At 65.2% G+C, this 57238-nt stretch carries 50 protein-coding genes and 1 pseudogene (2 of these 51 only partly in view); 32 read left to right on the top strand and 19 right to left on the bottom strand.

The genetic code is table 11. From position 1 onward, the window contains the following. Nucleotides 1–2641, bottom strand: partial view of a bifunctional proline dehydrogenase/L-glutamate gamma-semialdehyde dehydrogenase PutA gene (gene putA, locus ACDH77_RS18340; protein WP_109290876.1) — the 5' portion only. Its footprint begins 560 nt before the window's first position; the window shows 2641 of its 3201 coding nt (coding positions 1–2641); its start codon is at nt 2639–2641; the stop codon falls past the left edge of the window. Between the two features lie 265 nt (nt 2642–2906). Between putA and ACDH77_RS18335 the strand changes: the two genes are divergently transcribed. Genes ACDH77_RS18335 through ACDH77_RS18310 form a run of 6 tightly spaced genes read left to right on the top strand, consistent with a single transcriptional unit; the run spans nt 2907 to nt 7663 of the window. Then, nucleotides 2907–3383: a DUF2244 domain-containing protein gene (locus ACDH77_RS18335; protein WP_089096236.1), complete on the top strand. Its 477-nt coding sequence runs from the start codon at nt 2907–2909 to the stop codon at nt 3381–3383. 16 nt (nt 3384–3399) lie between these two features. Then, entirely contained in the window at nt 3400–4359 is a 960-nt protein-coding gene (coxB, locus tag ACDH77_RS18330; protein WP_218540748.1) for a cytochrome c oxidase subunit II, read from the top strand. Nucleotides 4360–4397: 38 nt separating this feature from the next. Beyond that, a complete protein-coding gene (ctaD, locus tag ACDH77_RS18325) occupies nt 4398–6002 on the top strand; it encodes a cytochrome c oxidase subunit I (protein ID WP_005911527.1) in 1605 nt (534 codons plus the stop codon). Further along, nucleotides 5983–6156: a hypothetical protein gene (locus ACDH77_RS18320; RefSeq protein ID WP_003484652.1), complete on the top strand. Its 174-nt coding sequence runs from the start codon at nt 5983–5985 to the stop codon at nt 6154–6156. Before ctaD ends, ACDH77_RS18320 begins: the two co-directional genes overlap by 20 nt. Further along, nucleotides 6153–6749, top strand: coding sequence for a cytochrome c oxidase assembly protein (locus ACDH77_RS18315; RefSeq protein WP_277574516.1), 597 nt, complete (start codon nt 6153–6155; stop codon nt 6747–6749). Before ACDH77_RS18320 ends, ACDH77_RS18315 begins: the two co-directional genes overlap by 4 nt. Before the next feature lie 38 nt (nt 6750–6787). Then, entirely contained in the window at nt 6788–7663 is an 876-nt protein-coding gene (locus tag ACDH77_RS18310) for a cytochrome c oxidase subunit 3 (RefSeq protein ID WP_005911522.1), read from the top strand. A gap of 93 nt (nt 7664–7756) precedes the next feature. On the opposite strand, the gene ACDH77_RS18305 is transcribed toward ACDH77_RS18310, so the two are convergent. After that, on the bottom strand, nt 7757–7975 hold the full coding sequence (locus ACDH77_RS18305; RefSeq protein ID WP_003484642.1) for a twin transmembrane helix small protein: 219 nt from the start codon (nt 7973–7975) through the stop codon (nt 7757–7759). Nucleotides 7976–8035: 60 nt separating this feature from the next. On the opposite strand from ACDH77_RS18305, the gene ACDH77_RS18300 reads away from it, so the two are divergent. The 4 genes from ACDH77_RS18300 to cyoE are packed head-to-tail and all read left to right on the top strand — an operon-like array spanning nt 8036 to nt 11434. Continuing rightward, on the top strand, nt 8036–8758 hold the full coding sequence (locus ACDH77_RS18300; RefSeq protein ID WP_031425147.1) for an SURF1 family protein: 723 nt from the start codon (nt 8036–8038) through the stop codon (nt 8756–8758). Nucleotides 8759–8785: 27 nt separating this feature from the next. Continuing rightward, nucleotides 8786–9361: a hypothetical protein gene (locus ACDH77_RS18295; RefSeq protein WP_008577447.1), complete on the top strand. Its 576-nt coding sequence runs from the start codon at nt 8786–8788 to the stop codon at nt 9359–9361. A 10-nt stretch (nt 9362–9371) separates the two neighbouring features. Further along, nucleotides 9372–10535 carry a COX15/CtaA family protein gene (locus ACDH77_RS18290; protein ID WP_008577446.1) on the top strand — a complete coding sequence of 388 codons (1164 nt, stop codon included), beginning with the start codon at nt 9372–9374 and terminating at the stop codon, nt 10533–10535. A 2-nt stretch (nt 10536–10537) separates the two neighbouring features. Next, entirely contained in the window at nt 10538–11434 is an 897-nt protein-coding gene (cyoE, locus tag ACDH77_RS18285) for a heme o synthase (RefSeq protein ID WP_011348837.1), read from the top strand. A gap of 234 nt (nt 11435–11668) precedes the next feature. On the opposite strand, the gene ACDH77_RS18280 is transcribed toward cyoE, so the two are convergent. From ACDH77_RS18280 to rpsU, 6 genes are all read right to left on the bottom strand, one after another. Next, a complete protein-coding gene (locus tag ACDH77_RS18280; protein ID WP_031425144.1) occupies nt 11669–13252 on the bottom strand; it encodes a thioredoxin family protein in 1584 nt (527 codons plus the stop codon). Nucleotides 13253–13422: 170 nt separating this feature from the next. Then, nucleotides 13423–14469, bottom strand: coding sequence for a bile acid:sodium symporter family protein (locus ACDH77_RS18275; RefSeq protein WP_372353580.1), 1047 nt, complete (start codon nt 14467–14469; stop codon nt 13423–13425). Between the two features lie 109 nt (nt 14470–14578). Next, nucleotides 14579–16327 carry a DNA primase gene (gene dnaG, locus ACDH77_RS18270; protein ID WP_008577436.1) on the bottom strand — a complete coding sequence of 583 codons (1749 nt, stop codon included), beginning with the start codon at nt 16325–16327 and terminating at the stop codon, nt 14579–14581. 81 nt (nt 16328–16408) lie between these two features. Next, nucleotides 16409–17452, bottom strand: a complete 1044-nt coding sequence (locus tag ACDH77_RS18265) for a YihY/virulence factor BrkB family protein (RefSeq protein ID WP_008577434.1) — start codon at nt 17450–17452, stop codon at nt 16409–16411. 482 nt (nt 17453–17934) lie between these two features. Beyond that, complete coding sequence (locus ACDH77_RS18260) at nt 17935–18381, bottom strand: GatB/YqeY domain-containing protein (protein ID WP_011348832.1); 447 nt, start codon at nt 18379–18381, stop codon at nt 17935–17937. A 263-nt stretch (nt 18382–18644) separates the two neighbouring features. Beyond that, a complete protein-coding gene (gene rpsU, locus ACDH77_RS18255) occupies nt 18645–18860 on the bottom strand; it encodes a 30S ribosomal protein S21 (protein WP_002808376.1) in 216 nt (71 codons plus the stop codon). 278 nt (nt 18861–19138) lie between these two features. Here rpsU and tsaD point away from each other — a divergent pair, with 278 nt between their 5' ends. The 3 genes from tsaD to ACDH77_RS18240 all read left to right on the top strand — a co-directional run bounded on the left by tsaD (nt 19139) and on the right by ACDH77_RS18240 (nt 23041). Next, complete coding sequence (tsaD, locus tag ACDH77_RS18250) at nt 19139–20200, top strand: tRNA (adenosine(37)-N6)-threonylcarbamoyltransferase complex transferase subunit TsaD (protein WP_218489103.1); 1062 nt, start codon at nt 19139–19141, stop codon at nt 20198–20200. An 84-nt stretch (nt 20201–20284) separates the two neighbouring features. Continuing rightward, entirely contained in the window at nt 20285–20641 is a 357-nt protein-coding gene (gene folB / locus ACDH77_RS18245) for a dihydroneopterin aldolase (protein WP_008577426.1), read from the top strand. Between the two features lie 228 nt (nt 20642–20869). Beyond that, complete coding sequence (locus ACDH77_RS18240) at nt 20870–23041, top strand: glycoside hydrolase family 3 N-terminal domain-containing protein (RefSeq protein ID WP_008577425.1); 2172 nt, start codon at nt 20870–20872, stop codon at nt 23039–23041. Between the two features lie 171 nt (nt 23042–23212). Here the strand turns inward: ACDH77_RS18240 and ACDH77_RS18235 are convergent, their stop codons facing one another. Further along, entirely contained in the window at nt 23213–24391 is a 1179-nt protein-coding gene (locus ACDH77_RS18235) for a PQQ-dependent sugar dehydrogenase (RefSeq protein ID WP_011348829.1), read from the bottom strand. A gap of 182 nt (nt 24392–24573) precedes the next feature. Here ACDH77_RS18235 and yiaA point away from each other — a divergent pair. Then, nucleotides 24574–25007 (top strand): annotated as a pseudogene (gene yiaA / locus ACDH77_RS18230) (inner membrane protein YiaA). A gap of 54 nt (nt 25008–25061) precedes the next feature. On the opposite strand, the gene ACDH77_RS18225 reads toward yiaA, so the two are convergent. From ACDH77_RS18225 to ACDH77_RS18200, 6 genes are all read right to left on the bottom strand, one after another. Next, complete coding sequence (locus tag ACDH77_RS18225) at nt 25062–25394, bottom strand: hypothetical protein (RefSeq protein ID WP_014091261.1); 333 nt, start codon at nt 25392–25394, stop codon at nt 25062–25064. 168 nt (nt 25395–25562) lie between these two features. Next, nucleotides 25563–26060: a hypothetical protein gene (locus ACDH77_RS18220; RefSeq protein WP_008577417.1), complete on the bottom strand. Its 498-nt coding sequence runs from the start codon at nt 26058–26060 to the stop codon at nt 25563–25565. Between the two features lie 199 nt (nt 26061–26259). Next, nucleotides 26260–27576 carry an APC family permease gene (locus ACDH77_RS18215; RefSeq protein ID WP_014091259.1) on the bottom strand — a complete coding sequence of 439 codons (1317 nt, stop codon included), beginning with the start codon at nt 27574–27576 and terminating at the stop codon, nt 26260–26262. Further along, entirely contained in the window at nt 27573–28349 is a 777-nt protein-coding gene (locus ACDH77_RS18210) for a L,D-transpeptidase (RefSeq protein WP_031425135.1), read from the bottom strand. The genes ACDH77_RS18215 and ACDH77_RS18210 overlap by 4 nt, the downstream gene beginning before the upstream one ends. Before the next feature lie 259 nt (nt 28350–28608). Beyond that, on the bottom strand, nt 28609–29706 hold the full coding sequence (locus ACDH77_RS18205; protein WP_031425134.1) for a dipeptide epimerase: 1098 nt from the start codon (nt 29704–29706) through the stop codon (nt 28609–28611). Then, nucleotides 29703–31115, bottom strand: a complete 1413-nt coding sequence (locus ACDH77_RS18200) for an SH3 domain-containing protein (protein WP_372353579.1) — start codon at nt 31113–31115, stop codon at nt 29703–29705. Before ACDH77_RS18200 ends, ACDH77_RS18205 begins: the two co-directional genes overlap by 4 nt. Before the next feature lie 372 nt (nt 31116–31487). Here ACDH77_RS18200 and ACDH77_RS18195 point away from each other — a divergent pair, with 372 nt between their 5' ends. The 10 genes from ACDH77_RS18195 (at nt 31488) to ACDH77_RS18150 (ending at nt 39375) form a co-directional block, all read left to right on the top strand. Further along, nucleotides 31488–32294, top strand: a complete 807-nt coding sequence (locus ACDH77_RS18195) for an N-acetylmuramoyl-L-alanine amidase (RefSeq protein WP_011348821.1) — start codon at nt 31488–31490, stop codon at nt 32292–32294. Between the two features lie 91 nt (nt 32295–32385). Next, entirely contained in the window at nt 32386–33132 is a 747-nt protein-coding gene (locus tag ACDH77_RS18190) for a M15 family metallopeptidase (RefSeq protein WP_031425132.1), read from the top strand. Between the two features lie 285 nt (nt 33133–33417). Beyond that, the gene (locus tag ACDH77_RS18185; protein WP_008577403.1) at nt 33418–33615 is read left to right on the top strand and encodes a CPXCG motif-containing cysteine-rich protein; all 198 of its coding nucleotides are present in this window, start codon (nt 33418–33420) and stop codon (nt 33613–33615) included. Nucleotides 33616–33840: 225 nt separating this feature from the next. Further along, nucleotides 33841–34218, top strand: a complete 378-nt coding sequence (locus tag ACDH77_RS18180) for a hypothetical protein (RefSeq protein ID WP_031425131.1) — start codon at nt 33841–33843, stop codon at nt 34216–34218. Nucleotides 34219–34445: 227 nt separating this feature from the next. Then, a complete protein-coding gene (locus ACDH77_RS18175; protein WP_005911460.1) occupies nt 34446–34799 on the top strand; it encodes a hypothetical protein in 354 nt (117 codons plus the stop codon). 231 nt (nt 34800–35030) lie between these two features. Beyond that, on the top strand, nt 35031–35432 hold the full coding sequence (locus tag ACDH77_RS18170; RefSeq protein WP_029820509.1) for an EF-hand domain-containing protein: 402 nt from the start codon (nt 35031–35033) through the stop codon (nt 35430–35432). A gap of 37 nt (nt 35433–35469) precedes the next feature. Beyond that, the gene (locus ACDH77_RS18165; protein WP_031425129.1) at nt 35470–36222 is read left to right on the top strand and encodes an HAD family hydrolase; all 753 of its coding nucleotides are present in this window, start codon (nt 35470–35472) and stop codon (nt 36220–36222) included. Nucleotides 36223–36359: 137 nt separating this feature from the next. Further along, complete coding sequence (locus ACDH77_RS18160) at nt 36360–36932, top strand: hypothetical protein (protein WP_372353578.1); 573 nt, start codon at nt 36360–36362, stop codon at nt 36930–36932. Nucleotides 36933–37226: 294 nt separating this feature from the next. After that, entirely contained in the window at nt 37227–37844 is a 618-nt protein-coding gene (locus ACDH77_RS18155; protein ID WP_372353577.1) for a hypothetical protein, read from the top strand. A gap of 163 nt (nt 37845–38007) precedes the next feature. After that, entirely contained in the window at nt 38008–39375 is a 1368-nt protein-coding gene (locus tag ACDH77_RS18150) for a VOC family protein (protein WP_372183760.1), read from the top strand. Between the two features lie 190 nt (nt 39376–39565). Here ACDH77_RS18150 and ACDH77_RS18145 read toward each other — a convergent pair whose 3' ends face one another. From ACDH77_RS18145 to ACDH77_RS18135, 3 genes are all read right to left on the bottom strand, one after another. Beyond that, entirely contained in the window at nt 39566–42706 is a 3141-nt protein-coding gene (locus tag ACDH77_RS18145) for an efflux RND transporter permease subunit (RefSeq protein WP_031425122.1), read from the bottom strand. 133 nt (nt 42707–42839) lie between these two features. Next, nucleotides 42840–46088, bottom strand: coding sequence for an efflux RND transporter permease subunit (locus tag ACDH77_RS18140; protein ID WP_014091248.1), 3249 nt, complete (start codon nt 46086–46088; stop codon nt 42840–42842). Between the two features lie 93 nt (nt 46089–46181). Then, nucleotides 46182–47426 (bottom strand): efflux RND transporter periplasmic adaptor subunit, encoded by a 1245-nt coding sequence (locus ACDH77_RS18135; RefSeq protein ID WP_008577384.1) that lies wholly within the window; start codon nt 47424–47426, stop codon nt 46182–46184. Nucleotides 47427–47685: 259 nt separating this feature from the next. Here ACDH77_RS18135 and ACDH77_RS18130 point away from each other — a divergent pair, with 259 nt between their 5' ends. The 5 genes from ACDH77_RS18130 to ACDH77_RS18110 all read left to right on the top strand — a co-directional run bounded on the left by ACDH77_RS18130 (nt 47686) and on the right by ACDH77_RS18110 (nt 53614). Beyond that, nucleotides 47686–48993: a M20 family metallopeptidase gene (locus ACDH77_RS18130; protein WP_372353576.1), complete on the top strand. Its 1308-nt coding sequence runs from the start codon at nt 47686–47688 to the stop codon at nt 48991–48993. Between the two features lie 156 nt (nt 48994–49149). Then, nucleotides 49150–49965: an NADPH-dependent 7-cyano-7-deazaguanine reductase QueF gene (gene queF / locus ACDH77_RS18125; RefSeq protein ID WP_011348812.1), complete on the top strand. Its 816-nt coding sequence runs from the start codon at nt 49150–49152 to the stop codon at nt 49963–49965. Between the two features lie 102 nt (nt 49966–50067). Further along, the gene (locus tag ACDH77_RS18120) at nt 50068–50361 is read left to right on the top strand and encodes a LysM peptidoglycan-binding domain-containing protein (protein WP_003484545.1); all 294 of its coding nucleotides are present in this window, start codon (nt 50068–50070) and stop codon (nt 50359–50361) included. 106 nt (nt 50362–50467) lie between these two features. After that, nucleotides 50468–51025 (top strand): hypothetical protein, encoded by a 558-nt coding sequence (locus ACDH77_RS18115; RefSeq protein WP_031425119.1) that lies wholly within the window; start codon nt 50468–50470, stop codon nt 51023–51025. Between the two features lie 357 nt (nt 51026–51382). Then, entirely contained in the window at nt 51383–53614 is a 2232-nt protein-coding gene (locus ACDH77_RS18110) for an NADP-dependent isocitrate dehydrogenase (protein ID WP_008577375.1), read from the top strand. A 71-nt stretch (nt 53615–53685) separates the two neighbouring features. Here ACDH77_RS18110 and ACDH77_RS18105 read toward each other — a convergent pair whose 3' ends face one another. Beyond that, on the bottom strand, nt 53686–53946 hold the full coding sequence (locus ACDH77_RS18105; protein WP_008577373.1) for a hypothetical protein: 261 nt from the start codon (nt 53944–53946) through the stop codon (nt 53686–53688). Between the two features lie 101 nt (nt 53947–54047). Between ACDH77_RS18105 and ACDH77_RS18100 the strand changes: the two genes are divergently transcribed. The 3 genes in view from ACDH77_RS18100 to ACDH77_RS18090 are tightly spaced (at most 60 nt apart) and all read left to right on the top strand, a layout consistent with a single transcriptional unit that may run on beyond the window. Further along, a complete protein-coding gene (locus ACDH77_RS18100) occupies nt 54048–54992 on the top strand; it encodes a LysR substrate-binding domain-containing protein (RefSeq protein ID WP_014091243.1) in 945 nt (314 codons plus the stop codon). After that, the gene (aceK, locus tag ACDH77_RS18095; RefSeq protein WP_014091242.1) at nt 54989–56728 is read left to right on the top strand and encodes a bifunctional isocitrate dehydrogenase kinase/phosphatase; all 1740 of its coding nucleotides are present in this window, start codon (nt 54989–54991) and stop codon (nt 56726–56728) included. The genes ACDH77_RS18100 and aceK overlap by 4 nt, the downstream gene beginning before the upstream one ends. 60 nt (nt 56729–56788) lie before the next feature. Continuing rightward, on the top strand, nt 56789–57238 hold the 5' portion of the coding sequence (locus ACDH77_RS18090) for a hypothetical protein (RefSeq protein ID WP_109290888.1). 435 nt of this gene lie beyond the right edge of the window; 450 of the gene's 885 nt are visible here — the first part of the coding sequence; its start codon is at nt 56789–56791; its stop codon lies off the right edge, out of view.

Genomic DNA, 57238 nt, shown 5'->3' with positions numbered 1-57238 from the left:
CGCCCATCGCGCCGGCCAGCATCGTCATGACCTTGTCGGCGATGTCGTCCTGGACGAACAGGACGCGCGCCGCGGAGCAGCGCTGCCCGGCCGAGATGAAGGCACTGGAAATGGCGTCTTTGACCACTGCTTCGGGCAGCGAGGACGAGTCGGCGATGAAGGCATTCTGGCCGCCGGTTTCGGCGATCAAGACGCCGATGGCAGCATCGCGTGCGGCCAGGGTGCGGTTGATGATGCGTGCGGTTTCGGTAGAGCCGGTGAAGGCTACGCCGGCAACGCGCGGGTCGTTGGTCAGCGCAGCGCCAACGGTAGCGCCATCGCCTGGCAGGAACTGCACGACCGCTTCCGGTACGCCGGCTTCATGCAGCAGCTTGACCGCTGCAAAGCCGATCAGGTTGGTCTGCTCGGCCGGCTTGGCGATGACCGTATTGCCGGCCGCCAGCGCTGCGGCGACCTGACCGAGGAAGATCGCCAACGGGAAGTTCCACGGGCTGATGCAGACAAAGACGCCGCGCCCGTGCAGCTGCAGCTCGTTGGATTCGCCGGTCGGTCCGGGCAGACGCTCCGGCGCACCGAACTGCGCACGTGCCTGGCCGGCGTAGTAGCGCAGGAAATCGACGGCCTCGCGGACTTCGGCCACTGCGTCGGGCAGCGTCTTGCCGGCTTCCTTGACGCAGATCGCCATGAAGTCGGGCATGCGCGTTTCGAGCAGATCGGCTGCATGTTCAAGGATGGTGGCGCGGCTCGCTGCAGGCGTGCGGTTCCAGGCCGGTTGCGCGGCCGCAGCGCTGACCAGCGACTTCTGGACGGTATCCGGATCGGCCGGGTGCCACTGTCCAACCGTCTCGCGACGATCTGCCGGATTCAACACCGCCTGGCCGGGCGTGCTGATCAGCGCACCGGGTACCAGGGGCGTGGCCTTCCACGGCTTGATCGCGGCGTTGAGTTGCTCGGCCAGCTGGCGCAGATCGTTGTCGTTGGCGAGATTGGCGCCCATGGAGTTTTTCCTGTTCTGGTTCTGGCTACGCAGCAAATCGGCTGGCAGCGGAATCTTGGGATGCGGGATGGAAGTAAATGACGTCACTGCCTCGACCGGGTCGCGGATGAGGTCCTCGATGGCGACATCCTCGTCGGTGATGCGATTGACGAAGCTGGAATTGGCGCCGTTTTCGAGCAGGCGACGTACCAGATACGGCAGCAGATCTTCGTGCGAGCCGACCGGTGCATAGACGCGGCACGGCAGATCGAGACGATCGGCAGGAATCACCTCGGCATACAGGTCGTCGCCCATGCCGTGCAGTTTCTGGTGCTCGTAGGTCTTGCCTGCCGCAATCGCACGTACCGCCGCAATGGTCTGCGCGTTGTGCGTGGCGAACATCGGGTAGAGCGCGTCGCTGTGCGCGAACATGCGACGTGCGCATGCCAGGTACGACACGTCGGTGTTCTGCTTACGCGTAAACACCGGGTAGCCGGGATGCCCTTCGATCTGCGCGCGCTTGATCTCTGCGTCCCAGTACGCGCCTTTGACCAGGCGCACCGGAATGCGTCGCCCGACACGGCGCGCCAGATCGGCAAGAAAATCGATCGTGTACGGCGTGCGTTTTTGATAGGCCTGCACGGCCAGGCCATAGCCTTCCCAGCCATCCAATGACGGGTCGGAGAAGGTGGCCTCGATGATGTCTAGCGACAGTTCCAGCCGGTCGGCTTCTTCGGCGTCGACGGTGTAGCCGATGCCATAGGACTTGGCTAGCTGCGCCAACTCCAGTACGCCCGGAACTAGCTCGGCCATCACTCGCGCACGCTTGGCATGTTCGTAGCGCGGATACAGCGCCGACAACTTGATCGAGATGCTGGGCGCGGCAAATACATCGGTACCGACGAAGTTGCCGCTGCGGCCGATCGCATGAATCGCATCCCGATACGCCTGCAGATAGCGCTGCGCATCCTTCATGGTGAGCGCGCCTTCGCCCAGCATGTCGAACGAATAACGGTAGTTGGCGTTGTCGCCCTTGCGCGAACGCGACAGCGCTTCGCCGATGGTGCGGCCCATGACGAACTGATGGCCCATGATCTTCATGGCCTGGCGCACGGCCAGGCGAATCACCGGCTCGCCGACGCGGCCGATCAGGCGTTTGAAGGCGCCCGGCACATCGGCGCGGGTGAGGTCGTTGAGCTGCACCAGCTGACCGGTCAGCATCAGGCCCCAGGTGGAGGCGTTGACCAGCACCGAATCGCTGCCGCCCATATGCTTCTTCCAATCCGCATCGCCGAGCTTGTCGCGGATCAGCTTGTCGGCGGTGTCCTGGTCGGGAATGCGCAGCAGTGCCTCGGCCACGCACATCAGCAGCACGCCTTCTTCGCTGCCCAGGTCGTATTGGCGCATGAAGGCTTCGATGGCGCCCTGGTCCTGCGCGCGTGCCCGCACACGGGTAACCAGGTCGGCCGCGACCGCCTGCACCTTGGCTTGCTCAGCGGCGGGCAGGCGTGCCTGGTCGAGCAATTCGCGCACGTGCTCGGCTTCGTCCTTGAGCCAGGCCGCGGTGATGGCGGCACGCAATGCGCCAGGTGCGGCGGGCAGTTCGGGCGCCAACAGCGGGCGCGCAACTGAGGTGGAGGCAAGCGGGTCGAGCTGTGCGTTCATGCGAAAGGTGCCTTGGATTCCGTGCTCATTCTAGTGAGCCAGACGGCTTGCGCACTTGTGTGGAAGCGGCGGCTTTCCCGCCGTTTTGTGCATGCTGCCACCACGCAGAGTGACGGCACGGCCATTGTCGAACAACGCGGAAGTGATTGATTTGTGCGCATTTTTAGCTGCACTGCAGCAAATTCTTGATCGCCGGAAATGCTTGCCGCATGCGTTGGCGCGGGTCTACCATCGGGCTATTCCCGCAGTGCGCTGCGTGCCGTCTATGATCGAAGTGCTGCCGTTGATGTCCGAAGGGGTTGGGACGCAGCTGCGGTTGCGGCCTCCGCGGGCACTGTCGGCCAGGCAATTCGTGCAGCTGTTCGCAGTGCTGGCGGGAACGATGTGGTTATTTGCAGGCCTGGGGTGGTGGACCGGCAATGCGTTCGCGCCGGTGTTTGCCCTGGTGCACAGTGGTGTGGTGGCGCTGGCGCTACGGCAGTTGTGGCGAAGTGGCGAGCGCGAAGAAGCGATCCGGGTGGGGGAAGCCGTTGTCGAGGTGTTTCCGTCCGGGCATGCGCCACCAGCGTTTCAGGCACATCCGCACTGGGTGCGGCTTTGCGTAGAACGCGATGACAGGGTGTTGCTGGTCAGCAGCGGCAAGCAGATCGAGATCGGAAGTTTTCTCGGGCCGGCCGAACGTGTGGAACTGGCAACAACGCTCAAACGCTTGCTCGCGGCCGCCAATGGCCGTCACCGATGACGTAAGGGTCTAGGCAATGACGCAACGCAGCAGCTGGAAGTCGATCAACACCTGCACACACGTGGGCCTGGCGATGGCGGCGCTGCTGAGCGCGCCGGTGGCCTGGGCGCAATCGGCCGATCCCAAGGAATGGCAGCTCAACATGGGGCGCGGGGTGACCCAGACCGCGCGGATGGCTTACGAGGCGCACATGGTGGCGCTGTGGGTGTGCGTGGTGATTGGTGCGCTGGTGTTCTCGGCGATGGGCTATGCGATGTTCAAGTTCCGCAAGTCCAAGGGCGCGGTGGCCGCACAATTCAGTCACAACACCACCGCGGAAGTGCTGTGGACGGTGATTCCGGTCCTGGTGCTGATTGCGATGGCGTGGCCGGCGACGGCAAAACTGATCGCGATGTACGACACCCGCGAATCGGAAATGACGGTCAAGGTGACCGGCTATCAGTGGATGTGGAAGTACGAATATCTGGGCCAGGGCGTGGAATTCACCAGCCGCCTGGCACGCGAATCCGATCGTATCCGCCAAAGCGGCGAGCGCCCCACCGCGGCCTCGCAGCCGCACTATCTGCTGGATGTCGATAACCGCCTGGTGCTGCCGGTCAACACCAAGATCCGCTTCGTGATTACCGCCGACGATGTGATCCACGCCTGGTGGGTGCCGGCGCTGGGATGGAAGCAGGATGCCATTCCCGGCATCGTCAACGAAGCCTGGACCAATATCGAACAACCGGGCGTGTATCGCGGGCAGTGCGCCGAGTTGTGCGGCAAGGATCATGGCTTCATGCCGATCGTGGTGGAGGCGCTGCCCAAGGCTGACTTCCAGCGCTGGCTGGCGTCGCGTCGTAGTGCGTCAGGCACAGCGCCGGGAGCCGCGCCAGCGGCCGCACCGACGCCGGCCAGTGCACCGGCCGCTCCGCAAGGTGACGCCGTGCCTGCGGCGGCACCGGCCCAGGCCGCAACACCGACCGCCGCTCTTTAATCGCCCGCAACCGCTCGCTTCGCAGAGGTCGTTCCGTCATGGCGCATACCGCAGTCGATCACCACGGACACCACCAGCCCGGTTTCGTCGAGCGCTGGTTCTTTTCGACCAATCACAAGGATATCGGCACGTTGTATCTGCTGTTTTCCTTCGTGATGTTCATCATCGGCGCGGCGATGAGTGTGGTGATTCGCGCCGAATTGATGCAGCCCGGCTTGCAGTTCGTCAAACCGGAGTTCTTCAACCAGATGACCACCGTGCATGCACTGGTGATGATCTTCGGCGGCGTGATGCCGGCTTTCGTCGGCCTGGCCAACTGGATGATTCCGTTGCAGATCGGTGCGCCGGACATGGCGTTGCCGCGCATGAACAACTGGTCGTTCTGGTTGTTGCCGGTCGCCTTTACCCTGCTGCTGCTGACGCTGTTCCTGCCGGGCGGCGCGCCAGCAGGCGGCTGGACGCTGTACCCGCCGCTGTCGCTGCAGGGCGGCTACAACGTCGCCTTCAGCGTATTTGCGATCCATGTGGCCGGCGTCAGCTCGATCATGGGCGCGATCAACATCATCGCCACCGTGCTGAACATGCGCGCGCCGGGCATCGATCTGCTCAAGATGCCGATCTTCTGCTGGGCCTGGCTGATCACCGCGTTCCTGCTGATCGCGGTGATGCCGGTGCTGGCCGGCGCGGTGACCATGCTGCTGACCGACAAGTTCTTCGGTACCAGCTTCTTCAACGCGGCCGGCGGCGGCGACCCGGTGATGTACCAGCACATCTTCTGGTTCTTCGGGCACCCGGAGGTGTACATCATGATCCTGCCGGCGTTCGGCGTGGTCAGCGAGATCATTCCGACCTTCAGCCGCAAGCCGCTGTTCGGTTACCAGGCGATGGTCTACGCCATTGCCGCGATCGCCTTCCTGAGCTTTATCGTCTGGGCCCACCACATGTTTACCGTGGGCATGCCGCTGGGCGGCGAAATCTATTTCATGTTCGCCACCATGCTGATCTCCATCCCGACCGGGGTGAAGGTGTTCAACTGGGTCAGCACGATGTGGAAAGGCTCGCTGACCTTCGAATCGCCGATGTTGTGGGCGGTGGCGTTCGTGATCCTCTTCAGCATCGGTGGGTTCTCCGGCCTGATGCTGGCGATCGTGCCGGCGGACTTCCAGTACCACGACACCTACTTCGTGGTGGCGCACTTCCACTACGTGCTGGTGACCGGTGCGGTGTTCGCGCTGATCGCGGCGGTGTACTACTGGTGGCCCAAGTGGACCGGGCGGATGTACAACGAGACCTGGGCCAAGGTGCACTTCTGGTGGACGATGGTGTTCGTCAACCTGCTGTTCTTCCCGCAGCACTTCCTTGGCTTGGCCGGCATGCCGCGGCGCATTCCCGACTACAACGTGGTGTTCGCCGACTGGAACCTGGTCAGTTCGATCGGTGCGTTCGGCATGTTCGTCACGCCGTTCCTGATGGCCGCGATTCTGCTGTCCTCGCTGCGCAGTGGCGCGCGTGCACAGGCCCGCTCCTGGGAAGGTGCCAAGGGTCTGGAATGGACGGTGCCGTCACCTGCCCCGGCGCATACCTTCACCGTGCCGCCGGTGATCAAGCCTGGAGATCTTGCACATGAAGACATCGGCCACTGAGTCCGCCTCGGAGCCGGCGGTGACGCGTCTGTTATCTGCTGCGGAACGGCAGGCGCAGCAGCGCCGTGCGGTACGCCGTACCGCGATCACGGTCGGCATCATCGCGTTGCTGATCTATGCGGGCTTCATCGCCTCGGGAGTCATCGGGCGGTGAGTGCACGCGCGCCCGCACACGCACCCACAGCCGGCTTGTTCAAGCTGCTGGGCGTGGTGCTGGGCGTGTTCGTGCTGACGTTTTCCCTGGTGCCGCTCTACCGCATCGCCTGCGAGAAAGTGTTTGGCATCCGCATGGAGCGTGCGCCCGGCAGCTCGCGCGCAAACGCGGGCGCGCCACCTGCCGCCGGCAAGCGCACGGTGCGCGTGGAGTTCGATGGCGGGGTCAATTCCAAACTGCCGTGGACCTTCCATCCCGAACAGATGACGATGGATGTGGTGCCGGGCGAGCTCAACGAGGCGCTGTATTTCGCGCGCAACGATGGTGCACGTGCGGTGGTGGGCAGTGCGGTGCCTTCGGTTGCACCTGCGCGTGCGTCGGGCTACTTCAACAAGACCGAGTGCTTCTGCTTTACCGCGCAGACCTTGCAGGCCGGCGAAATGCGCGACATGCCGCTGCGTTTCATCGTCGACCCGGCACTGCCGCCGGAAGTCACTACGATCACCCTGTCCTACACGTTCTATCGCAACGACGCGCTGACCTCCGAACTGCAGGGCGGAGGCGCAGCTGGCGCGCCACGCGCTGCGCCGTAACCTTCCATCCACCCGTACCACGACACGGAAGCAACGCCATGGCCGATCACAGTCCCAACGCCGATGCGTATTTCGTCCCGAGCCAGAGCAAATGGCCCTTTGTCGGGTCGATTGCGATGTTCGTGATGATGATCGGCGTGGCCAGCTGGCTCAACGACGCGGCATGGGGGCGCTGGACCTTCTTCGCCGGCGTGGCGATGCTGCTGGCGACGTTGTTCATGTGGTTTGGCGATGTCATCCGCGAATCCAATGCCGGGCATTACAACCGCCAGGTGGATGGCTCGTTCCGCATGGGGATGGTGTGGTTCATCTTCTCCGAGGTGATGTTTTTCTGCGCTTTCTTCGGTGCGCTGTTTTACACGCGTGTGCTGACGCTGCCCTGGCTGGGCGGGGAAGGCGACGGCGTGATGACCAACGAGCTGCTATGGAATGGTTATTCCGCTGCGTGGCCGACCAATGGCCCGGGCACCATCGGTGGGCAGTTCCAGACCATCCCGGCCTGGGGCCTGCCGCTGATCAACACGCTGATCCTGCTCAGTTCCGGCGTGACCTTGACCATCGCCCACCACGCGCTCAAGGGCGGGCGCCGCGGCGCGCTGCTGTTGTGGCTGGGGTTGACCGTGCTGCTGGGCTGCGTGTTCCTGTTCCTGCAGGCCGAGGAATATATCCACGCCTATACCGAGCTCAATCTCACCCTGGGCTCGGGCATCTATGGTTCGACCTTCTTCATGCTGACCGGCTTCCACGGCATGCATGTGCTGCTGGGCACCATCATGCTGGCGGTGATGTGGCTGCGCGCGGCGAAGGGGCATTTCAGCCGCGACAACCACTTCGCTTTCGAAGCGGCCGCGTGGTACTGGCACTTCGTCGACGTGGTGTGGCTGGCGCTGTTTTTGTTCGTGTATGTCCTTTGAGGCGGGGATTCGGGATTGGTGATTTGGGATTCGTAAAAGCGGAAGGCTTTAGTTTTCACGAATCCCCAATGCCGAATCCCCAATCCCGGCTCCTCAGCGGCCAAGCCCATGCGGCTTGATCCAGCCGGTGTAGATGCCGAGGATCACGATGGCGATCAATGCCACCGATAGACCGATGCGCCAGGTCAGGGCGTTGACGGTGCGCTTGGTCTGGCCACGGTCGGTCAGCAGGTAGTAGAGGCCAGCGCCCAGGTTCCATAGGATCACGATCAGGAAGGCGACAATCAGCAGCGTCTTGAGCGAATCGTTCACAACAGCCCCGGGTGCAGTCGGCGTGGTCATGGCATTGCACGCCTTTTTGCGCCGCTTGTCATGACGCGCAAGCACACGGCGGTGTTTGGCTGGTGTCTGGCGCTGCTGGTGAGCGCGGGTTTCGCGGCGCTTGGGCATTGGCAGTTGCAGCGCATGCAGAGCAAGCAAGCCTTGCTGGACCGTGCCGCACATGTGCGCGACACCACGCTGCCCTTGGCACCGGCGCTGGCGACGCAGAATGAGTTGGCATGGGTACGTGGGCAAGTGCGTTTTTTGCCGCAACTGGTCTTGCTGGACAATCAGCTGCATGACGGGCGTGCCGGTGTGCGCGTGTATCAACTGGCAGTGCCCGAAGGTGGATCGACAGACGTGCTGGTGGATCTGGGCTGGCTGCCATTACCGGCCGATCGGCAGTTGCCCGGCATCGTTGCGCTGAAAGGCGTGCAGACCGTGCAGGGGCTCTTGAGCGCTCCGCCGTCGGCGGGGCTGGCGATCGGACCGGCGCTGTCGCCGGGGGCTGCGGCGCAGACCTGGCTGGCCACGCGACTGGATCTGCAGGCCTTACGCAGCACGCTGGGCAGGCGCGACATTTCGTCGCAGGTCCTGCGCCTGGACCCTGCACTGCCGGTTGGCTACGCACGCGATCTGGACATGCTGCCAAACACGCTACCACCCGCGCGGCACTTGGGTTACGCGGTGCAATGGTTCGGGTTGGCCGTCGCGGTCCTGGCGACCGCAATGCTGCTGACATGGCGTGCGCGCCGCCGCGACCGCGGGCACTGACGCCTGCGGCATGAGAAAATCGCCGGCATGACCTCCTCCACATCGGCCACGCCGCATTCGGTCAAACGCGGCCGCAGGATGCTGATTGCCCTGGCGGTGCTGTTCTTCGGCTCGATGTTGCTGGCCGGCGTGCTGCGCTTCTCCGGATGGCAGCCGGCGTCGATGCGCAATCACGGCGAGCTGCTGAAGCCGCCCGCGGACCTGCGGGCGCTGGTGCCGGTCCGTGCCAACGGGCAACCGTATGCATGGGCGCCGAGCGAGCGCATCTGGCGCATTGCAGTGGCGCCGCCGGCCGATTGCACGCAGCAGTGCGTGGCGTTGGCCGCGGAACTGGACAAGGTGTGGCAGTTGCTCGGGCATCGCGCCGACAAGGTGGAGGTGCTGTGGATCGGCCCACCGCCGGCCGGGCTGCCGCCGATGCCTGCATTGCGCGTGCTGCGCGACGATACCCGCCTGCGCCAGGCATTGCCGCGCGGCACCGATGCGGCCGGCGTGCCGGTGTATGTGATCGACCCCAATGGCTTTGTGATCCTGCGGTATGCCCCGGGTTTCGACCCGGCCGGCCTGCGGTCGGATCTGGTCAAGCTGCTGAAACTGATGTGAGCCCGTTTCGATGAACCTGTTTGCGCCACCGGCGTTGTTCCGTCACTTCCATCGCATGGCCTGGCTGGCCGCGTTGTTCACTGCGAGCACGATCCTGTTCGGGTCGTTCGTCCGTTTGTCCGATGCCGGCATGAGCTGCCCGGACTGGCCGACCTGCTACGGCCGCGTGACCTGGCCGCAGACCAGCGACGAAGCCAACACGCACGTGGCCAGCAAGATCCGCCCGCTGGAATCGCACAAGGCCTGGCGCGAACAGGTCCACCGCTTCCTGGCCGGTGCGTTGGGCGTGGAAGTGCTGGTGCTGTCGTTGCTGGCGGTGCGTCGCCGTCGCATGGGCATTGCCCAGGTGGTGTCGGCCGCGGTGCTAGTGGCGTTGTCGATCCCGCTCTATATGTCCGGCTGGCACGCCATGGCCTTCGGCGTGGCGATCGCCGGCGAGGCCATCCTGCTGCTGGCGGCATTGCGCTGGAGCAACATCGATCTGGCGCGTGCAGCGGTGCTGACGCTGGCGGTGGTGATCTTCCAGGCGTTGCTGGGCATGTGGACGGTGACGTTGCTGCTCAAGCCGATCGTGGTGATGGGACACCTGCTGGGCGGCATGCTGATGTTCTCGCTGCTGGTGTGGATGGCCTGGCGCGCGACGCATTTGCCGATCACCCTGGCCGATGCATCGCGCTTGAAGTGGCTGCTGCGCCTGGGAGTGGCGGTGCTGGGCCTGCAGATCGCGCTTGGTGGCTGGGTCAGCGCCAACTACGCCGCGCTGGCGTGTGGCGGCGGCAGCTGGTCGGCCGACAACTTCCCGCGCTGTGTCAGCCAGTGGTGGCCGCCGCACGATTTCCGTGAAGGTTTCACGCTGTGGCGCGGCATCGGAGTGGATTACGAAGGTGGCGTGCTGGACGGTGCGGCGCGTATCGCGATCCAGATGGCGCATCGGCTATGGGCAATTGCGACCGCGCTGTACTTGTGGTGGCTGGCCTGGCGCTTGTCGCGCTCGCCGGGCATGCGGGTGTGGGCCGGCGCATTGGCGCTGCTGGTGGCCGTGCAGGTGAGCCTGGGCATGCTCAACGTGAAGCTGGCGCTGCCGCTGGAGGTCTCGGTCATGCATAACGGCGGGGCGGTGGCGTTGCTGTTCGTGCTGGTCTCGCTGCTGGCGCGGCTGCGCGCGCCGGAGTGAGCATGGCTGTCAGCGCACGCGATTATTGGGATCTGACCAAACCCAAGGTGGTGGCACTGATCGTGTTCACCGCGTTGGTGGGCATGTTCCTGGCCATTCCCGACATGCCGACCTGGCTGCAGGTACGCACCGGCGCGCTGGGCTTCCTGGGTATCTGGCTGGCGGCTTCAGCGGCGGCAGCGATCAACCAACTGCTCGACGCCAAGATCGACGCACAGATGGCGCGCACCTCATGGCGCCCGCTGGTGGTGGGCAAGGTGCGGCCCTGGCAGGTGCTGGTGTTCGCCGGCGCGCTGATCGTGATCTCCATGACCATTCTGGTGGTGTGGGTGAATGTCATCACCGCGGTGCTGACCTTCGCCTCGCTGATCGGGTACGCGGTGATTTACACCGTGTACCTGAAGCGTGCGACCTCGCAGAACATCGTGATTGGCGGCCTGGCCGGCGCCACCCCGCCGATGCTGGGCTGGGCCGCGGTGACCGGGCTGCCGACCAGCGCCGACTGGATCAATGCCTCGCTGCTGGTGCTGATCATCTTCATCTGGACGCCGCCGCATTTCTGGGCGCTGGCGATCTTCCGCCGTGCCGATTACGCCAAGGCCGCGATCCCGATGTTGCCGGTGACCCATGGCGTGCCGCATACGCGCAAGCAGATCCTGGTGTACACCGTATTGCTGGCGATCGTGACCTTGGCGCCGGTGGCGGTGGGCATGAGCGGGGTGTTCTATCTGGGCGGTGCGATCGTGCTCAATGCGGTGTTCCTCTGGTACGCGTGGCGCATGCTGAACCCGCCGGACGAACTGTTTTCAATGAAGATGTTCGGGTACTCCATCGTGTACCTGATGGCGTTGTTCGCCTTCCTGATGGTCGACCATCTGCTGCTGCCGTGGGTGCGCTAGTCGCCGCAGCGAGACGAGCGGCAATGCGGTAGCTCTGCCCGATGACTTGCGTGGCAATCAGGCGGATGGATGGATCACGCCTGCAGCGCCTGCCGCGTGTGGCGAAAGGTGCCGGATGCGTGCCGCGTGCGCCGCGTCGAGGTCACCAGCGGCGTCCATGTCAGCAGACGCCGCGGTTTGCGGCTTGCCACGCTCTGATCATCATGCGTTGCCGGCACACGGCACTGTGTCGACTCAACTCAGCCAACTGGCGCACTCGCTGGGAGTTTTGCTGTCGCAGCTGGACTGCATTTTCTGCTGCAGACGCGCCAGCACTGCACTGCCTTCGCGGCGATGCTGCTTGCTCCAGGTCTTCAATGCGGTGCCGAGGGTGGCGAAGCGCTGACGGGTCCGTTGCCGGTAACCATCCGGTTGACCGGCCAACTCGCCGATCACCTGGGTGGCGGCGCCCTCGATGCCGACGGTGTCATCGGGGCTGAGCCGGATGAGCCCATCCACGTACATCACGCCCCACTGCACGCGTGTGGCGGGACCTTGCGCGCTGTCGTAGGCCCGTTTGAGCCACAACAGGGCGGTCTTCTTGTCGCCGCGTTGTTCGGCCAGATCCGCCAATTCGGGCATGTAGTAGTACGGCGTCTTGCTGCGCGACAACTCGGCCAGCAGCAATTGCTCTGCCGCGCTGCGATCGCCCACCTCGCTCAGCAACGCGGCGGCCATGCTGATGGTGGATTGGCGCTCCTCGTCGGTCTTGGCGGTGTCGGTGGCCCACTGCACGCGCTGGTGCACCACCTCCACCACGTCTTTGGGCAACGGTGGTTGCGGGCCTTCGGCTTCGGTTTCGGTGGGCTGGCCTTGTGCCAGGCGTGCCAGCTGGATGCGCGCGTATGCGGTGCCGAGCCGGTCGGAAATCGGCAATGAAGGATCGGCGTAGACCTTGTCCAAGGCCTGATTCAATGCGTTGGAGAGCGTGCTGCGCACGTCGGCCTCGTTGCTGGCGGCGGTGACCAGGCGTGCCGGCACATAGTTCAGCGTGCCGAGATTGGCGCGCACTTCTGCCGGGTCGGCCAACACCGCTTCCAACAGCGTGCGGTTGGCGCTGCTGGCAGCCGGTGGGTGTCTGGCGGCACTGATGGCGGCCAGGGCGAAGCTGCGTTGCAGTGCCGGCTGTGGCGCCGAGGTGGAGAGCCGGGTGAGCACGTCGGCGGCGGCATCGGGTTTGACCAGCGTATCGTCGGTGCCCCAGGCGTAGTTGCCGAGCACGGCCCAATCGTCCGCGCTGAGCTGTTGTGGTGTGTGCAGCGCCTTGTCGAGCAATTGCTGGGCGGTACTGGTGCTCTTGGCCGCAACCCGCAACACCTCGGCCAGGCGCGCGTTGTCGGCATTGCCGGCCAGCCGGGTGATCTCGCTGCGGTCCGGGCGCAGCACGATGATGGTGGGATACGCCTTGACCCCGAAGCGCTCGCCCCAGGCCTGCGCGCCCTCCGAATCGCCGTCCAGGTGCACGGCGACGAACTGCTGGGTGCGCGCGATGAAGGCCGGATCCTTGAACAGCGTGGCCTTGAGGCGATTGCAGGGCGGGCACCAGGCTGCGCCCCAATACAACAGGATCGGCTTGCCGCTGTCCTTGGCTTCGGCAAAGGCGTCTTCCACGTCGCCCTCGCGCCAAGCGATGCCGGCAACGGGTGCCGGCGTGGACGCCGTCTTGGTGAGTGGTGCGGGCGCCGCAGGCGGTGCTGGCTTGTCGCAGGCAGTCAGCGCAGCCAGCACTGCCAGCAGCGCGATCAAGGAAGGGGAAGGGCGTGGCAGCGACAGCGTCATGGCAAATCACCGTGGGGCGGCAGAAGGTCGATCGCGCACTCTAGCGGCCGCTGGCGGACCTGGGCGGGCGTGCGTCATCACCGTTGTACATCTGCTTACAACCTGGATGTGCAGCGATGCGAACTGCTGTTACGCGATACGCAGCGGGCAGGTGCTGGCGCGGTGCAGCGTCAATGACGCTCGGCTGCGCCTTGCGGCTGGCCCAATGCACTGCGCGCATACCGTGCGGCCACAACGGCACAGACGATCAGCTGCAACTGGTGATACAGCATGATCGGCAACACGATCGCGCCCAGCCCGCCGCCGGCAAACATCACCTTGGCCATCGGCACGCCGGTGGCCAAACTCTTTTTCGAGCCGCAGAAGACGATGGCGATTTCATCGGCGCGGCTGAAGTGCAGGCGCCGGGCGATGAAGGTGATCGAAAGCATCGCCATGGCCAGCAACAACGCTGCAGCGCCGAGTACCGCCAGCAGTGCAGGCAGCGGCGTCTTCTGCCACAGCCCTTCGTTCACCGATGCACTGAAGGCGGTATAGACCACCAGCAGGATGGTGCCTTGATCGGTGTAACGCAGCACGGCGCGGTGACGTTCGACCCAGCCGCCGATCCACGGACGCATGAAATGGCCGGCCAGAAACGGCACCAGCAACTGCAGCAGGATCTTGCCGATCGCTTCGGCCGGATGCGCCATGGCGCCCTGACTGCCGACCAGTGCGCCCATCAGCAACGGGGTGAAAAACACGCCCAGCAGGCTGGAAAGCGAAGCGGCGCAGACTGCGGCCGGCACATTGCCGCGCGCCATCGAGGTGAACGCGATCGAGGACTGCACCGTGGACGGCAACGCGCACAGGAACAGCACGCCGACATACAGCTCCGGCGTCAGTGCCAGATGCGCCAGTGGTTTGAACAACAGCCCCAATAGCGGGAACAGCACGAAGGTGCAGCCCAGAATCACCAGATGCAGGCGCCAGTGCAACGCGCCGGCCTTCACCGCTTCGCGCGACAGCCGCGCGCCGTGCAGGAAGAACAGCGCCGCGATCGCCACGTCGGTGACATCGTCCATGACCGCCGCAGCCGTGCCCGTGACCGGGAGAAACGAGGCCAGTGCAACTGTGCACAGCAGCGCGAGGGTGAAGGGGTCAATGCGCAACCGCGCCAGCAGCTTCTTCATCGAGGTCCAGTGGTAGCGCGCGATCTTGCGCCTGGTATGGGCCATTCTACGATGCGTGCAGGCCTTGGCTGTGGCATCGACGTCACCGGTCAGGCCTGAAACGGCACGGCAGTGCGCGATGGCCTTGCGCTGCCTTCGGCCAGGCAGCACTGCATCACAACGCTGCGAGCGCCTTGAGCAGTTCGCGCATTTCGTATTTGTCGGTGTCGTCCAGCCCTTGCGCGCGCTGTTTGGCCTGCAGCTCCTCCACGCGTTGACGCAGCAATTGCTTGTCGAGTTGCGCGACGACGTCATGCAGTTCAAGCGTCCAACTGTGCTCGTCGCCGGGAAGCTCCTGCGCCGCCAGCTTCTGCAAGGCAGCAAGCTCCTGGCGCTCGGCGAAGTGCTCCAGCAGCGCGCCGGTGCTGATTTCCGGGCGTTGCCGCACCAGGTCCAGTAACTCCATCAACAAGTCGATCCCGGGCAGGCGCAGCCCGGAAAAATCATGCACGCCCTCCAGGCTCATCGCCAAGGACGGCCGTTGCAGCAGGATGGCGATGGACGCACGCACCAGGCTGCGTTTCTGCGTGGGCGCACCCATGCGCGCGGGCGGCCGTGGCCTGGGTGCGGACTGCTGCGCAGACGCGGTGGCACCGACCCCGGTCAGGCGCGCCAGTTCCTGTTTCATCAGATCGCCGAACGCACCTTCGGGGATCTGCGCCAACAGCGGGCGCGCACGTTCGGCCAGGCGCGCCTTGCCGTCGAGCGTGTGCAGGTTGATCTCACGCGACATCTCGTCGAAGAAGAACTGCGACAGCGGCGTGGCCTGCTTCAGGCGCTGATCGAAGGCCTGCGCGCCTTCCTTGCGCACGATGGTGTCCGGGTCCTCGCCATCGGGCAGGAACAGGAAAAACGCCTGGCGGCCATCCTTCATGCGCGGCAGCACCGATTCGAGTGCGCGCCAGCCGGCCTTGCGCCCGGCGTTATCGCCATCGAAACAAAAATACACATCCGGCGCGTTGCGAAACAGCAGCTCGGCATGTTCGGGCGTGGTGGCGGTGCCCAGCGTGGCTACCGCCTGGGTCACGCCGAACTGGAACAGCGAGACCACATCCATGTAGCCCTCCACCACGATCAGCCGCTCGATCTTCTGATTGGCCTGGCGCACCTGCCACAGGCCATACAGCTCGCGGCCCTTGTGGAACAGCGCGGTTTCCGGCGAATTGAGGTACTTCGGACCCGGGTCGCGGCCATCGGCCGGCGCGCCCATGATGCGCCCGCCGAAGGCGATCACGCGGCCGCGGCGGTCGAAGATCGGGAACATCACCCGGTCGCGGAACTTGTCGTACACATGGCCGCGATCGTTCTTGGAAAACAGCCCGGCGCGTTCGAGCACGCTCATGCGGCGCGCATCGGTGCCCAGGGTGTCCTTCAGTGCGCTGTAGCCATCGGGCGCGTAACCGATCTGGAAGCGCGCGCGGTTGTCGGCATCCACGCCGCGACCGTCCAGATAGTCGCGGGCGCGTTCGCTGCCCTCGAGCTGGCGCTGGAAGAACTTGGTCGCCGCGTCCAGTGCCGAATACAGCTCGCGGCTGTCGTCCTGCTGTTGCGGGGTGCGTTGCTGGGTCTCGCGCGGGATGTCCATGCCGGCGCGCTTGGCCAGCTCGTCGACCGCATCGAGAAATTCGAGGCGGTCGTAATTCATCAGGAAACTGATGGCGGTACCGTGCGCACCGCAGCCGAAGCAGTGATAGAACTGCTTGGTCGGCGAGACCGTGAACGAGGCCGAGCGCTCGTCATGGAACGGGCAGCGCGCCGAATATTCCTTGCCCTGACGCTTGAGCGGCACACGACCGCCCACCACCTCGACGATGTCGGTGCGTGCTAGCAGTTCGTCGATGAATGCGTCGGGGATGCGGGCCATCCCGATAGGATATCCCAGCGGCCTGCCAGCACTTCGTCGCCCCCGCTGACGAGGCCGGCGAGGCAGGCTTTGCAGCAGTCCTCAGCCGCGTGGCAGCGCGTGCGAGTCAGACGTTGAAGATGCAGGCGCCGCATCGGCAGGCGGCACGATCACCGGCGGATGCTCCGGGTCCACGCCCGCCTCGCGCAGCTTGCGATGCGAGCGCACCCGCTCGTCGATCACCGCAGTGATCAAGGCGCCGACGAAGAACACCACCGAGGCGTAGTACATCCACACCAGCAAAATGACCAATGTCCCCATCGAACCGTAGGCGCTACCCGGCGCTGCGGTGGCGATGTACACGCCGATGGCGTAGCGCCCCAGCGCGAACAACACCGCGGTGATGACGCCGCCCAAAAATGCCTGGCGCCAGTCGACGGTGCGATCGGGCAGGTAGCGATACAGGAACGCGAACGCCAGCGAGTACAGGGCCAGCGTGGTCACGTAGCCGACCGCCGGCAGGACCGAGGGCAGGCGCGCAAAGACCACCTGCAACGCGGTGGTGGCGATCATCGACACGATCAGCAAGAAGCCCAGCGCCAGGATCACCCCGAACGAGAACACCCGCTTCTGCAGCCAGGCCATCAAGCCGTCCAGGCGTTGCTTGTCGGTGCGAAAGATCAGGTTCAAGGCGTTCTGCAACTGCGCAAACACCGCCGTGGCGCCGATGAACAGCAGCAGCGTGCTCCACACGCCGGCCAGCGAGCCAACGCCAGGTTGATCGGTGGCATTGCGAATGATGGTCTGGGCGACTTCGGCCGCGCTGCCGCCGGCCAATTGCCCGATTTGCTGCACCAACGCTTCTTGCGCTGGCGGATAGAGCGAGGCGGTCAGCCACAACAGCAGCACCAACAACGGGGCCAGCGACAGCAGCGCATAGAACGACAACGACGCTGCCTGCGTCATCACGTCGATCTCGATGAAGCGGTTCAGCAGCGCCATCGGCACGCTGCGCTGCAGACGGCTCAGATGCTTGTGCAGATAGGCGGATGAAAGCGTCGTCACCGGCGGGAGAATCCTTGGCGCATACCGTTGGCGCGCAGGCGACGTCAGGGCAAGGTCGGTATGCGGAAGGACCTTGCCCATGCCTGCGCTGGCGCACCCGTTCTAGCAGGGCCGGATCGAAGGACGGGTGAAAGCGCGCACGCGCTATGGGTAAAGCAGGAGGCGGCGCATCTGGTACGCGCAGTCTGTTGCTCGTCGGGAGCAAGGTGCGCGGTGTGTCTGTCAGCGCATTCAATGTGCGCCAGATGCCGATCTACCTGTATCAGTCCGTGCCTGGCACTGCCAGCTGTCCACGCGATGACGAGAGCGCACACTGTGCAGAGCGCTTGGTCCGCATGCTGGGCCAGACGCGTCTGAAGACGGCATTGCGCCTTGCCTGATGCGTTGCGTGTGGCAGATGTGCAACGGCCGTGGCGCTCCAGCGGCGTCTTGCACCATCACTGTTCGTTGGAAGGTCCGCCTTCCACTGAAAAAGCCGCTCGGTGATGCGGCAGGCAGTGCCGCAGCGCGCACTGCGCACCGGTCGCAGCGCCCTGGCCGTGGCAGGGCGCTGCGGCGATCCATCAGCCTGCCAGCTGCTGCTTGACCAGGGTCGAGACCAAGCCCATGTCGGCCTGACCGGCCAGCTTGGGCTTGAGTGCGCCCATCAGCTTGCCGATATCGGCCGGGCTGCTTGCCCCGGTCTCGGAGATCGCGGCCCGGATGGCGGCCACGATCTCGGCTTCGCCCATCTTGGCCGGCAGATAGCGCTCGATCACCACGATCTCCTCGCGCTCGATCTGCGCCAGGTCGTCGCGCGCGGCGGCTTGGAACTGGGTGACCGAGTCCTTGCGCTGCTTGACCATCTTGTCCAGCACGGCGATCACGGCGGCATCGTCCATCTCGATGCGCTCGTCCACTTCCTTCTGCTTGATGGCGGCGTTGATCAGCCGGATCACGCCCAGGCTGTGCTTGTCGCCGGACTTCATCGCGGCCTTCATGTCATCGGTGAGTTGCTGCTTCAGGGACATGCGGTAACTCCTGAGTGTAGGGATCGAGTGGTGGCCAAGGCGCCCAAGCGGGCTGGGTACCTCGGCCGAACGGAGGCAGGGCGTGCGTGGAGAGATGTCTTGCAGCGCCTCGCGCGCGGCGCAGACTGCCTGATGTCTCCAGCGCAATGCCTTGTGGCAGGCCAATACAAAAAGCCGGCGACGCTTGCGCGTGCCGGCTCTTGGGTTCGCTCCCGCCAGGTCGCGCCTTCAGCGCAGACCTACCGGCAAGGAACCGCGTTCGATCAGTACAAGCGCTGGCGCTTGGTGACGTCGCGCGAGGAACGACGCAGCTGACGCTTCACGGCAGCGGCAGCCTTACGCTTACGCTCCTGGGTCGGCTTTTCATAGAACTCGCGCTTGCGGGTTTCGGCCAGCACGCCGGCCTTTTCGCAGGTGCGCTTGAAACGACGGAGCGCAAATTCGAAGGGCTCGTTCTCGCGGACTTTAACGCTGGGCATGTGTTCTCCAGAAATGGGATTTCCGTCCGGGAGCCCCGGGCGGGTGCGAGCGGACTCGCGTGACGGAATTTCCGGGTTGCCCCGGCGAGCCGCGCATTATAACGACTTGCCGACGACCTGCAAGCCCCTTGCAGAATTTCCCGCCGCGACACTGATAAAGCGTGCGCCCGGGCCATATGCGGCCGGCACGGCAGGGCGGAGCAGCATCTGGGAATCGGCCGATCTGCGCAGTGCAAAAGCTGCGAAAATAGTGGCATCTCCCTGCATGCCGAGCTGCCGTGAAAGTCCTTGGGATCGAATCATCGTGCGATGAGACCGGTGTGGCGGTCTACGACACCGCATTGTCGGGCGTGCCGGCGCTGCGCGCCCACGCGGTGTACAGCCAGATTGCGCTGCATGCCGAATACGGCGGCGTAGTGCCCGAGCTGGCCAGCCGCGACCATGTGCGCAAACTGCTGCCGCTGATCCGCCAGACCCTGGGCGAAGCCGGGTTGAGGATCGACGAACTCGATGGCGTGGCCTACACCGCCGGTCCGGGCCTGGTCGGGGCCTTGCTGGTCGGTGCCGGGGTGGCGCGTTCGCTGGCCTGGGCACTGGATGTGCCGGCGATCGGCGTGCATCACATGGAAGGCCACCTGCTGGCGCCGTTGATGGAGGACGACCCGCCGCAGGCGCCGTTCGTGGCCTTGCTGGTCTCCGGCGGGCATACCCAATTGGTGTCGGTGAAGGCGCTGGGCAGCTACGAAGTGCTGGGCGAGACGCTGGACGACGCGGCCGGCGAAGCCTTCGACAAGACCGCCAAGATGATGGGCCTGCCGTACCCGGGCGGCCCGCAGCTGGCGGCCTTGGCCGAAACCGGTACGCCGGGGCGCTATAAGTTCGCGCGTCCGATGACCGACCGGCCTGGCCTGGATTTCAGTTTCAGCGGGCTCAAGACCCAGGTGCTGCTGGCCTGGCGGTCCAGCGACCATTCCGACACCACCCGCGCGGACATCGCGCGTGGCTTCGAAGACGCGGTGGTGGAAACCCTGGCCATCAAGTGCCTGCGCGCGCTGGATGCGGCCGGCTGCAACACCTTGGTGGTGGCCGGCGGCGTGGGCGCAAACAAGCGCTTGCGCGCGCGCCTGCAAGAGGCCGCCCAGCGCCGCGGCGGCCGGGTCTGCTTCCCGCGCCCGGCCTTGTGCACCGACAACGGCGCGATGATCGCCTTCGCCGGCGCGCTGCGGCTGCAGGCCGGCGAACATGCGGATGCGGCGGTGCATGTGACGCCGCGGTGGGATATGGCGGGCTTGCCGCCGCTGGCGGCGGCGCGGGAATCGGGAGTGGGGAATCGGGAATAGTGAAGAGCTTTACGCCGATCCTGTCCGTACGTGCGCTGTTGTCTTTGCTCCTCCCCATTCCCTATTCCCGACTCCCGATTCCCCATGGATAAAGTGTTTATTGAAGGTCTCGACATCGATGCGCTGATCGGCATCTACGATTGGGAACGGCGCATCCGGCAGACCTTGCGGTTCGATCTGGAAATGGGGTTCGACAACCGCATTCCGGCGGCCAGCGACGACATCGCCGATACGTTGAACTACAAGGCGGTGAGCAAGCGCTTGATCGAGTTCGTGCAAACCTCGGACTTCGGGCTGGTGGAGACGCTGGCCGAGCGCTGCGCGGCGCTCGTGCTGGACGAATTCGGCGTGCACTGGCTGCGTTTGAAGCTGAGCAAGCCGGGGGCGGTGCGCGGCGCGCAGGCGGTGGGCGTGATCATCGAACGGGAACGAGCGGTCTGATCGCCGCCTGCGCACCCGCCTGCCGGCCATTCACTCCATGGCGGAAGCCGGGAGGGCTGGAGGCGCCTGGCGGAGAGGGCTGCGCCGCTGCGGCATTCTGGCGCGCACTGTGCGTTGCAACCGGCCTCTACAAATCACCAAATCCCACTCCCGGCCCTCGAAACTTGCCTGCGCGCAGGTGCGTCAGGCTAGAATTGACGGCCATGTAAACGTTTTCTCAAGGATCTCATGGCTGCTGATCGCATCGAAACCCTGATTGCCCGGATGACCGTCGAAGAGAAGGTCGGACAGTTGGGTGTGTTCGCCGACATGGTGCGGCCGTTCGCGCCGGACGTGAATCCCGAGGCCAACGTGCTCAATGCCGACGAGGTGCTGCAGCAGGTGCGCCTGGGTCGGGTCGGCTCGCTGTTCAACGGGGTGGGCGCCGCGCTGGGCGTGCAGATCCAGAAAGTCGCGGTGGAAGAGAGTCGCCTGGGGATCCCGGTGATCCTGGCCGCCGACGTGATCCACGGCATGCGCACGGTGTTCCCGATCCCGCTGGGCGAGGCGGCCAGTTTCGAGCCGGCGTTGGCCGAGCGCACCGCGCGCGCCACCGCGATCGAGGCCACCGCTGCCGGCCTGCACTGGACCTACGCGCCGGCCGTGGACATCGCCCGCGACCAGCGCTGGGGCCGTGGTGCCGAGGGTGCCGGCGAAGACGTGATGCTGGGCGCCGCCTTTGCCGCTGCCCGTGTGCGCGGGTTCCAGGGCAGCGACCTGACCGCCCACGATTGCCTGTTGGCCACGCCCAAGCATTTCGCCGCCTATGGCGCAGTGGCGGCGGGCATGGAATACAACACCGTCGACATCGCGCCGCAGACGCTGCGCGATGTGCACTTGCCGCCGTTCAAGGCCGCTTTCGAGGCCGGCGCGTTGACCGTGATGTCGTCCTTCAACGACATCAACGGCGTGCCGGCCAGCGCCAACCATGAGTTGCTGACCGAGATCCTGCGCGGGGAATGGCAATTCCCAGGCGTGGTGATTTCCGATTACACCGCCGACATGGAATTGATCGCCCATGGCTATGCCGCCGATGAGCGCGACGCGACCAAGAAAGCCTTCCTGGCCGGGTTGGACCTGAGCATGCAGAGCGGCTTTTATGCCGCGCATCTGCCTGCGCTGGTGGAAAGCGGCGAGGTGCCGATGGCCACGTTGGATGCCAGCGTGCGGCGCATCCTGCAGCTGAAGGACGCGATCGGGCTGTTCGACAATCCGTATCGCTCGCTGGACCCGGCGCGCGAAGCCGACACCACGCACCTGCCGGCGCACGATGCGCTGTCGCGCGATGCGGCGCGGCGCTCGATCGTGCTGTTGAAAAACGAAGGCGGCGTGTTGCCGCTGAAGAAGAGCGGCCAGCGCATCGCGTTGATCGGCCCATTCGTGCAGGACCGCGAGAACATCGAGGGCTGCTGGACCTTGTTCGGCGACAAGGAACGCTACGTGACCCTGGAGCAGGGCGTGCGTGCGGTGGTCGGCACCGAAGATCTGAGCGTGGTGGCCGGTTGCGGACTGGAAGAGGCGCTGCCGGGTGGCATTTCCGCTGCGATCGATGCAGCGCAGGCGGCCGATGTGGTGGTGCTGGCGTTGGGCGAGCCGCAGCGTTTCAGCGGCGAGGCACAATCGCGCACCGAGATCACCTTGCCGCCGGCGCAACAGGCACTGGCCGAAGCGATTGCAGCGACCGGTACCCCGATGGTGGTGTTGTTGCGCAATGGCCGCGCGCTGGCCTTGAGTGGTGCGGTGCGCGATGCCGACGCGATTGCCGTGACCTGGTATCTGGGCACGCAAACCGGGACCGGCGTGGCCGATGTGCTGTTCGGCGACTACAACCCGTCGGCGCGTCTGCCGATCAGCTTCCCGCAGGTGACCGGGCAACAGCCGTATTTCTATAACCATCTGCGCACCGGACGCCCGGAATTGCCGGCCCTGTCCGAGTACAAGGCGCGTTGGCGCGAGATGCCAAACGAACCGTTGTATCCGTTCGGACATGGATTGAGCTACACCACCTTTGCGTATGCGCAGCCGCAGTTGAGCGCGGCGCAACTCGGCTGGGATGAGACACTGACCATTACCACGCGCGTCACCAACACCGGCAAGGTCGCCGGCGAGGAAGTGGTGCAGTTGTATGTGCACGATCGCGTGGCCAGCCGCGTGCGCCCGGTGCGCGAACTCAAGGGATTTCGCAAGGTGTTGCTGCAGCCCGGCGAGAGCCAGGAGGTGGTGTTCACACTGGAGCGCGACGCGCTGGCATTCACCAACCACAAGGGCATCTTCGGTGCGGAGCCGGGTCTGTTCGATCTATGGGTGTGCGCGTCGGCCAAGAGCGGCGAGGCCGTCAGCTTCGAGCTGCTGGAACGCTGATAGCGGCGCGCTTGGCACCGACAGCCAGCGGCTATCGTGCGAACGGATGACCACGGCTACAACACGAAGCCCCCGCTGATGCGGTGCTCAGACGCGATGACGACTGTTCATGTCGTCATCGCGTCTGCCGGTGCGCTGCGTCAGCTACACCGGCTCATGCTGCGGAATCGATCAGGCGTCGTTCTCGACCGCGGCCTTGCTCTTGGGCGTCAGCTTCAGCAGACGTCCGGTGCTGCCACTGGCTTCGTCTTCCAGTAGCCAGAGCGCGCCGTCCGGACCTTGTTCCACTTCGCGGATGCGTGCGCCCATGTCGTAACGCGCCACTTCGCGCGGCTGGTCGCCCAGCGACACCTGCACCAGCGCCATCGACGACAGCCCACCGATGAAGCCATTGCCGCGCCACGCCGGGAACTGCTTGCCGCTGTAGATCACAAAGCCTGCCGGCGAAATCACCGGTGTCCAGCTGATCTTGGGCGCGGCGAACTCCGGGCGCGTGTAGTGGTCGGGGATCGGCGTGCCGTCATAGTTGTCGCCGTTGGAGACGATCGGGTAGCCATAGTTGGCGCCACGCTGGATCAGGTTCAACTCATCGCCGCCGAGCGGGCCCATTTCGTGTTCCCACAGGCGGCCCCTGCTGTCGAAGGCCAGACCAAGAATATTGCGGTGGCCCAACGACCACACCTGCGCGGCAACGCCGCCTTGCGCAACGAACGGGTTGTCGGTCGGTACGCTGCCGTCGTCGTTGAGCCGGATCAGCTTGCCGAGGTTGGCTTTCATGTCCTGGGCAGGAGTGAATTTCTGCCGTTCGCTGGAGCTGATCCACAGTTTGCCATCGGGCCCGAACGCGAGCCGATGCCCGAAGTGGCCATTGCCGGTGACCTTGGGATCCTGGCGCCAGATCACCTTCAGGTCCGACAGCGTGCCGCCGCCGGTTGCATCCAGCGTGAGTTTGGCGCGCGCCACCGCGGCGCCCCGCGTGTCGCCCTCGCCGGGCTCGGCATAACTCACGTAGACCAGCCCGTTCTTGGCGAAGCGCGGATGCGCCAGCACATCGCCGAAACCGCCCTGGCCACCATAAGCAACGGCCGGAATACCGGTAATGGCGCTCTTGCGCTTGGTCTTTAAGTCCAGTCGCATCAAGGCGCCGCGCTTTTCGCTGACCAGCAAGCTGCCATCGGGCAGAAAGGTCATTGCCCACGGTTCGTCGAAATCGGCGACCGTGGTGGCCTGAAATGGCCACTGTGCCTTGGGAATGGAGGCCGCGGGGGCGGCTGCGGGCGCAGCAACTGCAGTGCCGGCAGTAAACAGGGTGGCCGAGCAGGCCAGGGCAAGCAGACGACGGACAGACATGGGGTCCTCCTGGGGATGGGCGCGGTACGTTGCAGCCCTCCCGCAACGTGTCCCGCGTCGGGTTTTCAAGTACCTTACACGACGTCGCCGGGGGCACCCTTGTTGCAGATCACTGTCTGCACGACGCCCGCGTCTCACATCGTTGTATGTCGTGCATCGTTTCACCATGGAAAGACGTTTCCATAGCCACGCAAAAAACCTCGCCTGCTTTTATCGCTGCATCCTGGACCGCCTTGTTGCTAGGCAGTGCGGCATATCTGATCGAGTTGTGGAATGCCGAGAGGTTGCTCAACGAAAAGGGTTACTACTTCACGCTGCTACTGTTCGGTTTATTCGCATCGGTATCATTGCAGAAGAGCGTGCGTGACCGTGCCGATGGGATTCCGGTCACTGGCTTGTACTACGCCATTTGCTGGTTTTCGCTGATCGTCGCATTGGTGCTGCTGACCATCGGCCTGATCAATGCCACGCTGTTGCTGAGCGAAAAAGCTTTTATGCCATGGCATATGCTTTGAGCCTGTTCGGTGCGGTTGCGGTGCAGAACAATACCCGCGATGCGATGGAGATCACCGACGCGCCGCGCAGTGCGCGTAGCGTACCGCCAGAACTCGACTGAACCATTGCAGATCGTAAGATGCAACAACGCCACCTTGACGGTGGCGTTGTCGTCTCAGCGCTTATGCGTATCGTCGCCGGTGACGAAATCGGCTGCGTTTTCCCAGGCGCGCTTGACGGCATGTCGCGCCTTGCTCCAACTCAGCGACGAGGTGCCGCGCTTGGCTTCCCAATCGCGATGCAACTCGGCTTCGACCTGATCGTACGCGCGCGCGTTGTCGCGGATACGCGCTTCATGGCCTGCCAGATAAGCACCTTCGTAGTCTTCGTAGCGATCGCCTTCGGTGTAATACGGCTCTTCGGTGAAGCGTTCGCGCCAATACGTCGATATGTTCTGACTGCGGTCTTCGTCCGGTGCCCGGCCCGGAATCTGATACGGCACGTTCATGCCTGTCTCCGTGGTGGATGTGCGAATTACCCTAGGCCGATCGCCGTTAATTTCATTGCCAGGGCAGGTGAGGAGTACATCAATGCAGCAGGCTCGAAGGGCGGCGTCGGCCACGCTTTTCAACGCGCTATCGCTGCAGCGTTGCGTGGCAGATTCTGGTCGATCGCTTCACGTGGTCGCTGAGGCCGCTTCATACGGCAATGGGGTGGCACCTGCCGCCACCATGGCGGCCTCGGCGTCCTGGAGCGCCGGCTGCTCTGCGTCGATGATCACCAGCACGCGCCCGGCCTGGATTTGATCTTCGAACTGACGACGCACCGGATCGGGCACCGTGGCGCCGATCAACGCCGACGACCAACTGCCGACCAGCGCACCAGCCAGTGCCATGACGCCCGCGCCGGCCAAGGTCAGCCCGATCGGCGGTACTGCGATGGCGACCAGGCCAGCCACCAGGCCGGCGGCACCGCCGGTGGCGGCGCCGCGTGCGGCAGCGGGAAGGAAGTCGGTCTTGACGTCCTTACGTTCGTCCGGCACCTCCTGCAGCTCGATATCGGAGCGGGCAATCAACGACAGCGCATCATTGTCGATGCCGGTACTGCGCGCGGCCTGCAGCACGCGCTGGGCGCTGTCGAGATCGGCGGTGCTGTAGACATGGCGCAGTTTCATCGCAAGCTCCCATGCAAGTAGAAGCGCAGCGTTGGGTGCGCGCGGTTAGGCGTGCGTGAGCGCTGCGCGAGCATGCCGCGAAATCGCAGGTCATCGCCGGGCGCGCGGCTCACTGCCCGATGGACGGGAACGTGCAGCAAACATGCGTTCGTGCGCGCATGCCGCCTCGAAGGCTGCTCAACCGCAGTTCGTCGTGCCCTCAGCCGCTTTCGACCTGCTTGCGCGGAAACAGATAAAACACCCAGCCGACCAGAAGTGCGACGCCTGCTGCGGCCAGATTCTGCCAACTGGCGCTGGCCAGCAGGCCCAGCGACAGCACCAAGGCGGCAATGGGGATGGCCGGGCCGCCGGGCAGGCGCAACGTGTCGGTGCGCTGCCGGTACCTGCGCGCCAGCACGATCACTGCTGCGGCGGTGCCGATGTAGGCGAACAGGCGGGTGACCATCGACAGCAATGCCAGCTGCGTAAACGATCCCGACAACGCCAATGCAAGCGACAACGCACCCTGCGTCAGCACTGCCGCGGCGGGCGTGTGGAAGCGCGGATGCACGCGTGCGAGAAACGCAGGGCCATAGCCATCGCGCGCAAGCGCAAACAGAAAGCGCGGGCCGAGCATCACGGTGTTGCTGGTGGTGCCGAGGATGGAAATGGTGGCACCCACGGTGAGGATCAGTGCCAACGCTTCGCCACCGAATCGGCTTGCGGCATCTGCCAGCGGCGTCGGCGAGGCCGCAAGGTTGGGCAGGGTGCCTTGCGCCACCACCTGCACGGCGGCGTAGATCAGGGTGACGGTGACGATCATGGTGATCAACGCAAATGGCACATCGCGCCGCGGGTTGCGGTATTCGCCAGCGGCCGCCGGAATGTTTTCGAAACCCGCGTAGGCGAACAGCAGCAGCAAGGCCGCTTCACCGAGATTGCCCAGGTCGCGCAGATCGGGCGCGGTGCCGGCAAAGGCCCACGACCAATCGACATAGAACAGGCCGATCGCCACGAACAGCAACAACGGCACCAGCTTGCCGATGACCAGCGCGATGCCGGTGCGCGCGGCCGACTTCACGCCGATCACGTTGATGGCGGTGAGCAGTCCCAGCGAGCCGACGACGACCAGCAAGCGCGCCCAGGGATCGGTGGAGGCCGTGGGCCAGAACCGCGCCACTGCGTCGGCCAGGCCATTGCTCAAGGCGGCGGCCGAGCTGATGCGGGTAAGCCAGATCATCCAGCCAATCTGAAAACCGACGAACGGGCCGAATGCTTCGCGCGTATAGAGATAGCTGCCGCCCGGCGTATCGAAGTAGCTGCCCGCCTGCGCGTAGCACAGCACCAGCAAGGCGACCGCGAGGCCGGCCAGCATCACGGCCCACAGGCTCATCGGCCCGAGCAGCGCGGCGGTCGCGGCAGGCAGCAGGTAGATGCCGCTGCCGATGACATCGTTGATCGACAGGCCGACGATCTGCCATCGGCTGACGACACGGACCAACCCCGTCGCGTCCGGCGCAGGTTGCGGCGTGCTCATGGCGCGTCCTCGGTCAGTGCAGGCAATTGCCATGCAGTGTGCAGGCGTGCGTATTCGGTGCGTGGCAGCAGCACGAACAACGGGCGATCTTCCGGCTTCAGCCAGGCGAGCAGGCGTTGCATGTCGGCCGCCGCCATCGCAGTGCAGCCGGCGGTGAACTGGCCCGGCGTGCGCCACAAGTGCGCGAAGATGCAGCTGCCGCGCCCGGGAATGGCCTTGGGGTTGTGCGCGATCACGAAACCCTCGCTGTAGCGCGCATCGCCTGGGTGGCGCAGATCCAGACGCATCGGCTCGGTCGAGCCGGCGACGGCGGCCTCGCCCACTTGCGCGGCATCGACGATGCGGTTGTACAGCGGCGAGCTGGGCACATCCATGCAGTAGTGGGTGGCGCTCATCGCCTGGTACGGCATCGCGGTGTCGATCTTCGAGGCATAGCCGAACGCCGGGCCGATGGCGAAGACGCCGGCAGGGCTGCGGCCATCGCCTTCGCGCTTCTGCGGGCCTTGCGTCTGCGCCGGATGCAGGCCCTCGCCCCAGGCACTGCCATGCCGCCCGAGCGCGACGGTAAAGCTCCGGGCAGCCGGTTGCCATTTGCCATCCACACGGGTGAAGGTGTGCAGACGCGCCTGGGTGCTGTTCCAGTCCGCGGTGGTCACCACGATCAACGTGCGTGCCTGATTCAACGCATCGACCGGGCTGGCCGCAATGGAGAGACTGCTACAGCTTGTCAGCGCCAACAGCACAAGGGATCGAAACACGGTGGCAAGGCGCATGCAGGCTCCGGGTGTTGGGTCGAGCGGGATGAATCTAGGGGCGACACACGTTGCTGAAGACGGGGGCCACGCTGGTGTCGCGTGATCGCACCGCCTTGTCGTTACTGTACTCAGCAATGCCGCCCGGTGGTGCATATGCGTGCCGCGCAGCAGGCAGGCGCGTCCGTTGCCCGGAATCGGCGAGTAACGCTGGTCATACCAACGTTTCAGCGCGGTCTGCTCCACTTGGGAGCCGTGCGCTGCACCGCGTCGGCCGCTTTCACGCCGGCAACAGCTCCAGCCCACGAATGCGGCGGATGCCCAGTCCCGGCGAATCGTCGATGTGGATCTGCGCCTCGTCGAAATGCGCGCCGCCCTCGGTGGGGTCGAACTGCCCGAGCGCAGGTGCATCCAGATCGGCCAGGGTGATGCTGTCGGCCTTGGCCACCGCCAGATGCACCGCGGCGGCCACACTGATGCTGGATTCGATCATGCAACCGATCATGCATGGCAACCCGTACACCCCGGCGATGTCGGCGATGCGGATGGCATTGGACAGCCCGCCGGTCTTCATCAGTTTGATGTTGATGATGTCGGCGGCGCGACGCTGAATCAGCTCGATCACCTGCGTGGGCGAGAAGACGCTCTCGTCGGCCATCACCGGCGTGTCGATGCGTGCGGTGACGAAGGCGAGCCCGTCGAGGTCGGCGGCCTTGACCGGCTGCTCCAGCAGCTCCAGCGCGATGCCGCCATCTTCCAGCGTGCGCATGGTGCGCACCGCTTGTTTGGGCGTCCAACCTTGATTGGCATCCAGCCGCAGCGATGCGCGCCCGGCCACTGCCGCATGAATTGCCGTGACGCGTTCGACATCCGACTCGATGTCCTTGCCGACCTTGATCTTCAGTGCGCGATAGCCACGTGCGAGCGCGGCCTGCGCCTGCGCCACCATGGTGTCGATCGCATCGGCACTGATGGTGATGTCGGTGGTGATACGCGGCGTGCCGCCACCGAGTAACCGGTACAGCGGCGCACCAAACGCCTGCGCCCACAGGTCGTACAGTGCGATTTCCACGGCGGCCTTGGCGCTGGTATTGCGTTCGATCGCGTGTTGGACGCGCCCGCATAGCCGGTTGAGATCGGCCACGTCCTGGTCGATCAGCTTGGGGCCGATGCAGTGTTCGATCGCGGCAATGATGCTGCCATGGGTGTCGCCGGTAATGGGCGCGGTGGCGGGCGCGGCGCCATACCCGATATGGCCGCTGTCGGTCTGCAACAGCACCACCACGTCCTCGATTGCCTGCACCGTGCGCACGGCGGTCTTGAATGGTGTTTTCAAGGGCACGCGCAGCATGCCAAGCCGAAAGCCGGTGATCTTCATAAGGTGGCCGTTGGAAAAACGCGTTGAATGCGGGTGATGTGGTCGATGAATGCAGTGCCATCGCTGGCAAGCAACGGCAGCAACGGGGTGACCGACACACCATTCAAACGCGCGCGCTGCACGCTGCCATCGACGACGCGGTAACTGGCCCCGGCCACATCATGGATCACCCATGGCGTGCCATCTGCATGCCCGATGACCAGCATCACATGGCCTGGAATGTAGATCAGATCGCCAACCTGCAGCTGTGCGAGCCGTTGCAGGCGGTGCGCCAACGGCGCGCCAGCGTCGAACGCAACACCGTGCAACACCGCGCTGCGCGCCTGGTCGCCGGTATTGCGAGGCAGCACGAGACCGAGGCTGCGATAGACATCCAGCACGAAGCCGCTGCAATCGCGCGCATCGTAGTCGTTGCCCCAGCCATAGCGTTCGCCAAGGAATTTGAAGGCCTGCTGGAGCAGTGCGGCGTCGGTGGCGGGCAATGCGCCGATGCGCACATCGGCACCGCGCGGCATCAATGCGGGCACCAGCTGCAGACGCCCATCGGCACTGCGCACCGGCAATTGCACCACGTGGGCCGCTAGCGGCAACTGTCCGTTGACTGGCTGCTGCGGCGGCCAGTCGCCGAGCAAGGGCAGGCTGGTGCCCATGTCCAGGGTCAGTGCAGAAATTGCCGGACGTTCGGGTGTGTAGACGGTCTGCGCGCGGGCTGCGGTGACGATCAGGCGCGGGCTGCGCTGTGCGTAATTCAGCACCTCGGTGCGGCTGCCTTCGGCAAGCTGCGTGCTTGCGATCCAGGCAGCGTAGTTGGCGGCGATCACGAACTTCCACGCGCCATCGGCACTGCTGTGCAGGACCGCCACCGGCGTGCCGGGGTATAGCGCCGATTCCTGGAAGCGGTCGATATCGCGGTCGTCGGTACTGGTGAACACACGCTGCGCAGTGGGGAAGGTGCGCAATGCGCCACGTGTGACGACCAGCGCAAAGCGCAGTGGCACCTGTGCGGGTATCGCATCCAATGCCAAGGCCGTGCGCAATGTCGCCAAGCGTGCGGTATCCAGACGCCGCCCGTCTGCGTCGTAGAGCGGACGCGTCGGTATTGCCGATAACGCGTCGATACGCGCTCTCACATCGGCTGCGGGCAGCGTCTGGGGAAGTTGCGCGATGTCATGCATCGATGCATCGTCGCGCAGCAGGCGTGTATTGACGTCGGCAATCTGCGCGGGGTCGATCCGCGGCATCTGCGCGTTGCGGCTGCGCCGGATCCAATACTCTGCGGTGAGCTGTGCATCGCTGACGACAAAGGGCGGTGCTTGCGCGGCCGGCGTGGCAGCAGGCGCTGGTGCGGCGCCGCTGGAACGGGCAAGCGCGATCAGCAGCAACATCAGCAGGTGGCGCGACAATGGCATGCAGGGCTCGGGAGGAAGGCAGCCGCTGGCGCGCTGCGAGGCAAGGCCGATAGTGGCATGCGGCGCAGAGCGTATCCACATGTCCTAACTGCGTGGCGACTCTTGCCGGCAGGGGACGTTTGGGGGCGCGTTGGTGCAGAGCGTGCGGGAAGCCCATGACCCTCCTTGCCGCAGCCGTAGATACGCGAGTGGCCGCTACTGCCGTCTCCGCAACGGCGATGCTTGCCAAGCTGGGAGACACCACCTGCGACTCACCGATGGCAGCGCGTAAGGCACCGCGCTGCCGACGGTCCCATCGGCAGACGGCCGCGCAAGCACGACTCGGCCGATAATGGTGCTGCGCAGGTCGTCCGGCCTTCCCAGGAGTAATCCGTGCTGCCCAGCTTTTCTCTCTCGTCATCGGCCTGGCTGCGTGCAGCTGTTTGCCTGGCCGCTCTGTCGCTGGGCGCCTGTGCCCACGCACCGCAGCGCAATCCGCTGGCGCAGTGGGTGCCATCGCCCAACTACGACACGCGGCGACCGATCCTGATCGTGTTGCATTTCACCGACCAGCAGTCAGTCCGGCAAAGCCTGAGTACCCTGCGCGGCCGCAACAGTGGCGGGCGCGTCAGTGCGCACTACCTGATCGGCGAAGACGGCCAGCGCTACCAATTGGTCAGCGATGGGCAGCGCGCCTGGCACGGCGGGGCCGGGCGCTGGGGCACCATCACCGACATCAATTCGGCCTCGATCGGCATCGAACTGGACAACGACGGTAGCGAGCCATTCGCGCCGGCGCAGATCGACAGCCTGCTGGTGTTGCTGGACGATCTGTGTCAGCGCCTGCGTATTCCGCGCACGCAGATCGTCGGCCATGAAGACGTGGCCCCGACGCGCAAGAACGACCCCGGACCGTTGTTCCCCTGGAAGCGCCTGGCCGACGCCGGTTTCGGCCGCTGGCCCGCTGCCGACGCGCCCGCTGCCCCGGAAGGTTTCGATCCGTGGCAGGCGCTGGCCCTGATCGGCTACAGCATCGACGATCCGGCCGCCACCCTGCAGGCGTTTCACCACCACTATCGCGGCAACAGCGCCACCACCCTGGATGCCGAAGACCTGCGCATCTTGTCTGCGTTGACCCACCACGCGAGACCTTCCAGCCCGCGACCGGCGCTTGAGCCAACTGAAGGCGACGACCACTAGGCCCACAGGGATCGCGCCACGCTGTAGCCGGTGGCGAAAGACGCGCGGCTTGATCTACCGCGCAAACGCGGCATCTTGCAAGGGAACCGAAATGACCGACAACCTGCTGTTCCGGAATGGGCGCTGCTGGCGTCAGTGCTTTGTTCAAGGCGCTTTGCTGATGAGCGCCGTGGCGCCATTTGCGCTGGTCGCCGGCCAGGTGCATATGTCCTCGGCAAGGACCGCGGCAGAGGCCGGCCTTGTGGACGTGCACGCCCTCGCGCCGGATATCGCATTGGACATGCGGTATGCGAGCAGCAACAACTTCACTGGGCGGATGGTACCGGGCTATGACGCGCCGCGGTGTTACCTGTTGCGGCCGGCTGCCGACGCATTGGCGCGGGTAGCGCAGACGCTCAAGGCCGAGGGCTATCGGCTACAGGTGTTCGATTGCTATCGGCCGGTGCGGTCGGTGAAGGCATTCGTCACCTGGGCTGCGGATCTGCAGGATCAATCGACCAAGGCGCAGTACTACCCGCGGGTGGACAAGCGCGCACTGCTGGGCGATTACATTGCGCCCACCTCCGGGCACAGCCGTGGCGCGACGCTGGACCTGGGCTTGCTGGAGTGCCGGCCGGGCGGGTGCCGTGCAGTGGACATGGGCACAGGATTCGACTTCTTCGATGCGCGGGCGCACACCCACGCGCCCGACATCAGCGCAGCGCAACGCGCGCACCGCCAGCGCCTGTTGCAGGCGATGGCGGCCGAAGGATTTTCCAACTATCCGATGGAATGGTGGCATTTCACGTTGCGTCCCGAACCCACGCCCGAGACGGCCTACGATGTTCCGGTAGACTGACAGCGACCAGGCAACACGCTCTTGGTCGCTGATCGATCTGGTCGTGCTCGCGATCGGTTGGCCGCTCGCGAGAGCCGTGGAGGCAGGCAGCGTGTCGACGTCGGCCGCACTTACATGGTCGGGCGCGCGCTCGCCTCATGCAGATCGTGCTGGCATCGGTCGCCTCACCGGCACGGCGCAAGCACCAGCGCAGCGCCAGTCGTACACTCCGATGTCCGCCAGCAGCATCGGCCGGGGTCGCCCGCCACGTCCGGTCACTGGCTTCGATAGATCCAAGGAACCGTCATGTCCGACCCGGAACGCTTTGTCGATATCGCCTGCCCGTACTGCGGGGAGTGGATCACGCTGGCGCTGGACCTGACGGGCGGCGATCAGCATTACATCGAAGATTGCCAGGTCTGCTGCAAGCCGATTGCGGTAAGCGTGCGCTGGGACGAAGAAGGCGAAGCGCAGGTGACTGCGCGTGGTCAGGACGACGCCTGAGCCATTGTGCGGGCGGCCGCATCTGGCCCGCCTGTGATTGTGATACGCGACAGTAGCGCGCCCGGTGGCATGCGTATGCCGGCAATCGCCTGTCATCTGCAGGTCGTCACGGCCGCGCCATGGGCCTGGCAGCCTCCGGTTCGTTCAGGGCACCCGCGTTGCAAGGCGCGCGGATCCGGGCGCTGCAGCCGCTAGACTGGTGCGCCTGCTGCCTGGATCGTCACAATGAATCTGCCCTTGCATTTCGGCCTGCTCGGTTCACTGGAGGCCGGGCTGATTGCGCTCGTCCTGGGCGTGGTGGTCTTTGCGGCAGTGGAGCGGGGCGGGCGACGGTTGCAGTTCAACCATGGCCACACGCTGGGCATTGCGTGCCTGCTGGCCGTGGCCATCGGTGCCGGATACGACATCTGGCATCTCGTCTACACCAGCATCGTGCGGCTGGAATCGCCGTTGTATGCGCGCCTGGCGCTGGCCAAGATCCACGACCCCAACGAACTGGGCTCGCGCGTGGTGCTGGAAGTGGCCGGCGCGCTCGCTGGCGTGGTGCTGGGTTGGAAACTGTTCAGTTCCGGGAGCTGGGAAAACGACCCGCCAAGTGCCTGAGCGTGCGGCATAAAGTGCGGGGCAGGTCGCAAAATTCCATGCATTGAATGAGGCGCTTCGGTTTGACTCACTTACGCCTAACAGGCGCTTAGCCGCAAATATTCAGGCGGTGGTTAAAAGCCTGTTTTGCGCGAAATTACGCCGGGTTGGGCGTTCATTTGCGATGGGTAGGGTGGTGCCATGTGCGGCGACACCCGCGCATTCCCAAGCATAAGGAGACCACCCCAATGAAGAATCGCAACCGCACCTCGCTGCTCGCCGCTACCGCCGCTCTTGCTGCCGCCCTGGCGCTGCCGGCGATGGCGCAAAGCACTTCTCAGGACGCAGCGGCGCAATCGGGCAGTTCGGCCACCTCCGCACAATCGAGCGGTGCAAGCTCCGGTGGCGGCCAGACCTGGGCCAGCGTGGACACCGACAGCGATGGCGCCATCAGCAAGCAGGAAGCGCAGGTCAACGCCGGCCTCGCGCAGATCTTCGATCAGGCCGACGGCAACACCGATGGCAAGCTGACCCCGGATGAGTACAAGGCCTTCGTCGCCAAGCAGCAGGGTGGCGGTGCCACCGGTTCGCAGGGCAACTAAGCCACGTTCAACATAGCGCTGGTTTGAGGAAGTAAGGCAAGCAACGCGCCGGCACAGAGTCCCGTCGGCGCTCAGCGACCAGCTTGACCTGCACCAGCAACAGGATGGACACGCGGGAGCGATCTGCCAGGGTCGCTCCCGTTTTGTTGACGTCTGCCGCGTTAGGGTGAGCCGTTCCGTGTCGAGCGCTCATCGATCATGTCGCACTTACGTCTTGCCCTTCTGCTCGGGTTGGCGAACCCCGTGCTTGCGCTCGCCGCACCGCCGGTGTTGCCGCCCGCCACCCCGACGACGTCGGTGCCGGCAACCGCTGGCAGCACCACACCGGCGATGTCGCCGTTGCCGATCGATCCGCCGGCTCCGGCCACCACGCCCCTGCTGCCGACGGCACCCGGGCCCGCCAAGTCCACGAGCGGTGCCGAGGCGTCCGCTGCCGCCGCCGGCAGCCTGGCACCGCGCAGTTTCCGTAGCCTGGATACAGACGCCGACGGATCGCTGACGCTGGCCGAAGCAAGCGCCGACCCGGTGTTGCGCGAAAACTTCGCCAGCTTCGACAGCAATGGCGACGGGCGTCTGTCGCGCGAGGAATTCGCCAGCTATCAGCCTGGCCCGGGCGATGCTGCAGGCGATTGAGCACGGTGCCATACCCGTGCGCTGCTAAACTTGCCCGATGAGCTCACTTGCACAGCGCGACGGCCAGGCGATCCAACTGGTCGGCTTCGATGGCGACGATACCCTCTGGAAAAGCGAGGACTATTACCGCACTGCCGAAGCGGATTTCGAAGCGATCCTGGCCGGGTACCTGGATCTGGGTGACAGCCGCATGCAGCAGCATTTGCTGGCGGTGGAGCGGCGCAACCTCAAGGTCTTCGGGTATGGCGCCAAGGGCATGACGCTGTCGATGATCGAAACCGCGATCGAACTGACCCAGGCGCGCATTGCCGCGCACGATATCCAGCGCATCGTCGAGATCGGCCGCGCCACGCTGCAGCATCCGGTGGAAGTGATTGCCGGGGTGCGCGAGGCAGTCAGTGCGATTGCCGCCGAGTACCAAGTGGTGCTGATCACCAAGGGCGACCTGTTTCACCAGGAGCAGAAGATCGAGCAATCTGGCCTGGCCGATCTGTTCCCGCGGGTGGAAGTGGTGTCCGAAAAGGATCCCCGGACTTATGCGCGCGTGCTCGGCGAATTCGGTTTGCCGGCGCAGCAGTTTGCAATGATCGGCAATTCGCTGCGTTCGGATGTGGAACCGGTACTGGCCATCGGTGGTTGGGGCATCTACACCCCGTACGCGGTGACCTGGGCGCACGAACAAGAGCACGGGGTCGCGGCCGACGAACCGCGCATGCGCGAAGTGCCCGACGCCGCCGGCTGGCCGGCAGCGGTGCAGGCGCTGGATGCGTTGGCGCGGCGGCAGGGCTAAGCTGGGGTGGGGCGCCGTTGTTGCGGCTATGCTGGTTTGGTAAGTTGATGCGTCAACGCGCGGGCGCCTCACGCGCCCAACGACAGGATGTTTACGGCTGTGCATGCGTGCGCGGCCGGAGCTTGGAGGGAGTGCCGATGACCATGGTGTCCGTTGCCCAGCGCGCCGGTTTGGCCTTGTTGCTCGGGCTGCTGATCGGTGCCGCACCGCTGGCTGCCGCCGAGCTGGAAGAGGAAATCATCAACCCGAGCGAAGTCACCTTTCGCGACGGGCAGCCTTACTACGACGACGGCGGCGATTACGTACGCCTGCAAACGCGCCGTGTGGGCGGTGAGTTGGTGTATTTCCGTAAGGTGCGCTTCGATCGTGAGCATGGCTATGTGGATGCGCACGGCGAGAGTGTCGCCAGGTCGCAGGCTCGAGCGAGCGAGCGCGTTCGCAGCGACGGGTTTGTCGGCGCCGGGTACGACGACCGGTATGTGGGCGATGGCGGATATCGGGCCGGTGGTGGCCCACTTCGCCTTGGTGCTTCGCGCAACCGCCCCTACGGCCAGATGTATTATGGCAATGGTCTGTATGGTACGGATCCGTACAGCAGTCCGCACAACCGCGACGCACGCCAGCGTTACATCGGCCCCGGCTACATCGGCTCCTGCGATCTGAGCGGTTGCCGCGAGGTTCACCAGTTCGGGTTTTACGAGCTGCGCTAGGAGTCAGGGTGCGGCCCACGCCATCCATTGGACGTACCGTGTCATTGCCGCGCAGATCGCCGTGGCCGATCTTTCGCCGGACCTTGGACTGCGCGCCGCGGCTGACGACCACTGCAATGGCTGGTTGAAATCAGTGCGCACGGGGCCGCTGCGGCCGACGCGCTGATCTATGCCCGATAGCGCACCTGGGGCACTGCGCTGCGCTTCCTCGCCAGGCGTGGGCGTTGATACGCGGGTGTGCCAGGCGCCCAGCAGCGGCGCTTGACCCGGCGCCCGCCTGACAGCACCGCACGCATGCGGCATCATCGCTGCATGCCTGTCTCTTGCTCATCCGTGTTGCGCTCCGTGCCATTGCTGATGGCCTCGCTGTGGCCGGCGCTGGGCGCAGCGCAGGCCTCGCCGGCATCGGCGACCGCAGCTGCAACGGAAGAAGCGGCGCCAGCGGTGACGCCAGGCACCGGCGACGCCTGGGTGGATCAGCACCTGGCCGATATGGGCAGTTATGCGCAGCGCTATCCGGCCAGCTTCATCGACGAGGTGGCGCGCTATACCGGCACGCCGCGCGCGTATGTGCAGGCGCTGCTGCAAGTGCACGGCTGGCATGCCGGCGACATCTATTTCGCGTGCTTCTGGGCGCAGACCGTGCAGCTGTCGTGCCGGGACACGGTACGCGCTTACAGCCGCGACCATCGCGATGGCTGGGAGGGTGTGGTCACGCGGCTGTCGGTGGCACCGGACAACCTGCACATGCGCGCACTGCGGCATGCCATCGTGGCCAGCTACGACCGCTGGGAACGTCCGATCACCCTGGACGCATTGCTGCGGCGCCAGCTCGGCGATCATGCGCAGCGCCTGGAAGCGGCGCGCCAGGCGAGCGAAGCGGCCGAAGCGGCGGTGCAGGCCGGGCTCTGACGCGGTCGCTGCGTCGTTGCGCCATGCACTTGCCGGCATGGCGCGGCTGTCTGCGCAACAACACGTCGCCTGCGATGCTGCCGTGCCGCTGGTCGACCCAGGCCGCGGTCGGCGAGAATGCGCTACCGCTGGCGTTCGGCCGGCACCTGCCCAAGACCAGCCCATGCGCGATACCGCCTTTGTCTCTCCCGATCAGATCCGCAGCTGGTTCGCCCAGGCGATGTCGGACATGTATCGCACCGAGGTGCCGTTGTATGGCGACCTGATGTCGCTGGTGGCGCAGGTCAACGCGCAGACGCTGCAAGCCAATCCGGCGCTGGCGCAGCGGCTGCAGCGCAACGACGAGCGCGCGCGGCTGGATCTGGAACGGCACGGCGCCATCCGCGTCGGCACGGCGGCCGAACTGGCGACCTTGCGTCGGTTGTTCGCAGTGATGGGCATGCAGCCGGTGGGCTATTACGACCTGTCGGTGGCCGGCGTGCCGGTGCATTCCACCGCATTCCGCCCGATCGACGAGGCGGCGCTGTCGGCAAATCCGTTTCGCGTGTTCACCTCGCTGCTGCGGCTGGAACTGATCGAAGACGCCGCCCTGCGCGCACAGGCCGAGCAGATCCTGCAGCAGCGGCAGATCTTTACCGCCGGCGCCGTGCAGTTGATCGAGCGCTACGAACAGCAGGGCGGGCTGGATGCCGATCAGGCACGGCAGTTCGTGGCCCAAGCGCTGGAAACCTTCCGCTGGCATGGCGATGCCACGGTGTCGTTGCCGACCTATCGCGCGCTGAGCCAGGCGCATAAGTTGATTGCCGATGTGGTGAGCTTCCACGGCCCGCACATCAATCACCTCACGCCACGCACGCTGGATATCGATGCCGCGCAGGAACAGATGCAGCGCGCCGGTATCGATGCCAAGGCGGTGATCGAGGGGCCGCCGCGTCGACGCGTACCGATCCTGTTGCGGCAGACCAGTTTCAAGGCGCTGGAAGAGCCGGTGCGTTTTGTCGGCGATGGCGGGCAACCGGAACACGGCACGCATACCGCACGCTTCGGCGAGATCGAGCAGCGCGGCCTTGCCCTCACGCCAAAGGGTCGCGCGCTGTACGACGCGCTGCTGGCGCAGGCGCGCGATGCCGATGGCGCCGGCAGCACCGGAACCGATTACGCCACCCGGCTGCAGACCGCCTTCGTGGCCTTCCCCGACGACGAGGCGTTGCTGCGGCAGGAAGGGCTGGGCTATTTCCGCTATGCGCTCACCGATGCCGGCCGCGCCGACCCCGCGCAGGTGGCCGCCATGCCGGCAGAAACCGCGATCGCGCTCGGCCTGGTCAGTGCCGACCCGATCATTTACGAAGATTTTTTGCCGGTCAGCGCGGCCGGCATCTTCCAATCCAACCTCGGTGGTGCCGAGCAACGCGCCTATGCCGCCCATTCGAGCAAGCGCAGTTTCGAGCAGGCGCTCGGTGCGCAGGTGCACGACGAATTCGCGCTGTATGCGCAGCTGGAGCGGGAGTCCTTGCAGGGGTTGCTTGCGTAGCATCGCGGCATGCCGCATGCCGCATGCGTCGGCGGTATCAAGCCGGGCTCAGCGCATGCGTCCGTGCTTGCTTTGCGCAGGTGTCCTCGCCCCACGGCATGGGTCCACACGCAGACGAGCGCCTGCGTGTTTCCGGTTGCTCGCACCGAGGCTGCGCTGCCGGGCCGGGCGGGTCAGTCGAGGCGAAACCTCAATGCGCCGGGGTGGCCGGGCGACGCGCTGCCGCGCGTTCTGAACGGCGTGCGCGCGCACGGGCGCGACGCGCCTTCCAGCGCTCGCTCAGGCACGAGAAGATCACGTACAGCGCCGGGGTGCTGAGCAGGGTCAGGCTCTGTGAGAACACCAGCCCGCCGATCATCGCGATGCCCAGCGGACGACGCAGCTCCGAGCCTTCACCCAGGCCCACCGCCAGCGGCACGGCGGCCAGGATCGCCACCATCGTGGTCATCATGATCGGGCGGAAGCGCACGATCGAGGCCTCGCGTGCGGCTGCGCGCGCATCCATGCCGTGCACGCGCTGCGCCACTAGCGCGAAGTCGATCATCATGATGGCGTTCTTCTTGACGATGCCGATCAGCAGCACCAGCGCAATCATCGAGATGACCGACAATTCGGTGTTGGTGATGAACAACGCCAGCAGCGCGCCCACGCCGGCGGCCGGCAAGGTGGACAGGATGGTCACCGGATGGATCAGGCTCTCGTAGAGCATGCCCAGCACGATGTAGACCGTGAGGACCGCGGCCAGCAGCAGGATGCCCATCGAATTGGGACTGAGCTGCACGTTGAAGCTGTCGTCGCCACTGAGGCGGATGCCGTCGGGCATGCGCAGGCCCTCCACGGTGGATTTGATGATCAGATCCGCCTCGCCCGTGCTGACGCCCGGCGCCAGGTTGTAGCTCAGGTCCATCGTGGTGTACTGGTTTTCGTGGATGATCTGCGGCGGCGCCAGGCCCGGTACCTGGGTGGCGACCGCGGTGATCGGCACCATCTGGCCGGCACGGTTGGGCACGAAGATCTGATCCAGCGCCTTGGGGGTGGCCGTCTGCGACGGCAATGCATTGACCACCACGCTGTACTGATTGAGGTCGGAATAGATGGTGGAAATGGAGCGCTGGCCGAACGCGCCATACAGCGCACCATCGATGGCGCCCACCGAGATGCCCAGGCGCGCCGCCTTGGCACGGTCGATCACGATGTTCTGGCGCAGGCCGGCGGTATCCACGTCGGTACCGACATCGCGCAGGTGCGGGTTCTTTTTCAGCGCGGCCTGCAGTTTGGGAAGCCATTCCTGCAGCTGCGCCAGGTCGTTGCCCTGCAGCGACACGCGGTATTGCGCGCCCTGGCTGGTGCCGCCGCCGCCGTCGCTGGGCAGGTCCTGGATCGCACGCAGGCGCAGGTCCAGGTCCGGGTAACGGTCGGCCTTGGCGCTCAGGCGCGCGACCACTTCGGCGGTGGTGTCGCGACGGCCCTCATCGCGCTTTTTGAGCTCGATATTGAACGATGCGCTGGAGCCCTGACGGCCGGAGCCCAGGCGTGCGCCGACGGTTTTCACCGCCGGGTCTGCCATCAGCATGTCGGTGATGCGGCGCTGGCGGCTGACCATATCGGCGAAGGACACCGTGGCGCTGGAATTGGCGCGGCCCCAGATCAGGCCGGTGTCCTGCGCGGGAAACGAGCCCTTCTTGACCGCACTGCCCAGGAAGAGGGTGGCGGCAATCAGCAACAACGGCGTCAACGACAGCAGGAGTGCATGGCGCAGCGAGAAATCCAGCGCCACCGTGTACACGCGCAGCATGCGTTCGTGCATGCGGTCCAGCCAGGCGCCGAAACGGCCGGGTTTTTCAGGCTCGGCGTGCGGCGACAGGAAACGGCTGCACAGCGCCGGCGTCAAGGTCAGCGACACCAGCATCGACACCACGATCGCCGCCACCAACGTCACGGTGAACTCGCGGAAGAACGCACCGATCATGCCGCTGGCGAACAGCATCGGGATGAACACCGCCACCAGCGAGGCGGTGATCGACACGATGGTGAACCCGATCTCGCGCGCACCGGCCAACGCCGCGTCCAGGCGCGACATGCCTTCGTCCAGATGCCGCATGACGTTTTCGATCACCACGATCGCATCGTCGACGACAAAGCCAATCGCAATGACCAACGCCAGCAGGCTGAGGTTGTTCAAGGTGAAGCCGAGCACGTACATCACCAGCGCCGAGCCGGCCAGCGACAGCGGCACGGTGACTGCGGCGATCAGGGTGGGCGCCAGCCGGCGCAGGAACAGCGCCATGGTCAGGATCACCATCGCCAGGCTGATCATCAGCGTGGCCTGCACCTCGTGCAGCGAGGCGCGAATGGTGGGCGTGCGGTCGAAATAGGGCGTGAGCGTGGTGCCGGGCTGCAGATAGCTGCGCAGTTCGGGGATCTGCGCCTTCACCTGGTCGACGGTTTCGACGATGTTGGCGCCGGCGCGGGTGAAGGCGTACATCACCACCGCCGGTTTGCCGTCGAACCAGGCGGCTTGATAGGCATCCTGCTGGCCGTCGTAAACGGTGGCCACATCGCCCAGCCGCACGATGCGTCCGTTGGACTGGGTGGAGATGGCCAGCTGCGCAAAATCGGCGGCCTTGGACACCGAATCGTTGGAGATGATGGCCATGGTGGTGTTGCCGTCGGACAGGAATCCGGTCGGCGAGGTCACATTGGCCGCGCGCACCGCATTGCGCAGATCGTCCGGGGTCAGGCCCAGCGCATTGAGTGCGCGCAGGTCCACGTCCACGCGGACTGCCGGGGTGGACGCACCGGCGATGTCCACCGAGCTGATGCCGGTGATCTGGCGCAGCCGCTGCGCCAGCAGCGAATCGGCCACGTTGTAGAGCTCGTCGGCCGATTGCGTCTCCGAGGTCAACGCGATGGCGATCACCGGGTCGTCGTTCGGGTTGGCCTTGGAGTACATCGGCGTCCCGAGCCCGGAAGGCAGGTCCGATTGCGATGCGTTGATGGCGGTCTGGATGTCCTGCGCGGCCGAATCGATGTTGCGGCTGCTCTGGAACACCAGCACGACCAGGCTGCTGCTCTCCGAACTGGACGAGCGCATGCGGTCGATCCCGGGCAATTGGCCCAGGTGACGTTCCAGCGGCGCGGTGACGGTGGAGGCCATGGTGCTGGCGTCGGCACCGGATTGGGTGGCGTGCACGAAGATGATCGGAATCTGGATGTTCGGCAGCGCCGCCACGCCCAGCCGCAGGTAGCACATCAATCCGATCACGAACAAACCGATCGCCAGCAGCGAGGTGCCGATCGGGCGCTTGATGAAGGGCGCGGAGATGTTCATCGGGTGACTGCCGGGAATCGGGATTCGGGATTCGGGAATCGGTAAAGGCAACAGCCAGCGCGGCCTCCACGCGTGCGTGCGCGCAGGCGATGCCGTGGGCAGGCAGAGCGATCAGCGAAGACGTCAGCAGTCGTCATGCCGATCGCTCCGAGGTAGATGCCGGTGTTGCGCCGTCATGGCGCGCTGCGCGGCGCGCGCGCCAGGCGCGCAGCCGCTCGCCGGCGCGTTCCATGTACAGGTAGATCACCGGGGTGGTGTACAGCGTGACCAGCTGCGACAGCAGCAGCCCGCCGACGATCGCGATGCCCAGCGGGCGGCGCAGTTCCGAGCCGATGCCGGTGCCCAGCGCCAGCGGCAACGCGCCCAGCATGGCGGCAGCGGTGGTCATCATGATCGGGCGGAAGCGCAGCAGGCAGGCGCGCCGGATCGCATCGTGCGCGCTCGCCCCTTCGCGGCGTGCGTCGATGGCGAAGTCGATCATCATGATGGCGTTCTTCTTGACGATGCCGATCAGCAGCACGATGCCGACGATACCGTCCACCGACAGGCTCAGCCCGCACAGCATCAGCGCCAGCAACGCACCGACACCGGCCGGCGGCAGCGTGGAGATGATGGTCAACGGGTGGATGTAGCTTTCGTACAACACGCCCAGCACGATGTAGATCACCACGATCGAGGCCAGCAGCAGCCACACGATATCGGTCTGGCTGCCGGTGAATTCGGCGGCCTTGCCGACGAACTGCGCATGCACCTGGGTCGGAATCTTGAGTTCTTCGCGCGCCTTCTCGATTGCCGCCACCGCCTGCGACAACGAATGCCCCGGCGCCAGGTTGAACGAGATGGTGACGGCCGGCAGCTGCTGCTGGTGGCTCACCACCAACGGTGTATTGGTGACCTTGGCTTCGGCCAGCGCGGCCAGCGGAATGATGCTGCCGGCACCGACCACGATGCCGGTGTTCTGCGCGCCCACGCCGGTGGCGGTGGACGAGTTGGACGAGGTGACCTGGCCGAAGCTGGTGGCGTTGGTGCCGGTGAGCGCGCCGCTGCCGTTGCTGGCCACGGCCAGCTGGTTCATCAGGGCCGTGCTGGTGCGGAATTCCGGCGCCACTTCCAGCACGACGCGGTACTGGTTGAGCTCGGTGAAGATGGTGGAGATCTGGCGCTGGCCGAAGGAGTCGTACAGCGTGTCGTCGATGGTCTGCATCGGCACGCCGAGCATGCTGGCCTTGTCGCGGTCGATGCTCAGTTCCAGCGCACGTCCCTGGTTGGCCAAGTTGTTGTCCACATCCGCCAGCTCGGGCAGCTTGCGCATTGCCTCGGTCATGCGCCCGGCCCAGGTGGCCAGCTCGCTGCTGTCCACGTCCGAGATCGAATACTGGTATTCGGTGGCGGCCACCCGCGTGTCCAGGGTGACGTCCTGCACCGGCTTGAGGAACAAGGCCACGCCCGGAATGCCGGCCACGGCGTTCTGCAGCCGCGGCAGCACCTCGTCCAGGCCCTCGCGGTCGCCGCGCGTCTTCAGCACGATCGACAGCTGGCCCTGGTTGAGCGTGGGGTTCATGGTGCCGGCGCCGATGAAGGCTGCCACGCCGGTCACCGCCGGGTCCTTGCGCAACGCGGCGGCCACCGCCTGGGTGCGTTGCTCCATCTGCGGGAACGCCACGTTCTGGTCGGCCTGCACCACCCCGGTGATCAGGCCAGTGTCCTGCTCGGGCAGCAAGCCCTTGGGAATGGCCACATACAGCACCACCGTCAACGCCACCGCAGCGATCGCCACGCCCAGGGTCAGCGGTTGATGGGCAAGCACCCAGTCCAGGCTGCGCTCATAGGCGCCCACGGTGCGCGTCCACAGGTTGGTCTTGCCGGCGGCGGTTGCGCGCTCGTGCGCGTCTTCGCCTTCGGGCAAGGCATCGGGCTTGAGCAGGTAGGCGCACATCATCGGCGTCAGCGTCAGCGACACCAGCATCGAGATGACCACCGCGATCGACAGCACCCAGGCAAACTCGTGGAATAACCGCCCGGTGACGCCCGGCATCAGCAGCAGCGGCAGGAACACCGCCACCAGCGACACGGTCAGCGACAACACGGTGAAGCCGATCTGTTTGGCGCCGATTTCGGCCGCTTCCGGCCCGCTCTTGCCCTGCTCGATGTAGCGCACGATGTTTTCGATCATCACGATCGCATCGTCGACCACGAACCCGGTGGCCACCACCAGCGCCATCAACGAGAGGTTGTCCAGCGACATGCCGGCGAAGGCCATCACCCCGAAGGTGCCGGCCAGCGACAACGGCACCGCCACCGAGGGAATGATGGTGGCCCACAACCGGCGCAGGAACACGAAGATCACCGCCACCACCAGGGCGATGGTCAGCACCAGGGTGAACTTCACCTCATGCACCGAGGCGCGGATGGTTTCGGTGCGGTCGGAGAACACCTCCAGATGCACATCGGCCGGCAACACCGACCGCAGTTGCGGCAGGATGTTGCGGATCTGCTCCACCGTCTGCACGATGTTGGCGCCGGGCTGGCGGCGGATCTCCAGCAGCACCGCCTGTTTGCCGTCGGCCCAGGCGGCCAGCTGATCATTCTCCACCCCATCGACCACGTTGGCCACGTCGGCAAGCCGCACCGGGCGGCCGTCCTTGTAGCTGATGATGGTCTCGCGGTACTGCGCCGCGTCGGTGAGCTGGTCGTTGGTGCCGATGCTGTAGGACTGGGTCTTGCCGTTGAGCGAGCCCTTGGGCGCACTGACGTTGGTCTGGGTCAGCGCGCTGCGCAGCGACTCCATGGTCAGGCCCATGTTCGACAGCTGCGCCGGGTTGACCTGGATGCGCACGGCAGGGCGCACGTTGCCGGCGATCGACACCAGGCCCACGCCCGGCACCTGCGACAGGCGCTGGGCCAGGATCGCATCCGCGTAGCGGTTGACCTCGCGCAGCGGCAGCGAATCGGAGGTGAGCTTGAGCGTGAGAATGGCCGCATCGGCCGGATTGACCCGGTTATAGACCGGCTGGTACGGCAGCGAGGAGGGCAGGGTGGCCTGACGGATCGCCGCCTGCACGTCCTGCGAGGCGATATCGATATCGCGCTCCATCGAGAACTGCAGAATGATCGTGGACAGGCCCGCCGACGAATCGGAGGTCATCATCTGCAGGCCGGAAATCTGCCCGAACTGGCGCTCCAGCGGCGTGGTCACCAGCGAGGCCATGGTGGTCGCATTGGCGCCGGGGTACTGGGTGGTGACGACCAGGCTGGGCGCGTCGATTTCCGGCAATGCCGAGACCGGCAATTGACGGTAGCCCAGGATGCCCAGCAGCAGGACGCCGGCCATCAACAACGAAGTGGCGATCGGGCGGCGGATGAAAATGGTCGAAAAGCCCACGGGGGGTGTCCTTGCTGAAGACGTCAAGCGAAGCCGGCGCATGCAGCGCCGGCGCACATCGGCGACGGAGGTTCCGCCGCCGGTGGTCGAGGATTAGCGCGGACCGCCGCCACGACGGCCGCCTGGGCCACCACCACGGCTCTGTTTGTCCTTCGCGGCCTTGAGTTCGGCCTCGGTCGGTTCCGGCGGCGTCTCGCCCGGCTTGAGCGCGCTGACCTTGCTGCCCGGTTTCAGGCGGAACTGGCCTTCGGTCACCACGCGCTCGCCGGGCTTGAGGCCCTTGGTGATCTGCACATGGCTGTCGTCCACCTCCACGCCCTGCACCACGGTGCGCATCTGTGCGGTGTTGTCGCTGCCCACCACGTACACGTAATCGCCGTCGGGGCCGCGCTGCACCGACTGGGACGGCACCACGGTGCCGCCGGCGATGGTGCGCAGCTGCAGGCGCACATTGACGAACTGGCCCGGCCACAGCGCGTTGTCGGTGTTGTTGAAGATCGCGCGTGCGCCGAACGTGCCGCTGTCGGCGGAGATGCGGTTGTCGATCACATCCAGCTTGCCGTCGCTGCTGATCACATGCGCATCGCCACGATCCAATGCCGCCACGGCCAGTGGCGCCGCCGTCTGACCGGTACGCACTGCCTGCAACTCACGCTCGGGCAGGTTGAAAGACACGTAGATCGGGCGGATCTGGGTCAGGGTGACGATCGTGGAGCTGCTGGTGACGATGTTGCCCACGTCCACGCCACGGATGCCGGCGATGCCGTCGATCGGCGCAGTGACGCGAGTGAACTGCAATTGCACCTGCGCCGAGCGCATCTGCGCATCGTTGGCCGCAACCGCGGCCTCGTACTGGGCAACCTGGTTGCGTTGGGTGTCCAGGTCTGTGCGCGAGACGTACTGCTTGTAGGCCGGGTCGTTGGAACGCTGGTAATTCACCCGCGAGGTCGCCAGCAGCGCCTGGTTCTGGCGTTTGGCCGCCAGCGCCTGGTCGTAGCTGGCCTGCAGCGTGCGCGGATCGATCTGCGCGAGCAGATCGCCTTTCTTCACTTCCTGGCCTTCCTTGAAGTTCAGGCTCATCAGCTGGCCGCCCACCTGCGGGCTGACGGTGACCGTATTGAGCGCGGTGACCGTACCAAGCGCGCTGGCATAGACCGGAACATCCTGCGTGGTGGCCGCCACCACCGTCACCGGTACCGGGCCGCTGTTGTCCGGGTCATTGCCGTCCGGTGCGCCCGCGCGCTTGCCGTGATTGCCCCCACCCATCATCCGCATTGCGACGAACACCACGACAAGCACCGCGACAACCAGCAGTGTGATCTTCCAAAAACGCGACATGCGACAACTCCTGAGGGCGGGCCGGGCGCGTGAATGCGACCGTGGGGGCGGCGGTGCAAAGCATATCGTTGCGCTCTGCCAATTGAGCGTTACTGAAGTAACGGCTCGGCTGGCGAAATGACCGCAACGGTCACAGGTGCACTGCAGCGGCAACGCGCCACGGCTGCCGCGGTTGACCGCCGGGCTGAATCGGGCCCCACTGCAGCCCATCCGGCGCGCGCCTGCACTACATTAAGCAACCATCTATCGAGGATTACCGATGCGCCCCTCCCGCCTGCTGACCAGTGCGCTGCTGCTCGCCCTGCCCACGCTCGCCACCGCGCAGACCGCGCAGCGGCCCGAAGTTCGGGCCGCTGCCGCCCCGCTGCAGGCCAAGCTGGTGCAATGGCGCCGCGACTTCCACCAGCATCCGGAGTTGTCCAACCGCGAGGAGCGCACTGCCGCCGCCGTGGCCGCGCAGCTGCGCAAGCTGGGCCTCAAGCCGCGCACCGGCATCGCCCATCACGGCGTGGTGGCCATCATCAAGGGCGGCAAGCCGGGGCCGAAGATCGCGCTGCGTGCCGACATGGACGCGCTGCCGGTGAAAGAACAGACCGGGCTGCCGTTCGCTTCCAAGGCCACCGCCGAATACCGCGGCGAGCAGGTCGGGGTGATGCACGCCTGCGGCCACGATGCGCATACCGCGATCTTGCTCGGCGTGGCCGAAGCGCTGGTGGGCATGCGCGAGCAGTTGCCCGGCGAAGTGATGCTGATCTTCCAGCCCTCCGAAGAAGGCGCGCCCGGCAACGAAGAGGGCGGCGCCTCGCTGATGCTCAAGGAAGGCCTGTTCGCCGATTTCAAGCCGCAGGCGGTGTTCGGCCTGCATGTGTTCTCCAGCGTGCAGGCCGGCAAGATCGCGGTGCGCAGCGGCCCGCTGATGGCGGCCTCGGACCGCTTCGCGATCAAGATGATCGGCCGCCAGACCCACGGCTCGGCGCCGTGGAACGGCATCGACCCGATCGTGGCCAGCGCCGACATGATCGGCGCCGCGCAGACGGTGATCAGCCGCCGCGCCAACCTCTCCAAGCAGCCGGCGGTGCTCAGCTTCGGCGCGATCAAGGGCGGCATCCGCTACAACATCATCCCCGATGATGTGGAAATGGTGGGCACCATCCGCACCTTCGACGAGGGCATGCGGCAGCAGATCTTTGCCGATCTCAAGAACGTGGCCGAACACACCGCCGCCGCGCACGGGGCCAAGGTCCAGGCGCAGGTGCCGGATCAGCCAGGCAACCCGGCTACCGTCAACGACCCTGCATTGACTGCGAAGATGCTGCCCAGCCTGCAGGCCGTGGTGGGTGCCGACAATGTGTACGAGCCGCCGTTGCAGATGGGCGCGGAAGATTTCTCGTTCTACGCCCAGCAGGTGCCGTCGATGTTCTTCTTCGTCGGCTCCACCGCCAAGGGTATCGATCCGGCCACCGCACCCAGCAACCATTCGCCGCAGTTCCTGCTGGACGAGTCGTCGCTGGATGTGGGCTTGCGCGCGCTGTTGCAGGTGTCGCTGGATTATCTGCAGCAGGGGTGAATCGGGAATCGGGAATCGTCTGCGGCTGGGCGATTCTCGCTTCCGGCGGCGGTGCGGGGTGATTGGGCACGAGCGATGCTCTGCGAGTGCTCCCTTGGCCCGTGATACGCCTCGCCATACACCTCACGGCCAGCCCGTGCGGCCTAAAATGGCGGCATGAATACCCCAGAAGATTCCACCCTCGGTCGTGAGGTCGCCTATCCGAGCGGCTACGACCCGTCGTTGCTGTTTCCGATTCCGCGTGCGGCCGGGCGCCAGGCCATCGGGCTGACCGGTGAGCTGCCGTTTATCGGCCGCGATCGCTGGCATGCCTACGAACTCAGCTGGCTCGATGCGCAAGGCAAGCCCTGCGTGGCCACCGCCACCTTGCATGTGCCCTGCGATTCGCCTTCGCTGATCGAATCCAAGTCGCTCAAGCTGTATCTCAACTCGCTCAACGCCACCCGCTTCAACAGCGCCGAAGCGGTACGCACGCGCATTGCCACCGACCTGTCCACGCGCGCCGGCGCCGATGTGGCGGTGGAGTTCGGCCTGCCGCCGATCGATGCGGTCGGCGAGGGCGAATCGATCGATGCGCTGGATGTCAGCATCGACGATTACGGCCCGCCGAACGCGGCCTATCTCTGCGCACGCGCGCAGCCAGCGGTGGAAGAAGTGCTGACCTCGGCCTTGCTCAAATCCAATTGCCCGGTGACTGGTCAGCCGGATTGGGCCAGCGTCACCTTGCATTACCGCGGCGCACCGATCGATCGCGAGGGATTGCTGCGTTATTTGGTGAGTTTCCGCGACCACGCCGAGTTTCATGAGCAATGCGTCGAGCGCATTTTCAACGACGTGCTGACCCAGTGCGCGCCGCAGTGGCTGGTGGTGGAAGCGCGCTACACACGTCGTGGCGGCCTGGACATCAACCCGCTGCGCAGTTCGGCCAGCGTGCCGACGCCGCTGTCGATCTTCCGCGACCTGCGCCAATAGATCGCGCTCATGCGGGATCGCGCGGGCTTCACGGCGGCGCGATCCACGCTTAACAGCGCCCCGCGCACCCTGCTGACACCGCGATGCACAGGGATTGCAGCAATGAGTGTCGACAAGAAAGCAGATTTCTCCAACGTCACCTCATCGGTCGATAGCACCGCTGAAGTGACGCCTGCGCCGGATTTTTCCAACGTGCGCACCAGTGTGCAAAGCACCGCGCAGCTCGTTGAAGAATCGGTCACCGTCCAGGCCGGCGACAGCCTCTCCAGTATTGCCAAGCGCCATCTGGGCGACGGCAATCTGTGGCCACGTATTTTCGAAGCCAACCGCGAGACGCTGCAGGATCCGGACAAGATCTTTCCCGGGCAGGTACTGCGCCTGCCTGCAAAGTCGTAATCGCAGGTCGGCGTCCAGTCTCGCTGGCGGCGGCACGATTCAACACACCTAGACACCCACTCGAGCACTGCGACTGCAGATGTTCTGGCTACCGGAGAATCGATTTATGCGTATCACCTCTGTTTCGAGCAGCTTGGCCCTTGCCCTGGCCGGCGTTCTCGCAGTGTCCGGCTGCAGCAAGAAGGCCGACGACGACAGCGTTTCCAAGGACCCCACGTCCGGTGCCGCAACCGACGCGATGCCCGGCCCGGCTGCCACCCCGCCGGGGAGCGATCAGGCTGCCCAGGGTAGCGCCACCGGTGCGGCCAGCACCGATGGCGGTGCTGCGATGGGCAGCGCAGTGACGGTGTCCAGCGTGGCGGTCGGCACCCAGGCCGCGGCGGACAAGACGGTGACGCCGGCCACCAGTGTCGGCAGCAAGGACACCATCATCGTCTCGGTCAAGACCGACGGCAGCGCCAGCAACGTGGCCGTGTCGGCGAAGCTGACCTACCAGGATGGCCAGGTGGCCGGCGAACAGAATGCGACGTTGAATACCACCGGTGCGGAAACCACCAACCTGAGCTTCAGCAAGCCCGATGGCTGGCCGGCCGGCACCTACACCGCGCAGGTGATGGTGGACGGCAAGCCTGCAGGTAATCCGCAGACCATCACCGTCAAGTAAGGATGGGTGATGGAGTGGGATGTGCAGCCTTGGCCGCGCGTCGCCACTGCTTCAGTCAACGGGTGGCTCGACGTGGCACCAAGCCACCCAAGCAGGGCGCGACCGATGACGTCGCGCCTTTTTTTTGCATCGCATTTGTTACAGCTGCATCCATGTCGATTGCCCTGGTGACGGGACGAAGCATCCGCCTGTGGTCGCTTTACCCGGGCGCGGCTCAGACGCGACAATGCCGTGCTGATCCATCGCCGCATCCAACGCGCTGGTTAACCGGTGTGCATCAACGACCCCGTCGCGCGCACCACTGCCATCGTCCGTGAATGCCGGCGCTCCTCCCGACCACAAGAGCCATCGCACCTCATGTCGAAGACACCGAAGATCCTGTACACGCTCACCGACGAAGCACCCTACCTGGCCACGCAGTCGCTGCTGCCGATCATCGATGCCTACACCGATACCGCCGGCATCGTGGTCGAAACGCGCGATATCTCGCTGGCCGGCCGCATTCTGGCGCTGTTTCCCGAGCATTTGAGCGACACGCAGAAGATCGCCGACGACCTGGCCGAACTGGGTGAGCTGGCCACCACGCCGGAAGCCAACATCATCAAGCTGCCCAACATCAGCGCCTCGGTGCCGCAGCTCAAGGCCGCGATCAAGGAACTGCAGGGCCAGGGCTATGCATTGCCGGCGTATCCGGATGAACCCAAGGATGCCGCGGAAAAAGACATCAAGGCGCGCTACGACAAGGTCAAGGGCAGCGCGGTGAATCCGGTGCTGCGCGAGGGCAATTCCGATCGTCGTGCACCGCTGTCGGTAAAAAACTACGCGCGCAAGCATCCGCACCGCATGGGCAAGTGGAGCCGCGATTCCAAGTCGCACGTGTCGCACATGGAGTCTGGCGATTTCTTCGGTAGCGAACAGTCCACCACGCTGGCCGACGCCGGCACGCTGAAGATCGAGTTCGTGGGCAACGATGGCAGCAGCACCGTGCTGAAAGACAAGGTGGCGGTGAAGGCGGGCGAAATCGTCGACGCTGCCGTATTGAGCAAGCGTGCGCTGGCCAGCTTCATCGACGCGCAGATTGCCGATGCCAAGGCCCGCGACGTGCTGTTCTCGGTGCATCTGAAAGCCACCATGATGAAGGTCTCCGACCCGGTGCTGTTCGGCGTGGTGGTCGGCGAGTTCTACAAGGACACGCTGAGCAAGCATGCCGATGCGCTCAAGTCGGTCGGCTTCGATCCCAACAACGGCATCGGCGATCTGTACGCACGTATCACGTCGCTGCCGGAAGCGAAGCAAACCGAAATCAAGGCCGATATCCAGGCCGAATACGCGCAGCGCCCGGGCCTGGCGATGGTCAATTCGGACAAGGGCATCACCAACCTGCATGTGCCCAGCGACGTGATCGTCGATGCTTCCATGCCGGCGATGATTCGCGACTCCGGCCAGATGTGGAATGCCCAAGGCAAGTTGCAGGACACCAAGGCGGTGATTCCGGACCGCTGCTATGCCGGCGTGTACCAGGCGGTGATCGACGACTGCAAGGCGCATGGTGCGTTCGATCCGGCCACGATGGGTTCGGTGCCCAACGTGGGGCTGATGGCGCAGAAGGCCGAAGAATACGGCTCGCACGACAAGACCTTCCAGATGGCCGCTGCCGGCACCGTCAAGGTCACCGATGGCAACGGCAAGACGGTGTTCGAGCACGCCGTGGAAGCCGGCGATCTGTGGCGCATGTGCCAGGTCAAGGACGCGCCGATCCAGGACTGGGTGAAGCTGGCCGTGGAGCGCGCCCGCCTGAGCGAGACGCCGGCCGTGTTCTGGCTGGACAAGGCGCGCGCACACGATGCGCAGGTGATCGCCAAGGTCGAGCAGTATCTGAAGGATCACGACACCAACGGCCTGGATATCCGCATCCTGCCGCCGGTGGAAGCGACCACGTTCTCGCTGGAGCGCATCCGCAAGGGCCAGGACACCATCTCGGTCACCGGCAACGTGCTGCGCGACTACCTCACCGACCTGTTCCCGATCATGGAACTGGGCACCAGCGCCAAGATGCTCTCCATCGTGCCGCTGATGGCCGGTGGCGGTTTGTTCGAAACCGGTGCCGGTGGTTCGGCGCCCAAGCATGTGCAGCAGTTCGTCGAAGAGAACTGCCTGCGCTGGGATTCGCTGGGTGAATTCCTGGCCCTGGCCGCGTCGCTCGAGCATCTGGGCAACCGTTACGACAATCCGTCGGCCACGGTGCTGGCCAAGGCGCTGGATGTCGCCAATGGTCAGTTCCTGGACAACAACAAGTCGCCCGCGCGCAAGGTCGGCGAGCTCGACAACCGCGGCAGCCACTTCTATCTGGCCATGTACTGGGCGCAGGCCCTGGCCGCGCAGACCGAAGACACGGCATTGCAGGCCAAGTTCGCGCCGCTGGCCAAGGCCCTGACCGAGAACGAAGCCACCATCGTGGGCGAACTCAACGGCGCGCAGGGCAGGCCGGTGGAAATTGGCGGTTACTACCATCCCGACCTGGCCAAGGTCAGCGAGGCGATGCGCCCGAGCAAGACCTTCAACGACATCCTGGCCACGCTGAAAGCCTGAGTCGCCGCACCGCCTGCGGTCTCCGCATGGCGTGTTCAAGGCCCGTCTCGCAAGAGGCGGGCCTTGTCGTTTCAGCGAAACGGCGACAATGCCGTCACGCCACGCAGCAGGCGTCGGCTGAGCCGCGCCATGCGTCGCTCGCGCCGGCGTTGCGAAGGCGGATCGGTCATTGTCTGAACGTCTTGCCGTGGCTCCGCGGGAGATTCCGGCGATTCCATTGAGGTCTGCCCTTGCATCGCCTCCACTGCCGTGTCCGGTTCCGCCAGGCGCTGGGCCAGTGCCACATTGGCAATGTGGCCGTGCTGAAACAACAGTTCGCTAAAGATGCGCATGGCCCACCTCCACTTGAGTGGAATCCACGGTAGGCGCAGGCTAGGGGACGTAAAAGCGAGACTTTTACAAGTGAGTCTTGAAATCCATTCAAGGGTTGGCCATGTCGCGTCCGCCGCTTCACGCATTGCAAGGCTTCGTCAGCGCGGTACGCCTGGGCAACCTGTCGCGCGCTGCTGGCGCGATGCATCTGACCGTCAGCGCACTTAGTCACCAGATGCGCGCGCTCGAACAACGGCTGGGGTATCCGCTGCTGCAACGGCATGCGCGCGGCGTCACCGCCACGCCGCAGGGCCAGCAACTGCTCGACCGCATCGCACCGCACCTGGACGCCATCGCCGAGGCATTCGAGCCATTCGGTGCGCGTCGCGAAGACACCCTGACCCTGAGTCTCACGCCGTCGATGGCATCGGCCTGGCTGGTGCCACGCCTGGGCGAATTTCTGGCCATTCATCCCACCATCGAAATCAACCTGTTGTCGAGCGAGCGGCTGGTGGATTTCGAGCGCCAGCAGCAAGTGGATGCCGCCATGCGCATCGGCGCCGGGCAATGGCCTGGCGTCATCGCCGAGCCCTTGTTCGACGAATGGCTGGTGCCGATGGCAAGCCCGGCCCTGATCGCCCGCATGGGCGGCGTGGAGGCGCCACCGTTGCATCAGTGGCCATTGCTGGGCGACCCGGATGACGCCTGGTTGCGCTGGTTTGCCGCGTTCGGCGGCGATGTGCCGCGACGCTATGTCGCCGTACTCGACGAATCGGAGGCACACCACCGTGCCGCCCTGGATGGCGTCGGCGTCGCACTGGGCCGCGTGACGCGCGCACGTCTGTTGCTGGCGTCCGGCCAGCTGGTGGCGTTGTCCACGCAACGGCTCAAGACCAGTTGGTCGCATTACCTGGTGTATCCGCCACGTTCCAGCACGCATGGCGGGTTTCTTGCGTTTCGCACCTGGCTGCAGGGCCAGGCGCGCGAACACGCCGCGCATGCGCAGCAGGCGACCGCCATACCACTTGCCGCGCGCCGCAAGCGCTCCGGGACACTGCCGCCATGAGCCATCCACCCTTGCCACCACAATCCGAGCGCCGCGCGCTGGCGATCGCCCAGGCCGTGTACGAAGCGTTCGAGGACTATCACGCGCGCTTTTCCGAAATCACCGCACGCGCCAAACAGCGGTTCGAAGCACGCGACTGGAGCGGCGCGCGCGAAGACGCGGTAGCGCGCATCGCGCTGTACGACCAATACATCGCCGAATGCATGTTGCGCCTGCGTGCAGTACTGCTGGGCCAGGCGCACGATCGCGCGCTGTGGATGCGTGCGCGCGATCATTACGCCGCCTTGCTGAGCGGGTTGATCGACCAGGAGTTGTACAAGACGTTCTACAACACCCTGACCCGGCGCTACTTCGGTACCCACGGCGTCGATGCCGATATCGAATTCATCGCCCTGGATATCGAACCGACCGACGCCATCACCGTGCCTGTTGCGCGCCACACCTATGCGGTCTCGCCCGGCCGCCTGACCGACATGCTGGTGCGGGTGCTCGGCGACTACGCGTTCGCCGTACCGTATGCGCACCGCACCCGCTGCGCGGCCGCCATCGCGGTGCGTCTGCTCGACGACCTTGCGCATTGGGGCGAGCATCCGGTGCGCAGCGTGGAATTACTGGAGACGGTGTTCTATCGCGAGCGGCGCGCGTATCTGGTCGGACGCGTGTTCGGCGAACATCGCTTTTCGCCGTGCGTGATCGCGCTGATCAACGACGAGGCAGGCCTGCGCGCCGAAGCGGTGTTGACCCGGCGCAGCGATGTCGCGCAATTGTTCAGTAACTCGCGTAGCTATTTTCAAGCCGACCTGTCCACTGTCGGCGACGCGGTGGTGTTCCTGCGCAGCCTGCTCACCCACAAGCCGGTCGATGAGCTATACACGATGCTGGGTCGCGCCAAGCAGGGCAAGACCGAGCGTTACCGCACGTTTTTCAGCCATTTTCAGGCGCATCCGTCCGAACAGCTGGTGCACGCCGATGGCACTCCCGGCATGGTCATGGTGGTGTTTACGCTGCCCAGTTATCCGCTGGTCTTCAAACTCATTCGCGACCGTTTTGCGTATCCCAAAACCATGAGCCGCGCGCAGGTAGAGGGCAAGTACGAACTGGTCTTCCAGCTCGACCGCATCGGCCGCCTGCTCGACGCGCAGCCGTATCGCTTCCTGCGCTTCCCCAAGGCGCGCTTCTCACCGGCGTTGCTGCAAGAACTGCAGACCAGCTGCGCGATGAGCCTGAGCGAAGACGGCGACGATGTCCTGATCGCACTGTGCTATGTGCAGCGCCGGTTGCGCCCGTTGAATTTGTACCTGCGCGAACAATTGCCCGAAGCCGCGCATGCCGCAGCGCTGGACTACGGCCAGGCCATCAAGGACATGGCGCGCAACAACATCTTTCCTGGCGACATGCTGCTGAAGAATTTCGGCATTACCCGCCATCAGCGCGCGGTGTTCTACGACTACGACGAGCTATGCCTGATCACCGAATGCAACTTCCGCGATTGGCCAGTGCCCACCACTTACGAAGAACAGATGGCCGCAGAACCCTGGTTCCATGTCGGCCCGCGCGACGTCTTTCCCGAGCGCTTCGCCTTGTTCATGGGCCTGCCCGCCTCGCAACTGGAAGCGGTCAAGCACCAGCACCCGGAACTGTTCGACCCACGCTGGTGGCGCGACCTGCAAAGCCGGCTGCGCGAAGACGATTATCCCGACACCCCGCCCTATGCGGAGTCGCGCAGGCTGGCGTAGCGATTTACCGGCAGCGGCAACACTGGTACAACGCACGCTACATCTTCAGGGAGTGCGGTCATGCAATGGAAGCAGCGTTTCAGTCTTGGCATCCTGTTGGCATTGAGCAGCATCGCAGCGACGCAGGCACGTCCAGGTGCAGAACAGGCGCACATGCAGATTGAGGCCAGCATGAATGTGGCAGGCGAGTTGACCCTGACCCCGGACGGCACCGTCACGGCAGTGAAACTTGCCGACGAAGCGAGCTTGCCGCCGGCAGTGCGCGAGCGGATCAAGCGTTCGGTCGCATCGTGGCGCTTCGACCCTGTGCGCGACAACGGAAGCGCCTTGCCCGCGCAGTTGCCGATGAGCCTGCTGCTGGTCGCCAAACAGGGGGAAGGGGAAAATTATCTGGTGTCGATCCGTAGCGCGCATTTTGGCGGCCAGGCGCAGGACGCGACGAGTGTGCGCACCAACGACATGCGGCCGCCGCGCTACCCCGAAGCGGCGTTTCGGGCCGGTGCCACCGGC

The organism is Xanthomonas axonopodis pv. maculifoliigardeniae, from assembly GCF_041519315.1.
Taxonomy (GTDB): Bacteria; Pseudomonadota; Gammaproteobacteria; order Xanthomonadales; family Xanthomonadaceae; genus Xanthomonas; species Xanthomonas euvesicatoria.
This window is presented reverse-complemented; position numbering and strand designations above follow the sequence as displayed.

What these genes read in the sequence shown, in the direction of transcription:
- ACDH77_RS18240 (WP_008577425.1), top strand. Translation starts at nt 20,870, where the DNA reads ATGGCTGCTGATCGCATCGAAACCCTGATTGCCCGGATGACCGTCGAA.
- ACDH77_RS18225 (WP_014091261.1), bottom strand. Translation starts at nt 25,394, where the DNA reads ATGAACGTGCCGTATCAGATTCCGGGCCGGGCACCGGACGAAGACCGC.
- ACDH77_RS18160 (WP_372353578.1), top strand. Translation starts at nt 36,360, where the DNA reads ATGACCATGGTGTCCGTTGCCCAGCGCGCCGGTTTGGCCTTGTTGCTC.
- ACDH77_RS18115 (WP_031425119.1), top strand. Translation starts at nt 50,468, where the DNA reads ATGCGTATCACCTCTGTTTCGAGCAGCTTGGCCCTTGCCCTGGCCGGC.
- ACDH77_RS18120 (WP_003484545.1), top strand. Translation starts at nt 50,068, where the DNA reads ATGAGTGTCGACAAGAAAGCAGATTTCTCCAACGTCACCTCATCGGTC.
- cyoE (WP_011348837.1), top strand. Translation starts at nt 10,538, where the DNA reads ATGGCTGTCAGCGCACGCGATTATTGGGATCTGACCAAACCCAAGGTG.
- ACDH77_RS18205 (WP_031425134.1), bottom strand. Translation starts at nt 29,706, where the DNA reads ATGAAGATCACCGGCTTTCGGCTTGGCATGCTGCGCGTGCCCTTGAAA.
- aceK (WP_014091242.1), top strand. Translation starts at nt 54,989, where the DNA reads ATGAGCCATCCACCCTTGCCACCACAATCCGAGCGCCGCGCGCTGGCG.
- ACDH77_RS18295 (WP_008577447.1), top strand. Translation starts at nt 8,786, where the DNA reads ATGACCTCCTCCACATCGGCCACGCCGCATTCGGTCAAACGCGGCCGC.
- ACDH77_RS18165 (WP_031425129.1), top strand. Translation starts at nt 35,470, where the DNA reads ATGAGCTCACTTGCACAGCGCGACGGCCAGGCGATCCAACTGGTCGGC.
- ACDH77_RS18185 (WP_008577403.1), top strand. Translation starts at nt 33,418, where the DNA reads ATGTCCGACCCGGAACGCTTTGTCGATATCGCCTGCCCGTACTGCGGG.
- ACDH77_RS18265 (WP_008577434.1), bottom strand. Translation starts at nt 17,452, where the DNA reads ATGGGCAAGGTCCTTCCGCATACCGACCTTGCCCTGACGTCGCCTGCG.
- dnaG (WP_008577436.1), bottom strand. Translation starts at nt 16,327, where the DNA reads ATGGCCCGCATCCCCGACGCATTCATCGACGAACTGCTAGCACGCACC.
- ACDH77_RS18310 (WP_005911522.1), top strand. Translation starts at nt 6,788, where the DNA reads ATGGCCGATCACAGTCCCAACGCCGATGCGTATTTCGTCCCGAGCCAG.
- ACDH77_RS18175 (WP_005911460.1), top strand. Translation starts at nt 34,446, where the DNA reads ATGAAGAATCGCAACCGCACCTCGCTGCTCGCCGCTACCGCCGCTCTT.
- ACDH77_RS18190 (WP_031425132.1), top strand. Translation starts at nt 32,386, where the DNA reads ATGACCGACAACCTGCTGTTCCGGAATGGGCGCTGCTGGCGTCAGTGC.
- ACDH77_RS18280 (WP_031425144.1), bottom strand. Translation starts at nt 13,252, where the DNA reads ATGACGCTGTCGCTGCCACGCCCTTCCCCTTCCTTGATCGCGCTGCTG.
- ACDH77_RS18235 (WP_011348829.1), bottom strand. Translation starts at nt 24,391, where the DNA reads ATGTCTGTCCGTCGTCTGCTTGCCCTGGCCTGCTCGGCCACCCTGTTT.
- ACDH77_RS18130 (WP_372353576.1), top strand. Translation starts at nt 47,686, where the DNA reads ATGCGCCCCTCCCGCCTGCTGACCAGTGCGCTGCTGCTCGCCCTGCCC.
- ACDH77_RS18100 (WP_014091243.1), top strand. Translation starts at nt 54,048, where the DNA reads ATGTCGCGTCCGCCGCTTCACGCATTGCAAGGCTTCGTCAGCGCGGTA.
- ACDH77_RS18300 (WP_031425147.1), top strand. Translation starts at nt 8,036, where the DNA reads ATGACGCGCAAGCACACGGCGGTGTTTGGCTGGTGTCTGGCGCTGCTG.
- ACDH77_RS18335 (WP_089096236.1), top strand. Translation starts at nt 2,907, where the DNA reads ATGATCGAAGTGCTGCCGTTGATGTCCGAAGGGGTTGGGACGCAGCTG.
- ctaD (WP_005911527.1), top strand. Translation starts at nt 4,398, where the DNA reads ATGGCGCATACCGCAGTCGATCACCACGGACACCACCAGCCCGGTTTC.
- ACDH77_RS18105 (WP_008577373.1), bottom strand. Translation starts at nt 53,946, where the DNA reads ATGCGCATCTTTAGCGAACTGTTGTTTCAGCACGGCCACATTGCCAAT.
- ACDH77_RS18275 (WP_372353580.1), bottom strand. Translation starts at nt 14,469, where the DNA reads ATGGCCCATACCAGGCGCAAGATCGCGCGCTACCACTGGACCTCGATG.
- ACDH77_RS18180 (WP_031425131.1), top strand. Translation starts at nt 33,841, where the DNA reads ATGAATCTGCCCTTGCATTTCGGCCTGCTCGGTTCACTGGAGGCCGGG.
- ACDH77_RS18110 (WP_008577375.1), top strand. Translation starts at nt 51,383, where the DNA reads ATGTCGAAGACACCGAAGATCCTGTACACGCTCACCGACGAAGCACCC.
- coxB (WP_218540748.1), top strand. Translation starts at nt 3,400, where the DNA reads ATGACGCAACGCAGCAGCTGGAAGTCGATCAACACCTGCACACACGTG.
- ACDH77_RS18150 (WP_372183760.1), top strand. Translation starts at nt 38,008, where the DNA reads ATGCGCGATACCGCCTTTGTCTCTCCCGATCAGATCCGCAGCTGGTTC.
- ACDH77_RS18145 (WP_031425122.1), bottom strand. Translation starts at nt 42,706, where the DNA reads ATGAACATCTCCGCGCCCTTCATCAAGCGCCCGATCGGCACCTCGCTG.
- ACDH77_RS18210 (WP_031425135.1), bottom strand. Translation starts at nt 28,349, where the DNA reads ATGCGCCTTGCCACCGTGTTTCGATCCCTTGTGCTGTTGGCGCTGACA.
- ACDH77_RS18200 (WP_372353579.1), bottom strand. Translation starts at nt 31,115, where the DNA reads ATGCCATTGTCGCGCCACCTGCTGATGTTGCTGCTGATCGCGCTTGCC.
- rpsU (WP_002808376.1), bottom strand. Translation starts at nt 18,860, where the DNA reads ATGCCCAGCGTTAAAGTCCGCGAGAACGAGCCCTTCGAATTTGCGCTC.
- ACDH77_RS18135 (WP_008577384.1), bottom strand. Translation starts at nt 47,426, where the DNA reads ATGTCGCGTTTTTGGAAGATCACACTGCTGGTTGTCGCGGTGCTTGTC.
- ACDH77_RS18290 (WP_008577446.1), top strand. Translation starts at nt 9,372, where the DNA reads ATGAACCTGTTTGCGCCACCGGCGTTGTTCCGTCACTTCCATCGCATG.
- queF (WP_011348812.1), top strand. Translation starts at nt 49,150, where the DNA reads ATGAATACCCCAGAAGATTCCACCCTCGGTCGTGAGGTCGCCTATCCG.
- ACDH77_RS18215 (WP_014091259.1), bottom strand. Translation starts at nt 27,576, where the DNA reads ATGAGCACGCCGCAACCTGCGCCGGACGCGACGGGGTTGGTCCGTGTC.
- ACDH77_RS18220 (WP_008577417.1), bottom strand. Translation starts at nt 26,060, where the DNA reads ATGAAACTGCGCCATGTCTACAGCACCGCCGATCTCGACAGCGCCCAG.
- ACDH77_RS18260 (WP_011348832.1), bottom strand. Translation starts at nt 18,381, where the DNA reads ATGTCCCTGAAGCAGCAACTCACCGATGACATGAAGGCCGCGATGAAG.
- ACDH77_RS18155 (WP_372353577.1), top strand. Translation starts at nt 37,227, where the DNA reads ATGCGGCATCATCGCTGCATGCCTGTCTCTTGCTCATCCGTGTTGCGC.
- ACDH77_RS18320 (WP_003484652.1), top strand. Translation starts at nt 5,983, where the DNA reads ATGAAGACATCGGCCACTGAGTCCGCCTCGGAGCCGGCGGTGACGCGT.
- folB (WP_008577426.1), top strand. Translation starts at nt 20,285, where the DNA reads ATGGATAAAGTGTTTATTGAAGGTCTCGACATCGATGCGCTGATCGGC.